Origin of the sequence: Actimicrobium antarcticum (assembly GCF_039536745.1) — a bacterium.
GTDB lineage: Bacteria > Pseudomonadota > Gammaproteobacteria > Burkholderiales > Burkholderiaceae_D > Actimicrobium > Actimicrobium antarcticum.
In genome coordinates this window covers 457,743-512,457 of record NZ_BAAAZE010000008.1, presented here as the reverse complement: position 1 = coordinate 512,457, position 54,715 = coordinate 457,743, and the positions used below count along the sequence as shown (strand labels likewise).

Here is a 54,715-nt window from a genome sequence, read left to right as displayed (position 1 = left end):
GCTCGAACGCCGAGACTTTTTCTTCCAGACTGTCAGTGGCGAGGTGGATGCGCTCGATCGACAGGCGACGGCGTTTCAGTTGCGCCTTGTGCTCTCTGATCTGCCCTTCCAGCGGCGCCATCACCACCTTCAGCCAGGCTTCAACATCCTGGTTGGCCTGTGAAAAACTCTGTTTAACCCGTGAAGCGATCGATTCGAAAAACTTCTGCATCAGCACGCCATTGCGTGTGGTCAGCATCACCGCCGCACCGAACTGGCGCTGGTAAATCCCTTCAATCATGTCGATCTCTTTCATGTATTTGTCGAGGGAAAACTGCATCGGCGTCGACAATGCCAAGCCATGTTCGGTCGAAAATTTGCGGTACATCACGGTCATCATTGCCGTGATTTCGTCCGTCTTGCGCGCGGAGGTTTGCAAATTATTCTGGAGTTGCGCAAAGAAGCGCCGCACTGCATCGCGAAAACCCGATGAAAAGATGCTGCTATCCATCGACTCGCGCGTCAGCTTGATGTCCTGCTTGAGCACTTCCATTCCGAGGCTGGTGAAGACTTCGCTGGACAGTCGCGCAAACACGGCGCGCGTTCCCTGCAACCGGATCAGGCTGCCGTCGAATTCACGTTTTTCGATATCGATCCGTTTCATCATGTGTTCGATGATGTTGCGGTTCTTGCCGCGCAGGCTTTTCAGTTCCAGCAACTGCTCGACGACACTGCGGGTGCGCGCTGACAGCTGGTTTTTTTTGGTTGCGGCCAGCTCGTCGATATCGCCCGAGAGCTGGCTGCGGATGATGTGCTTGCGTGACGGGATCAGCTGGCTGGACAAGGCGTTTTCCAGCAACGGCAGGCGACTGCGTGCAAGCAGTGCGTCATCGCGGTGGATCTTGGCTACCAGTCCTTTTTGTGCCGAGACCGGATAGATCTGGCTCTCGTGCAGGCCCAGCATCTGGGCCGCGCTGGTCACCTGCTGGCGAATCTGCTGCTCGACTTCGGCCGGAGTACGCAATTCATCCCACATGCTATCGATCTTGTTGAGCACCACCATGCGCCCTGCCCCGGTGCCGATGTGGTCGCGCCAGATCGCAATATCGCTTTTTGTCACGCCCGTGTCTGCTGCCAGCACGAACAGCACGGCGTGGGCGTTCGGGATCAGGTTCAGGGTCAGCTCGGGCTCGGTGCCGATCGCATTGAGTCCCGGTGTGTCGATGATGACCAGGCCTTGCTGCAGCAGCGGATGCGGGAAATTGACGATGGCGTGGCGCCAGCGGGAAATTTCCACCATGCCGTCGTCATCGACGGACAGGCCGAGGTCCGGGTCGCGCTCGTCATACAGGCCAAAGCTCTGCGCCTGCGCAATCGATACGCGCTTGGTCAGGCTGACTTGCCGGAATGCTTCGAGCATGCCATCTCCGGAGGACAGGTTCAGCGGCAGCACGGTCCAGGCATGCTCCTGGCCTTTCAGATCGCTGGTCGATTGCGACTCGGCGCGGGTTTCGATGGGCAGCAATCGGATCGACGGCGGGGAGGTCTCGTCATACAACAGCTCGGTGGGGCACATGGTGGTGCGACCGGCCGAGGAAGGCAAAATACGCTGGCCGTATCCGGCAAAAAAAATCGCGTTGATCAGCTCTGATTTGCCGCGCGAGAACTCGGCGACAAAGGCAATGGTCAGTTTGTCTGCTGACAGGCGGGTACCCATCTGTTCAAAGCGCTGTTCGCTGACGGGGTCCATCAGTTGCAGTGTCTCTATGTGGTCGCGGTAGCGTGCCAGCGCCACCAGAACATCATCGCGCCAGCTGCTGTACTCCTCGAATGTCTGAACCAGATTACTCACGATGTGTCCCCCGCTCTTTCTCCGTTCACGGCGATGTTGCATCGTCGTGCTCCTGCAAATTAGGTCAGGTCTGGCAATGAACGCAATAAAACGTCGAGCGTTGCCCCTGCTTGATCTGGCGCACCGCCTGCCCGCAAACGCGACAGGGAAGCCCCGTTCGATCATAGACGAAGTAGCTCTGCTGAAAATACCCCGACTGTCCGTTTGCCCCCACAAAGTCACGCAAAGTGCTGCCACCTTGATCAATTGCCGCCGCCAGCGTGCTCTGGATCTCGGATGCCAACGTTACGTAGCGCGCCAGCGCGATGCGGCCCGCCGGTGTTTTGGGATGGATGCGGGCTCTGAACAGGCTTTCGGAAGCATAAATGTTGCCTACTCCAACCACGATGTCGCCCGCCAGCAGCACCTGCTTGATGGCAGCGCTGCGCCCCCTGGTTTGCGAGAACAGTGTCTGTGCCAGCGACACGGCACCCAGCGGCTCGATGCCCAGTCCACGCAATAGCACGTGTGCATCCGCCGGACCGTCGGCCTGCGGATGCCAGAGCACGGCGCCGAAACGCCGCGGATCAGTCAGGCGCATCACCTGGTCGCCGGTGACCAGGTCAAAATGATCGTGTTTCTCTGCGGGCGTTGCGAGTGGCAGGATGCGCAAATGGCCAGACATACCGAGGTGGATGATCAACGTGCCATGGTCAAATTGAATTAGCAGGTACTTGCCGCGCCGACCGGTCGCGCGCACAGTGCGACCAGTCAATATTTCTGCAAGATCCGGCGGAAACGGCCAGCGCAAACCGCTGCGTCGCATGATGATCGCGCTGACGATGCGGCCATCGATATGCGGCGCGATCCCCATGCGGGTGACTTCGACTTCAGGTAATTCGGGCATGACTGGCGCACACTCCTTGCTGCAGCAAATGAAACAGATTTGAAACCGATTCCGCAGCGCAGGCCGGGGTTACCGGCGCACCGCCACGCGAATCCGGTAGGTTGAGCGTAGAATGAAAAACCGCTTGAACAGCCAGGATCCCCACTTGAAAATCGCACTCGCCATTGTAACGCTGTCGACCATGTTGTCCGCCTGCGCCGGGCTTCCCGGTGTGACGTCGCCGGCCTACGCTGTCACTGCAGAAGCGCCACCTGCCGCATTCATAGCCGCCACACCCGAGGACGATGAAACTGCCGCAGAAAAGCGCGCCAACGAAGGCCTTCCGTCGGTCGAACTGACGGAAGAGTTGATGTTCAAGATACTGACTGCGGAAATCTCCTTCCAGCGCGGCGGATGGCAACCGGCCTACGCCAGCATGCTGGCATCCGCCAAGGAAACCGCGGACCCGCGCCTGGCACGGCGCGCCGCTGAAATGGCGATCGGTGCCAAACAGCCCGACGAAGCGCTGGCCGCAATACGACTCTGGCGCGCACTGGCGCCAACCTCCGAAGAAGCCACCCAGTATTACCTTGGCCTGATCCTGATCGGTGACGACCTGGCAGAAGTACAGGAAGTATTCGAGCAACGCCTGCGTGATGTCCGCCCGCAAAGCCGTGGCATCCTGCTGTTGCAGATTCAGCGTTTGCTATTGCGTGTGAAGGACAAAAAGGCAGCCTTCGTGATCATGGAGAAATTGTCGGCTCCCTACCTTGATCTTCCCGAAGCACACATCGCGCTGGCCCAGGCCGCCTTCGCCAGCAATGACAGCGTTCGTGCACGCGCCGAAGCAGTGACGGCACTCAATGCCAGGCCGAACTCGGACATTGCGGCACTGACGCTGGCGCAGGTAATTACTGACAAGGATGAAGCTCTTCAGTCTCTCAAGGCGTTTCTGAAAGCAAACCCGGCAAGCCGCGAAGTGCGCATTGCCTATGGCCGCATGCTGGTCGAGCAAAACCAGTATGCCAAAGCGCGCGTCGAATTCGAAACCCTGCTCACTGCACAACCGGACGACCTGACCACCCTGTTTGCACTCGGCATCCTGAGCACACAAACCAGTGATTTCAAACAAGCCGAAAAATACCTGACGACGTACCTGAAGCTGCTGGCCGAGCAACCCGATTCAGCGCGCGATCCGGCACAAGCGCTGCTGGTGCTGTCGCAGATCGCCGAAGAGCGCAAGGATATCGACGGCGCGCTTATCTATCTGGCGCAGATCGGACCAGGCGAAGCGTATTTCGGCGCACAGCTCAAACGTGCCCAACTGATGGCGCAAGGTGGGCAACTCGCTTCGGCACGTCAATTACTGGCAACCCTGTCAGGCGACAGTGAACGCGAACAAATCCTGGTGATCCAGACCGATGCGCAAATTCTGCGCGATGCCAACTTGCAGCAGCAGTCGTTTCAGGTCCTCGAAACTGGGACACGCCGTTTCCCGGAAAACATCGACCTGCTCTATGACTTCGCCATGGCCGCTGAAAAATCCAATGTCCTCGACAAGATGGAAACTGCGCTGCGCACCGTCATCAAACTGGCACCGGACAACCAGCACGCGTACAACGCGCTGGGCTACTCGCTGGCCGAGCGCAACCTGCGTTTGCCGGAAGCCGCCAAGCTGGTTGAACAGGCCTTGAAACTGGCACCGAACGACCCGTTCATTCTCGACAGCATGGGCTGGGTCCAGTACCGCCAAGGCAAATTACAGGAAGCGGAAGATCTGTTACGCCGCGCCTACACGCTGCGTCAGGATGCCGAAATTGCGGTCCATCTGGGCGAAGTACTGTGGGTCCGCGGTCAAAAATCCGACGCCCAGAAGTTCTGGCGCGATGCCCGCACCAAGGACCCCAAAAATGATTCCCTGAAGAGTACGCTGGCACGACTTCAGGTACAGCTGTGATGGCTGGTCTGGCGCGGGTTGCCTGTACCGCAATACTGGTCGGCAGTGCGCTGACCAGCTGTGCCAGCCTGGCACCGCCTCCGTCTCTTCCATCGCCGGCCACGACCGTCCGTCCGGTCACGAGCATCGAGCTGGGTGGTCGGCTTTCGGTGCGATATCAGAACAATGGCAAGGAAGAAGCCGTCCACGGCAGCTTCAGCTGGTCGCAACGCGCCGGGAACACGCTCGTCACGCTGCGCTCGCCGTTAGGGCAGACACTGGCCACCATCACCATCGGTCCGGCGGAGTCCACGCTGTCGCAGGCGGGGCAGCCTACGCGTACCGCTGCCGACCCCGATGCACTGGCAACCGAGGCTCTGGGCTGGCCGCTGCCGTTGGCCGGATTGCGTGACTGGCTGCAAGGCCAGGCCACCAATGTCGCCGGTGAACGCGTGACTGCCTCGTCGACCAGCACGACGCCCATCGTGACGAACGACGGCTGGCAGTTGCAATACGTCAGCTGGGAAGCGAGTGACCCTGCGTTGCCAGCACGGCCAAAGCGCATCGACCTGTCACGCACAACGCCACAGGCAGGCGATGTCGGACTGCGGATCGTGATCGACAGCTGGCAACCGGGTTGAGTCCGCCGATGGCGCGCGTCCTGCACAATTGCCCTGCCCCGGCCAAACTGAATCTTTTTTTGCACGTGACCGGCAGACGGGCCGATGGCTATCACTTGCTGCAAACAGCCTTCCAGCTGATCGATCGCAGCGACTCGCTGGATTTTGATACAAGGGACGACGGTGTCATCCTGCGCACTACCGCTGTTGCCGGTGTGGAGCACGACAGCGACCTGATCGTGCGCGCAGCGCGCCTGCTGCAACAGGCCACCGGCAGCAACAACGGCGCCAATATCGCTGTCCGGAAAAACCTGCCGATGGGTGGCGGTCTAGGCGGTGGATCTTCCGACGCGGCCACCACGCTGCTCGCACTGAACTATTTGTGGCAGACCGGACTGAGCCGTTCGCAATTGATGGCGCTTGGCCTGCAGCTCGGTGCCGACGTCCCTTTTTTCCTGTTCGGCCACAATGCTTTTGCGGAGGGCGTCGGCGAACAGTTGATGCGTATCGATACACCGGATCATTGGTTTGTTGTCATCGAGCCCGGCGTGTCTATTCCGACCGCAGCAATATTTGCATCTTCTGAATTGACAAGGAATTCGAAACCCGTCAAAATGCTGGACTTTTCCGGGGCATACATTCGCAACGGGAGGAATGATTTGCAAGCTGTGGCGACAAAGTTGTTTCCGGCAGTTGCCGAGGCCATCGATTGGCTGGGGCAACATGGAACAGCAAGAATGACGGGTTCCGGAGCGTGCGTTTTTTGCGCCTTCGAGACCAGAGATGAAGCCGAAGCAGTGCTTGCATCAGTACCGAAGAAATGGAGAGCATGGATCGCACGGGCTCTCGATGAACACCCGCTGTCGCATTTGCAGTGAAGTAAATGAAATTTTTTTGATGGGTCGTACAACGCGTAGGTCAGCGTCGGCACCACATCAAAAGCAAGGTTGCGTAGGGGAATCGCCAAGCCGGTTAAGGCACTGGATTTTGATTCCAGCATTCGAAGGTTCGAATCCTTCTTCCCCTGCCATTGAACGAAACGAAAAAAATAATAAAATAGATACGCTAGCCGCCAACGCAAGACTGAAACGTCGGGCCTTGGCGGCTTTTTATTTTGCTGTTTAATTTTTTTAACGACTGCTTCCAGGAACCCCACAATGGCGCTCGATAACCTGATGGTTTTTACCGGCAACGCAAATCCGGATCTCGCCATAGGAGTTGCAAAGCAACTTGGCATCGAACTTGGCAAAGCAGTCGTTTCAAAGTTTTCCGATGGCGAAATCGTCGTCGAGATCAACGAGAACGTGCGTGGCAAGGACGTGTTCGTGCTGCAGTCGACCTGCGCTCCTACCAATGACAACCTGATGGAACTGATGCTGATGGTCGACGCGCTCAAACGTGCATCCGCCGGACGCATCACCGCAGCGATCCCGTATTTCGGCTACGCCCGTCAGGACCGTCGTCCACGCTCGGCCCGTGTCGCCATCTCGGCCAAGGTCGTCGCCAACATGTTGCAGCAAGCCGGCGTCGAACGGGTTCTGATCATGGATCTGCATGCAGACCAGATTCAGGGATTCTTTGATATTCCTGTCGACAACATCTATGCATCGCCTATCCTGCTTAGCGACCTGGTTGCCAAGAATTATGATGACCTGCTCGTGGTGTCCCCGGATGTCGGCGGCGTCGTCCGCGCCCGGGCATTGGCAAAGCGCCTCAATTGCGACCTGGCCATCATCGACAAGCGTCGCCCGAAAGCCAATGTCTCCGAAGTCATGAACATCATTGGTGAAGTCGAAGGTCGCAACTGCGTGATCATGGATGACATGGTCGACACCGCAGGTACTCTGGTCAAGGCAGCGGAAGTACTGAAAGACCGTGGCGCCAAAAAAGTGATTGCCTACTGTACGCATCCGGTTCTGTCGGGCCCGGCAATCGAGCGGATCACCTCATCCACGCTGGATGAACTGGTGGTCGTGGACACGATCCCTCTGTCGGAAGCAGCACGTGCCTGCGGAAAGATCCGGCAATTGAGCTGTGCAGAGTTGCTGGCAGAAACATTCAAGCGCATCAGTACCGGCGATTCGGTGATGTCACTGTTTGCCGAATAAGTTGCAAAGAACGTTGACCCCTTTGCAGTAATGCGAAGGCTGGTGGAATACGCAGCAGCGGCCACAAACCGCCCGCTGTAGTCACTACCAAACCCCGGATGCGCTTGACGCATCCGTTTTCAAATCCCCTGGTCGCGGGGGATTTTCATCGCAAGGCCAGTCCTTGCAACCATTGGAGTTTTACATGAAAGTTATCGCATTTGCACGCACAGCACTGGGGACCGGAGCGAGCCGCCGCCAGCGCATTGCAGGCCAGACCCCAGGCATCGTTTACGGTGGTAGTGGCGTTCCGGTCAACATTAGTCTCGACCACAACGCGCTGTATCACGCGCTGAAAAAAGAGACATTCCACTCGTCTATCCTCGACCTCGAAATCGATGGCAAAGTCGAAAAAGTTCTGTTGCGCGACTTCCAGGTCCACGCCTACAAACAACTGGTCCTGCACGCTGACTTCCAGCGCGTTGACGCCAGCCAGAAGATCCACGTCAAGGTGCCACTGCACTTCATCAACGCGGATGTATCGCCAGCCGTCAAGCTGTCGTCCGGTATCATCAGCCACGTCGTGAGCGAGCTGGAAGTCACCTGCCTGCCAGCAGACCTGCCAGAGTTCCTGACAGTTGACCTGGGCGCGCTGGAAATCGGTACGTCGGTTCACCTGGCCGATCTGCAACTGCCAAAGGGCGTGACTGCCGTGATCCATGGTGGCGACGACAATCCGACGATTGCTGCTGCATCGATCCCTGCCGGTAAAGTCGAAGAAGCTGCTGACGCTGCTGCTTCCGCTGCCCAAGCCGCTGCAAACGCACCTGCTGAGAAGAAGTAATTCTCTCTGGTCCGGTATTTTCCCGGCCCACAAAAAACCCGTCCCTTGCGACGGGTTTTTTCATGCAGGATGCATGTCGTTACGCACTGTGCTCGCGCGCTGCCGCTTGCTGTCCCGGCTTACAATCATTGTTTCCATTTCAATACCACTATGGCCATACGCCTGATCGTCGGTCTCGGCAACCCGGGACCCGAGTACGAACAAACCCGTCACAACGCCGGCTTCTGGCTGGTCGACAACCTGGCCAACGGGATTGCTCGCTGCAATCTTGTACGTGAAACGCGATTCAATGCGCTCGCCGCCAGGGCTGCCATCAATGGCCAGGATATCTGGTTGCTGGAACCGCAAACCTTCATGAACCGTTCCGGACTATCGGTCGGCGCACTCGCGCGTTTTTACAAAATTGCCGTCGAGGAAGTGCTGGTCGTGCATGATGAACTCGATCTGTCACCGGGCGCCGCGCGCCTGAAAAAAGGCGGCTCCTCCGGTGGCCATAACGGACTCAAGGACATTACCGCCGCGCTCGGCGCGCAAGATTACTGGCGCTTGCGCATCGGTATCGGCCATCCGCGCACGCTGGGCTCGCAACAGCCGGTGGCCGACTATGTGCTGCACAGGCCGCGCAAGGAAGAACAACCTTTGCTGGACGACGCGATCGCAAAGAGCATCGATATCATCCCGATGCTGTGTGACGGCAAATTCGATGCCGCAACCATGCGACTGCATACTGCCCAATGAGCATGGGCAGCGACGGCGTGCTGACCATACAGGCCGGTCCGGCAGCACTCGACCACCTGCGCCGTCACGGCTTGCGCGCTGGTGACGTGGCCGCCATTGCAGGCGCTGCCGGCGGCCCCAAGGGATTGATCCTGCAAGCGATCGATCAGTTTCTCTTTGGCGAGTGGCTGCCACAAGCACCGCGCCAGCGCACGCTGATCGGTGCATCGATCGGTGCGTGGCGTATGGCTGCTGCGTGCCATGCAGATCCGGCGTCCGCATTCCAGCGGCTCGGCGACTTGTATTGCGAACAGCGCTATCCGCGCAAGCCGTCACCACAACTGGTCAGCGAGGTCTGCATCAGGATTTTGCAGGACTTTGTCGGCGGTCACGAAAACGAGATCGTCGACCATCCGCAGCACAAGCTCAACATTCTGGTCTCGCGCGGTCGCGGGTTGTTGCAGCAGCCCACGCGCAGCGCACAAACAGTGGCCGGATTTGCGACTGCGACACTGGCCAACCTCGCCTCGCGCAAGCTGCTCGCGCGCCATCTTGACCGCGTTATTTTCAGCGCACAACCGACGCCGTGGCTAGCAACACCATTCGATGCCTTCGATACCCGCTTTGCCCCGCTGCAGCAGGACAATCTCGCCACCGCATTACTGGCATCGGGCACGCTGCCCTTCATCATGCCGCCTGTCACGGCGATTCCGCATGCGCCTCCCGGGACCTACTGGGATGGCGGCTTGATCGACTACCACCTGGCGCTGCCGTATGCGCGTCTCGCAGGGCAACCGGAAGGCGGCCTGGTGCTGTACCCGCATTTCACGAACCATCTGGTGCCGGGCTGGCTCGACAAGCCATTGTGCTGGCGCCGGGCCGGTCGTGGCACGCACCGTCACTGGCTCGATAACGTGATCCTGATCAGCCCGTCACAACGCTTCCTGCAGGCACTCCCGCGCCAGAAGCTGCCCGATCGCAGCGACTTCATGCACCACGGGCTGGATCATGCTGCCCGCATCGCAGACTGGCGCACGGCGATCCGCGCGGGTCAGCGACTGCGTGATGCACTCGCGGCGTTTATCGCGCGGCCAGATCCGGCGCTGGTCATGCCGCTGTAATTGCGGCGACACCGCCACGCTACGGTAAAATAGCGCTCTGAATTTTTTCTTTGGCAAAGCACACATCATGAGTCTCAAATGCGGCATCGTCGGTCTCCCGAACGTCGGCAAATCCACCCTCTTCAACGCGCTGACGAAGGCCGGTATCCCGGCCGAAAATTATCCCTTCTGCACCATCGAACCTAACGTCGGCATGGTCGAAGTACCGGACCCGCGCATGGATGCGCTGTCGGAGATCGTCAAGCCGCAACGGATGGTGCCGACCACCGTTGAATTCGTCGACATCGCCGGCCTGGTCGCAGGCGCCTCGAAGGGCGAAGGCTTGGGCAATCAATTCCTCGCGCACATCCGCGAAACCGATGCCATCGTCAATGTGGTGCGCTGCTTTGAAGATGACAACGTGATCCACGTCGCAGGCCGCATCAATCCGCTCGACGATATCGAAGTGATCCAGACCGAGCTGGCGCTGGCGGACATGTCTGCCGTCGAAAAGGCGATCCATCGCGAGAGCAAGAAAGCCCGTTCCGGCGACAAGGATGCCGCCAAGCTGGTGGCAATTCTGGAACGCATCATGCCGCAACTGGACCTGGCGTTGCCGGTGCGTGCGATGGGGCTCGATGCCGAAGAAATGGCGCTGATCAAGCCGCTGTGCCTGATTACGGCGAAGCCTGCCATGTATGTCGGCAATGTCTCGGACAGCGGCTTCACGAACAATCCGTTGCTCGATCAGTTGAATGACTACGCAAAAAAACAGAACGCGCCCGTAGTGGCGATTTGCGCCTCGATCGAATCCGAAATTTCTGACCTGGACGACGCCGACAAGACCGAATTCCTCGCCGACATGGGCATGGCGGAACCCGGCCTGGATCGGCTGATCCGTGCGGCGTACACATTGCTGGGCCTGCAGACGTATTTCACGGCGGGGGTCAAGGAAGTACGGGCATGGACCATCCATGTCGGTGATACCGCGCCGCAGGCAGCCGGCGTGATTCATACCGACTTCGAGCGCGGCTTTATCCGCGCCCAGACGATCGCGTACGACGATTTCATTACTTTCAAGGGTGAAGCGGGCGCGAAGGATGCCGGCAAGATGCGCGCTGAAGGCAAAGAGTACGTGGTCAAGGATGGCGACGTGCTGAACTTCCTGTTCAATGTCTAGATGCGTGCCGTGATCCCTGCCTGGCGAATGTCGGCACGGTCTTGAAAAATCCCGCTTTGTCGCGGGATTTTTTTATGCGCCGGGAGGTACCGCAGCGACCTCCGGCATCAACGCTGCCTGGCCTAGCTGTTGCAAACAGGCCGATGCGAGCGGTGACAGGCTGCTGGTCGCATCCGCGCGTAGCAGTTGATGCGCTTCCAGTAATTGCACCTTGCTCAGAAAATCGCCGCTAGACAGGATGCGCCCCATCGGTGACATGCTGGCCAGGTTGTACTTGCTGCCCTGCTCTTCGATGGCCGTCGTGATCGCCTCTGAAAACTGCCATTCCCTTGCGATACTGCACGAGAAGTTGCGGGCGTGTTCGATCAGCGTGTTGCAAAAGCTGGCGGAACCCAACGTGGTATCGCCTTCCGCAACCTGATCCAGGACCCGCAAGGAAGTGATCAGCCCAACATTCTGGATCAGCCCGGCCAGGAACGCCTCGAACGCATTGACATGCTCATGTTCGGCCAATAGCCGGTTTGCGAGTGCGCATTGCTCTGATTGTTGCCAGAGTCGCGGCGCGATGCTGCGTGTGAAATGGCCGGATTTCAGATCGATGATCGGCTTGAACGCCACACCACTGATCAGTTGTCGCAACCCGCTCTGACCGAGAACCAGCACCGCATGCTCGATGCTGGTCATGGCTTCCTTGACCCCGTGCGATGTATGGTTGGCTAGCCGTAGCACCTCCGCCACCAGGACGACATCATGCGAAATCATGCGCGCCAGCGCCGCACCCGAAAAGGTGTCCGAACGCAGGCTTTGCAGCAATTGCGGAAGAACACCGGGCAGACGACGCACCAAATTGCTACCGGACTGGGGTGATTCAACAATACGACCGAGTTCTTCCAGCACTCTTTTTTCTGCTGGCGTAACGAAAATCCCGGCCTCATCATTGGCATCGAATAGCCAGTGCGTAAAATCAGCAGTGACTTCGTTGCGTTGCATCCAGGAGATACCGTAGGCGTTGACGACACCTGTGTCGGCGTCGGTTTTGTTTTCGACCACGGAAACGGTCACGTCCACAGCAGGAGGAACGACCATATCGCCGCTGCCAGAAATGGCCCTGCCCTGCGAGCTAAAAAAACTGCGCAACCATGTGAGCATAAAGAAACTTTTCGACGAGACCGGATTGAAAGTTTGGATCAAGACAACAGACATGCTGGTCTGATCATACCTTCATGCCCTGCCAGAACAAGCCGAATTTCAGGTCTGTGTTGTTGCCTTGAAAACCGCTGACGCCGAACCAGACAGAGAACGGGCAGGTACGAGGAACACTATCGCTATATGATGACCGCGCTGCGCGCTCGGCAGAACCCGCGTGAGCGTAGATCCCCATCATGTCGCACCCACATTAAATGGCTTCACCATGCAACTCGTCACCTCCCAGGTACGCTATGTCCTTCTTCATCCAGGCCGGTTTGCGCTGCAAAGCCTGCGCGCATTCCGCGCGAATCAAGGATTGTTGCTGGCCGGTGCGGTTGCTTATTACGCCTTATTGTCGATCGTCCCATTGCTGATCCTGACGGTCATTGCACTATCGCATCTGGTAAATCAGGCAGAACTGCTGGCCACGCTGGGCCGCTATCTGGAATGGCTGGTACCGGGGCAATCGGGCGCTATCGTTGGCGAATTGGCGCAGTTTCTGGAACACCGGGATGTCGTTGGCTGGGTCCTGCTGGGGACCATGCTTTTTTTCAGTTCGCTGGCATTCACGGTGCTGGAAAATGCGATGTCGGTGATTTTCGTGCACCGGGTGGCAATCCGGCGTCGTCACTTCCTGGTCTCTGCGATGCTGCCGTATTGCTACATCCTGTTCCTCGGCATCGGATTGTTACTGGTGACGCTGGTGTCGGGCACGTTGCAGGCACTCGGAGAAGAGAGCGTGGAATTTCTCGGCTATCAATGGTCGCTGCACGGCGTGTCGGGATTGCTGCTGTATCTGCTGGGAGTCGCGGGTGAAATCCTGGTGCTGACGTCGATCTATTTCGTCATGCCGGTTGGCCGCCTGTCATGGCGACATGCACTCATAGGCGGTATCACGGCGACGGTGCTGTGGGAACTGACGCGCCATGTCTTGCTCTGGTACTTCTCGACCTTGTCTCAGGTCAGCCTGGTGTATGGCTCGCTGACCACGGCGATCATCGTCTTGCTAAGCCTCGAAATTGCCGCCACCTTCCTGCTGTTTGGCGGCCAGGTAATCTCCGAATTCGAGCGGATTGGTCAGTCAGGGCAACCAACGGATGCGTCAATACACACGATCAAATAGCAACCACTAGTAGATATTCGGCATTACAAAAGATAGTATCCAAGAAGGAAGTATTTGCCTGATAACATCATGCCAATGTTTATTTAACTACTTTTACTGCCTGATCGGAACCGCCAAGAATGCCCAACAAGCTGGTCACTGAAAACATGCAATTGCGTGACCGCCTGGTGCAGCTTCTGGAACAGGCGAAGCGTAACCAGCAGATCATGCGCCGACATCAGGAATTCGATCTGAAATTCATTGCCGCCAATGGATTGCGCGAATTGGTCGACAGCATTTTCGATACCTTGTCCGAATCATCCCAGCTGGATGTGGTCACGCTTTGCCTGAGCGATGCCGACTACGATATTCGTCGCATCATGGCCGATTTGGCGATCGATCAATCCGAATTCCCAAACCTGTTGTTCAGTGATCGCGAGGCCGATCTGGGATTGTCGCTGGTGGCACTGAAAAGTCCCTTTCTGGGCAAGTTCAATTCAGCAAAATACGGGGCGCTCTTTCCGGAACAGGTGCTGACGCCGGTCAGCATGGCGATCGTGCCTCTGATGCGCCAGGGACGCCTGATAGGCTTCCTCAGTCTGGGCAGTCTGCATGACAGCCGGTTTTCGAACGGCATGGCGACCGACTTCATTGAACACCTCGGATCGATCATCGCCATTTGCCTCGAAAACGTGATCAACAATGAACGCCTGAAACGTATCGGCCTGACCGATTCGCTGACCGGCGTGAACAACCGCCGTTATCTGGAACTGCGTTTGCGGGAGGAAATCGGTCGCACCCGGCGGCAGGAATTTTCATTGTCGTGCCTGTATATCGACATCGATCATTTCAAGAAAATCAACGACAGCGTCGGCCATCAGGGCGGCGACGAGGTCCTGCAACAGGTCGCGGCGCGCATCAAGGCCGAATTACGGCTCAGCGATGCGCTCGGACGGTTCGGTGGAGAGGAGTTCGTGGTACTGCTGATCGATGCGCCACTGACCCATGCGCTGGCGGTTGCAGAGCGGATACGCGCCAGTATCGCGGACCAGCCAGTCGTGCTGTCTAACGAGGAAGAGCTGCGTGCGACCGTGTCGATAGGCGCTGCCGAACTGAATGCGACCGAACCCGCCCGTTCGATTGAAAAAATCGCCAGTGAACTGATTGCCCGCGCCGATGCAGCGCTATACCAGGCCAAGGAAGGCGGCCGCAATCAGGTGATCGGCAACGTGGCCGCGAAGGCCGGGTAGCTTACAGAAATCAAGCAGATTTTTTTGCGTGTTGCAGTCGGTCGAATTTCAGCAGGAGCTCGTCCTTGCTTTCTCGCCAGGCAGGGTCAAACGGAATACAACTGACCGGACAAACTTGCTGACATTGCGGTTCATCGTAGTGTCCGACGCATTCGGTGCACTTGGCCGGATTGATCTCGTAGATTTCCGGCCCGAGGAAAATCGCGTCGTTCGGGCATTCCGGCTCGCACACGTCGCAATTGATGCATTCGTCGGTAATCAGCAATGCCATGGTACGGACTCCGTTATTCCTGCCCTGCTGCGATTTTTTCCTTGAGCCATTTTTCAACTGACGGAAAAACAAATTTCGACACGTCACCGCCAAGAATGGCGATCTCGCGCACGATGGTGCCGGAGATGAATTGGTACTGATCGGACGGTGTCAGAAACAGAGTCTCTACTTCCGGCAACAGGTACCGGTTCATGCCCGCCATCTGGAATTCATATTCGAAGTCCGATACTGCCCGCAATCCGCGCACGATGACGCGTGCGTCATGCCGGCGCACGAAATCTTTCAGCAAGCCGGAAAAGCTTTCTACGATCACGTTCGGATAGTGACCCAGTACTTCATTGGCAATCGTCAAACGTTCTTCGAGATCGAAAAACGGTCGTTTGTTCTTGCTGTCTGCGACGCCAACAATCAGCTTCCCGAAGAGTCCGGAAGCACGTCGCACCAGATCTTCATGACCCCGCGTGAGTGGATCAAATGTACCTGGATATATGGCGGTGACCATCGTAGCTCCCTGGAGTGTCACTTATTTTGGAAACCGCATTATGCCTCAATTTCCGGGCGATTCTGGCGCTGCAGCAAATGGAAAAAAACCATGCCGGCGTGATCGGCACGGACCACTTGCCAGCCGTTGAGCCACTCGGGCAAATTCTCGTTGTCGAGTGCCTGACCGGCTTCGAGATAGACCAATCCGCCATCGGCCAGCAAATCCGCGCATAAGGGCAACATCGCCGGCAATAATTCTGCATGGAACGGCGGGTCCAGAAAGATCACCTGGAACAGGTCGGCCGGGCCGGTCAGGCGACGTTGCAAACCCTGCGCCATCGTACGGGCATCGCCGCGCAGGATAGTGATCTGACCCGCGTGTAATTTATCCCGGCTCGCTTCAAGCTGGCGCACCACGGCTTGGTTTTCTTCAACCAGCAGCACCCGTGCGGCACCGCGACTGGCGGCTTCAAAACCGAGTGCGCCGGTACCGGCAAACAGATCAAGGCACGCCACGCCAGTCCATTGACCATCCAGCAAATGCGTCAGCCAGTTAAAGACCGTCTCGCGCACGCGATCCGGGGTCGGGCGCAGACCTGCGGAGTCCAGCACCGGCAGTGGCGTGCGTTTCCAGTCGCCGCCAATGATGCGTACCTGATGGGCCAATACGGGTCGTTGACGCGGCTTGGGAGCGGGTTTTTGGGTCGGCTTTTTTGGCATGGCTATCTTATGGAGAGGTTCGGTACGCCAGTTCATGCCGCGGCGTCATCGGATCGGGAGTATAGCGAGTTTTAACCATCGATCCTGCGCTGCGCAGCAGATTCGGCGGTTACATGCTCTGTTAGAATGGCGCTCGACGTTGTTTTGCGTGCGCAGCCGTTCTGCGAAGCCCCTACACCCAACTTGCGATGTTCAGCTTTTTCAAAAAAAACCCCAAACCAGAACTTGATTCCGTCCCCGAAATCGCCGCGCCAGTCGTCGAAGCGCCGATAGAGGAGGATGCTCCCGTTGCCCTTCCCGCCATTGCGCCGGCAGAAGCAAAACGCTCGTGGCTGGCGCGTCTCAAAAGTGGTCTGTCGAAGACGTCCTCCAACCTGACTACCCTGTTCATTGGTGCACGCATCGATGACGATCTTTACGAGGAACTCGAAGCCGCATTGCTAATGGCCGATACCGGCGTCGACGCCACCCAGTTCCTGCTCACCGAACTAAAACGCTGCGTCAAGGATCAGAAACTGACCGAGGCTGCGCAAGTGAAATCAGCGCTGCGTCAATTGATGATCAAGCTGCTGGAGCCGCTGCAAAAACCGCTTGAACTCGGCCGTCATCAACCGATGGTGATGATGATTACCGGTGTCAACGGTGCCGGCAAAACCACCACGATCGGCAAGCTGGCCAAGCACCTTCAGGCGCATAGACAATCGGTCTTGCTGGCTGCGGGCGATACGTTTCGTGCGGCGGCACGCGAGCAATTGACGATCTGGGGCGAGCGCAACAATGTCTCGGTCATCGCCCAGGAATCGGGAGACCCCGCGGCAGTCGCGTTTGATGCCGTGCATTCCGCCAGCGCCAAGGGAATCAATGTGGTGATGGTGGATACCGCCGGCCGTTTGCCTACGCAATTGCACCTGATGGAAGAGCTGAAGAAGATCAAGCGCGTGACGGCCAAGGCCATGGCCGATGCGCCGCACGAAATCCTGCTGATCATCGATGGCAACACCGGACAGAATGCGTTGATGCAGGTGAAGGCATTTGACGATGCCCTCGGTTTGACCGGCCTGGTCGTGACCAAGCTGGACGGCACCGCCAAGGGAGGCGTTCTTGCCGCGATTGCCAGAACGCGGCCAATACCGGTGTACTTCATCGGCGTTGGTGAACAGATCGAAGACCTGCAACCGTTCAATGCTGAAGAATTTGTCACCGCCCTGCTGGGTGACGCGAGTGACTGATCGATTGGCACATGCATTGCAAACCCAAGCCCACACCGACGCCTACTGACCGATGATCGAATTCCAGCACGTCACGAAACGCTATGCACGCGAAGCCACCGCCCTGGCCGATATCTCACTGGAGATCGCCGATGGGGAAATGGTTTTTCTGGCGGGCCCATCCGGCGCCGGCAAGTCAACGCTGCTGAAGCTGATTGCGGCGATCGAACGTCCGACGGCCGGCGCTGTGCGCGTGAATGGTCAGGATGTCGGCAAGCTCAACCGCTCCGGTTTGCCGTATCTGCGACGCAATCTTGGATTGATCCTGCAGCAACAACGCCTGTTGCAGGACCGCACCGTACTGGCCAACGTGATGCTGCCACTGCTGGTCTGCGGCGCCTCCGGCAGCGATGCGGAGCGACGTGCGCGCGCCGCGCTGGATCGGGTCGGGCTGCTCGACAAAGCACTGGCGGCGCCACTGTCGTTGTCTGGTGGTGAACAACAGCGCGTGGCTATCGCCCGCGCCATCGTGAATCGTCCAAAAATTATCCTGGCGGACGAACCGACTGCGAATCTGGATCGCGAGAGCGCCAATCTGGTTCTTGATGCACTCAGGTCATTCCACGGTGCCGGTGTGACGTGTGTGGTCTCCAGCCATGACGAACAGATTCTTGGTGCGGCCGGTCGGGTGATTTATTTGAAACACGGCCAATTGACCGACCATTGGCCGTCTGGGGCGAGCGCATGAACACCTGGCTGCGTCACCATTTTTTTGCGTTGCACCAGGCCTTCCGGAATGCCATCAGTGCGCCAGTGAGCTTTTTACTCAATGCACTGGTGATTGCCATTGCATTCGCCCTGCCGTTGACCGGACTGACGGTTCTCGAGAACTTGCGACCATTGTCCGCAGAACTGGTCGTCGAGCCTGAAATCAGCGTGTTCCTGGACATGACGTTTTCGCGCAGCGACGCGCTGTCACTCGGACAGGGCATTAAGAAAATCCTGGTGGAGAACAAGCGACCAGGAAAAATCGAATTTCTGCCGCGCGAAAAGGCACTTGACCTTCTCAAGCAAAAGTCAGGGCTATCCGAAGCACTGGCGATACTCGGCGCGAATCCACTCCCGGACGGCTACCTGATCAAACTGCCGCGCTTCGAGAGTGCTGCCGAAGCGACCGCAGTCGATACCATTGCTGCCAGCCTGCAAGCGCTGCCAGGCGTCGAACATGTTCAAGTGGACTCTGCCTGGATCAAACGTTTGTCGGCGCTGGTGCATTTGCTGACTGTGGTGTTGCTGATTCTGGCCACTACGCTGGGAATTGTCGTGGTTACCGTGGTGTTCAATACGATACGCCTGCAGGTCCTGACGCAGCGTGAAGAGATCATGGTGTCGCAACTGGTTGGTGCCACCGACGCCTTCATTTACCGTCCCTTTTACTACACAGGTGCACTGCTGGGCGTGTGCGCTGCCGGACTTGCAACCGTTTTGGTGGCACTGGCTCTGCGTCCGATCAACACAGCTGTCGCTGAATTTGCTCGTCTGTACGCATCGGAATTCCGGCTTGTGCCGCTCGATTCCATGGCCACGGTACTGTTCCTGATACTGGGCGCGTTACTGGGATTCGCCGGCGCAGTGCTCTCCGTCTCTCGCCACCTGGCATCTGCCTCGGATCACTGATCCGTTAGTATCATTAATCATGCAACCTTCCCGGTTGCCCGGACTCCAAGTACTTTCGCGCGAACCTGATCAGCGATCAGTCACTAGCAGTCTCTGCTCATAGTGAATACCTATGTGGAACTTCAACGATGGCCATTAGCACTCATTTAGCGAGAGTGCTAATATGGTTGCCGTCACTGGCCGGATCGTTTTACCCACCGGCCCATTCCTATACGGAAGCAAGGAGAAATAATGGAAGCATCTGCTACAAAAACTGCAATGGTCCCTCCGGGCAACGCCTTGGCGCTTGGTTTCACCGGCACGCTGGGCAACATCGATTCCTATATTTCCGCTGTCAACCGTCTCCCGATGCTGACGCACGAAGAAGAGATGTCACTGGCGCGACGTTTGCGGGATCAGAACGATCTCGGCGCTGCGCAAGGTATGGTGCTATCGCACCTGCGTCTGGTCGTGTCGATTGCCCGTGGTTACCTGGGTTATGGCTTGCCGCACGCCGACTTGATCCAAGAGGGCAACATTGGCCTCATGAAGGCCGTGAAGCGCTTCGATCCGGATCAAGGTGTACGACTGGTGTCGTATGCAATGCACTGGATCAAGGCCGAGATGCATGAATACATCCTGAAGAACTGGCGCCTGGTGAAGGTCGCCACGACCAAGGCGCAGCGCAAATTGTTTTTCAATTTGCGCAGCCACAAAGTCGGTCTCGATTCGATGACGCCAGCACAGGTGGATGCATTGGCACTGGTACTCAACGTCAAACGCGAAGAAGTCGTTGAAATGGAAACGCGGCTGTCAGGCCGTGACATCGCACTGGAAGCGCCAACCGATGACGAAGACGACAAATTTGCACCGATTGCCTATTTGTCCTCCGACCGCAACGAGCCAACCAACGTGCTGGAGGCATTGCAATACGACAGGTTACAGAGCGAAGGCTTGTCACAGGCACTGGGCAAACTGGATGACCGCTCGCGCCGGATCGTTGAATCGCGATGGTTGGCCAATGATGATGGATCAGGTGCGACGCTGCATGAACTGGCAAAAGAGTTTGGCGTCTCTGCCGAACGTATTCGCCAGATCGAGGTGGTTGCGTTGAAAAAAATGAAGGGAACGTTGACGGCGTTCGAATAATGTAGCGGGCTGTTCTCGCAATAAAAAAGGCGCTTTGACGAGCGCCTTTTTTTATTCGCGACCCGCTATTTCAGGGTGCTTCCAGCAGCAGTTTCAGATCATGCGCGATCGGTGCTGCACCCTGACCGTGACGCACGAACAAACGTACACGGCCTTGCGCATCAAATACATAACTGCCGGCGGTATGGTCGATGGTGTAGCTGTCGGCCGATTTGCCAGGCACTTTCTGAAAAAATATCTTGAAGTCCTTCGCGACTTTTTCGGTTGCCGCCTTGTCACCGTACAAGCCCAGAAAACGTGGGTCAAAAGCGGGCACGTATTTGGATAGCAAGGCTTGCGTGTCGCGCTCCGGATCGAGTGTCACGAACAGCACCTGCACCTTGTCCGCCAGCGGCCCCAGCTCTTTCATGACGGCAGCCATTTCAGCCATCGTGGTCGGGCACACGTCAGGACACTGCGTGTAACCGAAAAAAATCAGCACGGCCTTGCCCTTGAAGTCGGCGATCGTGCGCGGCTTGCCGTTGTGGTCCGTCAACGCAAAATCTTTCGCGTACTCGAGACCGGTGACATCGGTGTTCTTGAACTGACTGGTAACCGGCGAAAACTTCATATCGCCGCCGCTGGTGGTCGATGCTGGCTCGCAGCCTGCGACTGTAGCCAGCGCAAGAACTAACAAAAGTGATTGAATGAGGCGCATGGGATTCAGATTTTAAAGTAATGGTCGACCAGCAGCGCAGCAAACAACAGCGCCAGGTACAGGATGGAGTACGCAAACATCTTGCGCGAAATCTGGTCGGTGTAGTGGCGATAGACCTGCCATGCGTACCACATGAAGACGATGTCGAGCAGTATCACGCTGACCAGATAGATCAATCCGCTCATGTTCACCGCATACGGCAGGAAGGTGGTTGCGACCAAGGCAATTGTGTACAACCAGATATGGAATTGGGTAAATACCATGCCGTGCGTGATCGGCAGCATCGGCAAGCCCGACTTCGCATAATCATCACGACGATACAGCGCGAGCGACCAGAAATGCGGCGGCGTCCAGATAAAAATGATCAATACCAGTATCCATGCCTGCATCGGTACATCATTGGCAATCGCAGCCCAGCCTAGCGCTGGTGGCATCGCACCGGCCAGTCCGCCGATGACGATGTTTTGCGGTGTCGCCGGTTTCAGGATGATCGTGTAAATGATGGCGTAACCGACAAAGGTGGCGAACGTCAGCCACATGGTCAGCGGATTGACAAAGTGATACAGCACCCAGGTTCCGATCCCGCCAATGACGCCCGAAAATAGTAAGGTCTGCGGCACCGTGATGTCGCCACGCGCCATCGGTCGACGTGCCGTACGCGCCATGCGCGAATCGATCTCGCGTTCGACCAGGCAATTGACCGCAAATGCGGCGCCGGCCAGCAACCAGATACCGATGGTGGCGGGAACAGCGATGCGCCAGTCTGGCAACTCCGGAGTCGCCAGGAACATGCCGATGACGGCACAGAACACCGCGAGTTGGGTCACACGCGGCTTGGTCAGCGCCCAGTACTGGGCAAAACGGTTCGGCAGGGAAGAGGTCAGCGTGGTCATTCGGTCAGGGTCAGTACGCCGTGGGCGGTCGGGCAATGGAAGCTGGCGCACCGTGGGGTGCGAGACGGGTCTTGTAGTTTAACATGGTGAGTATCAGCACCAGCAGTGCCGCACCCGCGTTATGCAGAACCGCGATCGCCAGCGGCCAGTTAAAGTAGACCGTCGCCAATCCGGTGCAGAGCTGCACGGCCAGAGCGGCAAGCAGGCAGCGACCCACAACCTGCATCCCGCTAATCTTCATGGCGCGAAGTGCCAGCCATCCGAGCACTGCCGCGACCACAAAAGCGAAGCTGCGGTGAACGTAATGAATCGCTGTCAAGGCAGGAAACGGCAGGTACTCGCCGTCGGCTGTCATACCCAGTTTGCGCCATAGCGTGAAGCCATTTTCAAAGTCCATCTGTGGCAGCCAGACGCCATGGCACGTCGGAAAATCAGTGCACGCCAGCGCGGCATAATTGGTACTCACCCAGCCACCCAGCGCAAGCTGAACGAACAGCAACAGCGCCCCCAGTAACGCCGGCCCACGCAGCGAGACTGCCGTCGGCGATAACGCAGGATGTTCGCGCTGACGGACATGTAGCCAGGTCAGCATCGCCAGCAATCCGAGGCCGAGCAACAGGTGGCAAGTCACGATGATCGGCTGCAGTTTCATGGTGACCGTGAATGCGCCGAACGCCCCCTGCAAACAGACGAACAGAAAAAGTAGCGTCGGCATGGCCGGTGCGAAACGCGCATGCCGTCGTGCCGACTTGATCCAGCGCAGCCACGCAATTACCATCAACGAGACGATGAGCACGCCAACACCCATCGCCAGATAACGATGGATCATTTCGATCCACGCCTTGAATACGGTAACGGGCCCGGTGGGCATGGCGCTTTGTGCAGCGCTGATATGTTCGTGTGCCTGAAACGGATTCGCATGGCCGTAGCAGCCGGGCCAGTCAGGGCAACCCAGGCCCGAATCGGTCAGCCGCGTAAAGCCACCAAAGATGATCAGGTCAAACGTCAGAAACAACGTCACTGCGGCCAGCTTGCGATATTTGTTGGCATCGGAGGATACCCACACCATGGTCAGCGGCAGTATCGCGGCCAGTAGGCCCATGATGCCCAGTTGAATCAGCATCGCGGGCTAACCAATACTGGAAGCTTTGAGCAGCTTGCCGAGATCTTTTTTGATCAGGTTCGGATCGCGATCTTTCGGGAAACGCATCATCAGGCGACCAAGCGGATCGATCAGATAAATGTGATCTGCGGCGTTGCCGCCCGCCTCCACTGGCAGCCAGCGGGCCACCGCTGCGGCATCCACCCGCAACAAGCGGGTGCCGTCAAATTCGCGCATCAGCAAGGTGTCCAGGGGAGCTTTGTCCGTAATTAGCCAGACGCGCTCGACACGGTCACGCTCACGTCCCTGAGTCAGGCGCAATTGGCGCATGTCGTACAGCTTCTTGCTGCAAGGTTCTGCGCAGGCGCCGCCATCGACTTGCAACATGATCCATTTGCCTTCGTACTCTTTCAAGGCAACTGGCTTGCCATCGAGCGCCGTCGAATTCAGGTCGGCCGGTATCGGATGCACCATGTAGTCGATAAAGTCACCGTAATTGGTGCGTGCTTGCGGCTTGATCACGTAATACGTGAAGTAGGACGCAATCAGCGGAAACGCGCAGACCGCGAATACGGCAAACAGTTTCCAGCGGCCTGACGATTGCTGCGCCTGTTGCGGGGTGATGGCAGCGGGAGATAATTTATTTTGCTTCACGTCGAAATCCTGTCACTACAAAAAAGATAAATGCCATCAAGGCCAGTGCGTACCATTGAAATGCGTAACCACGATGCATGTCGATGCCACTCGATGGCTTCGGCCAGTCGCGCACCAAACCCTCTTGCTGGTCATTCGGGCTTGCTGCCTGTTCAATCAGGATAGGCTGCAGTGTCATGCCGGATGCCTGCGCGAACTCCGCCAGATCCAGGTTCTGCACCATGGCGCCACGCGTTAGCGGTGCCGGGCTACCCAACTGCATTACATGACCGGATCGACGGCGCGCGATTCCGCTGATGTCGACGTCACCGGCGGGCGTCTGAAACGGATAAATTTTACTGCGATTTGCAATATTCAGCGGAATCCAGCCGCGCTCGATCAGGACATGCAGCGAGCTGCCGTCGATTTTGAAAGGCATCACCACATACGCGCCCGGACGTCCGTTGTACGGTCGATTATCGAGATAGACCGGCCAGTCCGCAACAAAATGACCGCGCACGTTGACGCGGCGATATTCGGCGTCTTCAGGCTTGACGAGGTTCTCTCCAAGCACGAGAGCAGGGGCTGCTGCGCGCGCTGCGAGACTGGTCTCGATCTGCTGCTTTGCGAGTGCCCGTTGCGTCTGCCATTGCCCTAGCACAATGCCTAGCAACACCAGAAGGGAAGCAGCAACGAAGGGAATGAGGCGGAAGTGGAATCGGATTCGCATTACAATCAACTTTTAACACAGGCCACGAATTGCTGCTTCGCATGTACTGCGTCGGGGCGGCACACGGCAAGACAGCACCATGAAAATCCTCATCGCCATCGGTTTCATCCTGATACTTGGCAGCCTCGGCTCGGCATTCGTCTTTCTGATGAGAGACAAGGGCAAGACCAACCGCACCGTATATGCACTCGCCATGCGCGTCGGATTTTCCATCCTGATGTTCGGACTGCTGCTAGTGTCATACCGGATGGGCTGGATACAGCCGACTGGCTTGCACTAGACTGCACACCCAGTAAAAAAGCCGCACCGAGGTGCGGCTTTTTTTGCCAGATCGGCGAGGCGAACGCGTTACAGCCAGTACACCACGACGTACAAGCCCAGCCAGACCACGTCGACAAAGTGCCAATACCAGGCAGCGCCTTCGAAGCCAAAGTGCTGCTCCGCAGTGAAGTGTCCCTTCAGAACACGATACAGGATGACGGACAGCATGATTGCGCCTAGCGTCACATGGAATCCGTGGAATCCGGTCAGCATGAAGAACGTTGAACCGTAAATGCCAGATGTCAGCTTCAGGTTCAGTTCCGAGTAAGCATGCATGTACTCATACACCTGGAAGCCCATGAACGTCGCGCCGAGCATGATGGTAGCGAACAACCAGGCCGCCGTCTGCATGCGATGTCCGGCACGCATGGCGTGGTGGGAGATCGTCAGGGTCACGCCGGATAACAGCAGCAATGCGGTGTTAATGGTCGGGATCGGAAACGGACCCATCGACGTAAATGGCTCGACTGTTCCGGCAGGTCCGATGCTGCCCCACTGACCGGCGAAGTCCGGCCACAGCACCTTGTGGTCCAGGTCCGACAGCCACGGCATCGTGATGCTGCGTGCATAAAACAAGGCGCCAAAGAAACCGGCGAAAAACATCACTTCAGAAAAAATGAACCACGCCATGCTCCAGCGATACGAGACATCGATGCGGGCACTGTATTTGCCGCCTTCGGACTCGGCAATCGAATCACCGAACCAGCGATACAGCACAAAGATCACTGCCAGCAGACCCGCCATGTTCAGCGGCATGCCCCACGAGGTGCCATTGACCCAGCCGGATGCACCGAGCATCGTAACGAGCAATGCTGCTCCTGCCATCACTGGCCACCGGGAAGGGCCCGGTATGAAATAACTTGACGCGCCAGCTTGTTGAGCACTCATTCACATCTCCTGAACCAAATTTAAATAATAACTTTTGACAGTACCAGCTTCACGATGAGGATCAGTATCGTAATCAGGATCAATGCGCCGAGCACGCCGGCAATGACCACATGAATCGGATTCAGGTTTTCCACATCATGGGCAGAGTCCTTGCCTTTCCTGACACCGAAAAAAGACCAGAACACAGCCTTCATCGTGGCAAAAAAAGACATCTTCCGCTTTACTACGTTGTTCGTATCCTGCTTGCTGTGCTGCATTACTGCGACCGCCTTCCTATTGACTTACCGCCTTTGCTGTCGGCAAGCCCACTTCAAAAAACGTATAGGACAACGTGATTGTCGTCACGTTCTTCGGCAGGGCCGGATCAACATAAAACGACACCGGCATTTGCCGCGCTTCGTTCGGCCCCAGCGTTTGTTGCTTGAAACAAAAGCATTCCAGCTTTTTGAAGTAGGACGCCGCTTCCTGCGGCGCATAACTCGGTATCGCTTGCGCATTGATGGCGCGGGACTGCTTGTTCACGACTTCATAAACAACATTGGCCAATTCGCCAGGATGTACACGCAGGCTACTGATGGTTGGACGAAAGCGCCACGGGCCCTGCGCATTTCCGTCAAATTCCACCGTGACGTAGCGCGACGTGTCGATCTGCGTATTACGTACTGCGCTTGCCGCACTTGATTCCTGGGTGCTCAGCACATTCGAGCCTGTCAGTTCACAAATACGCTTGTACAACGGCACCAGCGAATACCCAAACCCGAACATCAGTATCGCGATCAACAGCAACTTGCCGAGCATTTGCCCATTGATTTTTTTCGCGTACCGACGATAGCTCTCGTCGGTTTCATCGGATTCTTGCGTCACTTCAACCGAACCATACGTGCTTGACCACGACACCGATAAAGAACATCACTGCAATCGATGCCAGCACCAGTGCAGTACGCAGGTTGTTTTGTTTTTTTGGATTCGCCATAAACTCAATGAAAGGCGGGACGATGCCCGCCTGTCTTCTTTACTTGAAGATTGGTGCAACTTCAAACGTATGGAAAGGCGCCGGACTTGGCACTGTCCACTCCAGACCTTCTGCACCGTCCCATGGCTTGGCCAGGGCTTTTTCACCGCCGCGGATCGATGGCAACACGACCGCAAACAGGAAGTACAGTTGCGAGGCAGCAAAGCCTGCTGCACCGATCGACGCCAGCATGTTGAAGTCGGTGAACTGCGCAGGATAGTCAGCGATGCGACGCGGCATACCCGCCAATCCCAGGAAGTGCATTGGGAAGAACGTGATGTTGAAGGTGATCAGCGATGCCCAGAAATGAAACTTGCCGCGTGATTCCTTGTACATGTAGCCCGTCCACTTTGGACCCCAGTAATAGAAACCGGCAAAAAGGGCAAACAGTGAACCGGCAACCAGCACGTAGTGGAAGTGGGCAACCACGTAATACGTGTCATGGACCGCGATGTCGATCGGTGTGACGGCCAGAATCAGACCGGTGAAACCACCCAGCGTGAACACGAAGATGAAGCCAATCGCGAACAGCATCGGGGTTTCGAAAGACATCGATCCGCGCCACATCGTGGCGATCCAGTTAAAGATTTTCACGCCGGTTGGAACGGCAATCAGCATCGTTGCGTACATGAAGAACAGCTGACCGGTTACCGGCATGCCGGACGTGAACATGTGGTGCGCCCAGACCATGAAGGACAGGATGGCGATCGATGCCGTTGCATACACCATCGATGCATACCCGAACAACTGCTTGCGGGCGAATGTAGGAATGATCTGCGAGATGATGCCGAACGCCGGCAAAATCATGATGTACACCTCAGGGTGACCAAAGAACCAGAAGATATGCTGGTACATGACCGGGTCACCGCCACCGGCGGCATTAAAGAACGACGTACCGAAGTGACGATCGGTCAGTGTCATCGTGATCGCACCGGCCAGCACTGGCATGACGGCGATCAGCAGGTAAGCCGTAATCAGCCAGGTCCAGCAAAACATTGGCATCTTCATCAATGTCATGCCGGGAGCGCGCATGTTCAAAATCGTGGTGATGATATTGATCGAGCCCATGATCGATGAGGCACCCATGATGTGGATCGCGAAAATCGCCATATCCATGCCAGGTCCCATCTGGGTCGACAGCGGTGCGTATAGCGTCCAGCCTGCAGCGACTGCACCGCCGGGAACCAGGAACGATCCCATCAGCAGCAACGCAGCCACTGGCAGCAGCCAGAAACTGAAGTTGTTCATCCGTGCAAACGCCATGTCGGCGGCACCGATCTGCAATGGAATCATCCAGTTTGCAAAGCCGACGAAGGCCGGCATGATCGCACCGAACACCATCACCAGGCCGTGCATCGTGGTCATCTGGTTAAAGAATTCCGGCTGGACAAATTGCAGGCCAGGCTGGAACAGTTCGGCACGAATGACCAGCGCCATGACGCCGCCGGACAGGAACATGATGAACGAGAACCACAGGTACAGACTGCCGATGTCCTTGTGATTGGTTGCGTATAACCAGCGGCGCCAGCCGTGCGGATGATCGTCGTGGCCGTGCTCGTCGTGAACGTCGCCGTGTGCGTGATCGATTGTGGTAGTGCTCATCTCAATCTCCTGAAGTCAATTACTTGCGTGCAGCCAGAACCTGGGCTGGTTGAACGATATTTTCGGCAGCCTTGTTCGACCAGCTGTTTCGGGTGTAGGTGATTACTGCAGCGATATCAGTGTCGGACAGCACGGCTTTCCAGGCTGGCATCGCATTCTTGCCATTCAACAAAATGTTGACCTGACCTGCCGTTGGACCGTTCACAACCACTGAACCGTCCAGCGCCGGGAACGCACCAGCAACGCCTTTGCCGGTGGCCTGGTGGCAAGCTACACAGTTGGCGCTATAGACTTTTTCGCCGCGCTGCTTGAGCTCGTCAACCGTATAGACTTTGTTTGGATCATCTGCTTTCGATGCCATTTCTTTTTTCTTGCCATCGACCCAGACCTTGTAGTCCGCATCGGAAACAACTTTCACGACGATAGGCATGTAGGCATGCTCTTTGCCGCACAATTTGTCGCACTGACCGCGGTAAGTGCCCAGTTTTTCGGCCCTGAACCAGGCGTCACGCACAAAGCCGGGAATCGCATCCTGTTGTACGCCAAAGATTGGCATGCCCCAGGCATGAATCACGTCATTGGCTGTGGTGATGATGCGGATCTTGCGACCCATCGGTACGACCATTTCATTGTCGACTTCGAGCAAATACGTATTGCTTCGCGCCTCAGTCGGTGCCAGGCCCGGCGCACCGATCTGGCTACGCGGGGTCGACAGGTTCGACAGGAACGCAATGCCCTCGCCTTCGCCCTTGAGGTAGTCGTAACCCCACTTCCACTGCATGCCAGTCGCCTTGATGGTGATATCGGCATTCGAGGTGTCTTTCATCGCGACGACGGTACGGGTTGCCGGCAGCGCCATGGCAATCACGATCACGAACGGAACGATGGTCCATGCGATTTCAACGGCAGTACTTTCGTGGAAGGTTGCTGACTTGTGACCCAGCGACTTGCGGTGCTTGAGGATGGAATAGAACATCACGCCGAAAACGGCCACGAAGATCACCAGACAAATGATCAGCATGAACGTATGGAGAGAGTAGATCTGTTCGGCGATCTTGGTGACCCCTGGATGGAGATTGAGCTGCCGGACTGCAGGACCGCCAGGAATATCCTGGACTTCCGCTGCAGCAGCCAGACCGCTTACCGCCATGGAGGCTGCAAACATCATCGATTGAAGGCGCTTCACTTGTTTCATGTTTTCCTCAACAACCCAATTTAATAATTCTGTAGTACGGGCGTTCACAACCTGGAACGATAATCACTGACTGGACGTGCAACACCTGATGCCAGTGCCTGTCGCAATTCCTGCGCAAAAGCACGGCGCCTGGTATGGGTCAGAAACCGGCCAACTTCGACTTGCTTTCCGCGCCCCTTGAGCCGCACGAGACTATCCGGGCGCGACGGGGCATCGACTTTCAATGCATCGACATCGAAACTGAAATGCCGACTTGTATCTGACTCGATCAGCTCCACATACAAAAAGCCTTCAAGCAATCTGATGCACTCCCTGTCGCAAGCGTGCCGTGCATAGTACAAAAAAGCTGCACCGACCGCAGTAAGCTCGACGAACGAAAAGATCAACACGTACCAGGCACCGTGGAACGTAAAAAAACCGGCGAGAAGCAGCGAGACTACGCACAGGCTGGCGTAAAACTTTGCCAGCTGGCCCGGTGTTATCGAGCAATTGCGCTTCAGCACCCATTCAAGCTTATCCACCATACCCACCGTGCGAGCAACAGTTCGATGATTGCACTAAAAAGCCACAGCGAAAAACCGACGAAGTATATGTCGGAAATCGCCTTCGCATCAAGCGGAATAACCGCTTTCCCAAAGCCGCCAGCCATGCGGCGCCGCGACTCTGCAGGCAACCAGAAAGTGCCGGCTGACGATGCTCATCCACCCGCCGGTATGCATGCGCCATCATTGCCTCTTGGGAAAATCCAGCCGGATGACGGACTCGCCCCGCGCAGTCGTCCGCGGCGCAGGCCGGAACGCATGTCCGTAAATTACCTCGAAGGTCAGCGCGATGGTGCCATCCGGGCGACGCGACTGCTCCAGCCGATCGATCATTTGCTGCCAGCGACGTCGCCCGGTCAGGGTTGGTCGTCGGGTAGCGAGCGGATTCCCTCCGAGCGCCCGCACATCCGCCAGCAATTTGTCGACGGTCTGATACGTCACGGTCAGGGTTTCCATATCCATCACCGGCGTCGAGAAGCCGGCTTCCACCAGCATGTCGCCGAAGTCATGCATATCCACGAAGGGCAACACATGCGGGGAAAGCTCGGTCGACCCGAATGCCTCCCGCAGCTCCTTGAAGGTGTCCGGACCGAAGCACGAAAACATCAGCAAACCATCGACCCGCAGCACACGGCGCCATTCGGCGAACACCTGGTCGGGAGAGGGATGCCAGTGCACCGCCAGATTCGACCAGACAAGATCGACTGCTTGCTTCGCCAAGGGCAATCTGGCGAAGTCGCCGCAGATCAGGGCGGCACCGCTCTGGCGCACTGGCAACCACTGTGCCACCAGTTTATTGAGCGAAGAGCGCGCCGCGGTTTGACTGGTACGCGCCACGTTAACCATGGCGGCAGCCGCGTCAATACCCAGCACCTGTGCCGACGGAAAACGTTTTTGCAGCGGCAGCACATCGGCGCCGGCGCCGCATCCGGCATCAAGAATATGTTGCGGGGTGATTTTAACCAGCGCCAAACGCTCCTGCATTCGCGCGGAAATCTCCCGCCGCAGGAACTCCGACTCGACCAGCTTGTGCGGCCTGGCAAACAATTGCCGCACGCGACCAAGGTCGATGGGCGCACTCAGCTTGCTGTCGATATTGGAGTTCGGTAATGTCACGGGAGTCACGCAGGCCAGGAAAATCGTTCGGGTTAACTCATTTTGATTTGACTGAGTTTACACGCTCAACAGAATTTTTGCTGCCGTGAGGCATCGCACCTGGACATGGGGAAAATTTTCCGGATTAGCACTGCGGTCGATCATCCCATCGTCGTGCGCCTTGTGCGCCGCGCTATGCGAGGAAGCCCTGTGCGCGCCCTGCCGCACCCAATTTTTTCAACACCAGCCGTCACGCTGCCAACGTTGTGCGTTGCCAACCGCCGCGTCGCCAATTTGCGGACATTGTCTCAGTGATCCGCCTGCATTCGACGCCACGATCGTAGCGACAGACTATCTGCCGCCGATAGACCAACTGGTACTCTCCTTGAAGTTTGGCGCAGCGCTGGCACTGGCGCCGCTGTTTGCCTCATTGTTGCAGGATGCGCTGGCTTACAGCGCGCTGCGCCCGACTGATTGGCCGACGCTGTTGGTGCCAGTCCCGCTTGGCAGCCAGCGTCTGGGGGAACGCGGCTTCAACCAGGCGCTTGAAATTGCACGGCCGCTAGCGCGTTCGCTTACACTGCGGCTGGTGCCAAAACTGGTTGCTCGCGTGCGCGAGACACCGGCGCAGGCCGGATTAGCAGCGCGGCAACGCCAGAAGAATCTGCGTGGCGCGTTTATCGTGCCACATCGCGCCATCGGTCTGGTTGCGGGTCAGCATATCGGGATCGTCGACGATGTGATGACTACCGGCGCAACCCTGCACGAGCTGGCCACAACGCTCAAGCGCTTTGGCGCACGTCGTGTCACCAATCTCGTCTTTGCGCGCACGTTGCCAAGATAACCAGATGACCGACGCACCCATAGACACCATCATTTTGAGGACAGCATGTTTCACGTCGTACTGGTTGAACCGGAAATTCCGCCGAACACGGGCAATATCATCAGGCTGTGCGCCAACACCGGCGCGCAGCTGCATCTGATCGAGCCCCTCGGCTTTCCGCTCGACGATGCCAAGATGCGTCGCGCCGGACTCGATTACCATGATTACGCAACGATGCAAGTGCATCCGGACTGGGCCAGCTTCATCGCCACCGTCCAACCGAATCCGGCGCGCATGTTTGCGCTGACCACCCACGGCGCGACACCTTTTGCCGGCATTGCATTTCAAGCCGGCGATATATTCGTGTTTGGCTCCGAAACCAAGGGACTCGATCCGGCACTGCGCGCATCGTTTCCCGCTGGCCAGCGCATTCGCTTGCCGATGCGTCCGGACAACCGCAGCCTGAACCTGTCGAATACGGTGGCGGTGGTGGTCTACGAAGCCTGGCGCCAGAACGGTTTCGCTGGCGGTGCCTGAACCCGGAACTTCTCATTTACTTTTTTAAAAGGAACACATCCAATGCGTCTACGCACCCTGATCTTTATTGCGACTGTCATGATCAGCCATTTCGCGAATGCGGCTGATGTCACCACGGGCGACTTAAAAATCAGCAACGCCCATGCACGCGCCACCGTTCCAGGCCAGTCAAGTGCAGCGGTGTATCTGACCATCGAGAACACCGGCAAAACTGCCGACAAACTGACCGGCGTTGCCACGCCACGGGCAAAGTCTGCCGAGCTGCACACGATGTCGATGGACGGGACCATGATGAAGATGCGCGAAGTAACGGACATCGCGCTACCGCCCGGTGCGAAAGTCGCCATGGCAGCCGGCGGCGGATACCACGTCATGTTGATGGGAGTCGCAACACCACTGGTTGCGGGTCAACAACTACCTGTACGACTGACCTTCGAGAAAGCAGCGCCGCTGGATATCAAAGTGCGTGTTGATGCGCTGAGTACGGTGCACTGACCGCGCTCAGGAAACGTCGTCAGCCTCGGGCGCCTGCCGGACTTTCGACAGCAACTGCGTGGTTGATCGGTCATGCTTGAAATCGATGGCGATGGCACGTCCGCCATAAGCGATCACCGCTCGTCCTTCCGGGATATCGCTCATGTCGTAGTCGCCACCCTTGGCATAAATCGCCGGATGCGCTTCGCCCACCACTTCCACGGCGGTATCTTCGTCAAATGCGACCACCAGACAGACTGACTCCAGTGCGGCAATCACGGCCATCCGGTCGGCGCAATGGTTCAACGGCCGATCGCTGCCCTTGCCCAAGCGTTTCACGGAGGCGTCGGTATTGATCGCCACCACCAGCGACGCACCCAGCGCGCGGGCCTGCGCCAGATACGTCACATGCCCCCGGTGGAGAATGTCGAAAACGCCATTGGTCATCACCACCGGCTGCGCAAGATGGGCGATGCGCGCGGCCAGTTCGGTGCGCCGACATATTTTGTGCTCGAAATCTGCCATGAGAGTACTCCTCGCCTGAAAATGAAAAAAGCCGCAAGACATTACTTGCGGCTTCAAGATTACACCAGCGAAAGATTAATTGGCGGCAACTTGTGGTGCCATCCGATTGACGACTTCTTTGCGGAACCGGTTGAGTTCCTGCACCGTGGCAAAGCTGCGCTCGAACAACAGAGACATATTGTGCAGGATGCGTTCGACGACTTTCTTTTCCCATTCGCCATCGAACTTGATCTGGCCGTCAAGCCAGTGTTCGAGCCAGTCCGGGTCCGGCAAGCGCGACTGCACCGTGTCGTTCGGAAACAGTGACTGGTTGACGTGCAAATTCGTCGGATGCAATGGCTTTTCGGTGCGACGCGCTGATGCCATCAACACACCAATTTTGGCGAAGGCAGCGCGCGCCGTGTCGCCGGATTCGCCCAGTGCTTTCTTCATGTAGCGCAGGTAAGCACCGCCGTGGCGGGCTTCATCCTGGCTGATCATCTTGTAGATTTGCTTGATGACCGGTTCGGTGTGCCAGTCGGAGGCACAGCGATACCAGTGATTCAGGCGGATCTCGCCACAAAAATGCATCATCAGGGTTTCCAGCGCCGGCGCAGGATCGAATTCGAAACGGACGTTGTCCAGTTCGGCTTCGGTCGGCACGAATTCCGGGCGGAAACGACGCAGGTATTCCATCAGTACCAGCGAGTGCTTCTGTTCTTCAAAAAACCAGACCGACATGAAGGCGGAAAAGTCACTGTCACCGCGATTGTCACGCAAAAACATTTCGGTCGCCGGCAATGCCGACCACTCGGTGATCGCGTTCATGCGGATCGTTTGTGCTTGCTCGTCGGTGAGTTTGGCGGCGTCGAACTGGTCCCAGGGAATGTCGGTCTCCATGTTCCAGCGGACTTGTTCAAGCGATTTAAACAATTCTGGGTACAGCATAAGTGCCTTAAGAAAGATGAAGTAACCGGTGGATTTTACCAACAAACCCGCAAAGGGTAAGCGCAGGTGGTCGCTTAGCACGTAGAGGATTGTACGCAGTCGCCGCCGTTGCGGATTCGCGCGGCAGCATCAGCAGTCATAGCGCGTCGGGATACGCCAGCATCTGCGCCGCCAGTGCACGGATGTCGGCGCGCTCGGTGGATGACAATCGCGTGATATTTTTTGCCATCAGTGCGGTGCGCGGGTTGCCGGTCAACGTGGCTTCGTGCTTGTCAATGAAATTCCAGTACAGCGTGGTGAACGGACAGGCCTGGGCGCCTACCCTTTGCGCCGGATCATATTTGCAGCCACTACAATAATTGCTCTGACGCTTGATATACGCGCCGCTCGATATATACGGCTTGCTGGTAAAACGGTTGCCCAGTGCATGTAGCGCCATGCCGGCGGTGTTGGGCAATTCGACCCATTCGATCGCATCCACGTAGACCGCCAGATACCAGTCGCAGACTTGCTGCGGCGTGAGTTCTGCCAGCAAGGCGAAATTACCGGTCACCATCAGTCGTTGAATATGGTGGGCATAGCCGTGCTCCAGCGTCTGGCCGATCGCCGCTTTCATACAGGCCATGCCGGTCTCGCCGGTCCAGTAAAAACGCGGCAACGGCCGCTGGTGGTCGTAGTGATTGGCCTGCTTCATGCCCGGCATATCCAGCCAGTAGACACCACGGATGAATTCGCGCCAGCCCAGGATCTGGCGGATAAACCCCTCGGCGCTGGCCAATGGAATCTGGCCGGCACGGTAGGCCGCCTCGGCGGCAGCGACCACTTCGGCGGGCGACAGCAAGTGCAGGTTCAGGCTGGTCGACAGCAACGCGTGCCAGCCGAACGGAGTGTCGGTCCACATCGCATCCTGAAAGGTGCCGAACTGGATCAAGCGCGTGTCGATGAAGCGCGCCAGCGCCTGCAACGCCTGCGCCCGGTCGACGGGCCAGATGAACTGATCGGTACTACCGGGATGATCGGCGAATTCGCTGTCGACCAGCGCGATGACTTCACGCGTGATCGCATCGGGCGGAAAACTGGCAGGCGCGGGAATAGTGCCGGGGCCGGTACGCTTCGGAAACGCGCTGCGGTTTTCGGCATCGTAATTCCACTCGCCACCCTCGGGCTGGTCACCGTCCAGCAGGACGCGATGCTTCTTGCGCATCACGCGGTAGAAAAACTCCATCCGCAGCTCTTTTTTGCCCTTGGCCCAGGTTGCGAATTCCGTTTTGCTGCACAGGAAATGGGTGTCGTCGATCAGCCGCAAGGTGGTCTGCGCCGTCGTGCAGGTTTCTTCGAGCAATTGCTGCATGCGCCACTCGCCAGGCTCGGCCACGTACACCGCCTGTGGTTGATGGCGGGCCAGTACGGCACCGAGGCGCACCGCGAAATCGCCAGGTAGCGGATCGTCCAGCTTCACATACACGAACGGCCAGCCGCGCTCGCCAAGTGCCAGCGCAAAGTGCCGCATGGCCGACAGGAACAGCACGATGCGCGCCTTGTGCGACCACACCGCCATACCTTCGCTGGCGGCTTCGATCATGACCACGACATCCTGCTGCGGATCGAAATCGGCCAGGGCCGGATTGTCCAGCGTCAATTGATCGCCGAGGATCAGCACCATCCTTCGCATCATGAACACACCCTGCGCATCACGTCTGACTGCATCGAAAATCCCGTCACCAAGGTTGATTTGCACGTTGATCTACAGCGTCACGCAATCCCGACTGACCGTGCCAGAGCGGCATCGAACGACCCATCGGGAGGCGCTCTCTGAAATAAGTTAAACTGGTCAGCCCAGAATAATACCAGTGAGTTCACCATCATGAATCTGACCCAGCGACTCGTTGCGACACTCCTGTTTATTCTAGGTAATGCCGGCTTCCTGCCGGCAGCCTTGGCGCAAACACCCGTACCGGCAGCCTGCCCTGCGCTGCTGCAACAGCAATTCAAACGCCTGCAGGATGAAGCCCCGCAGAACCTGTGCCAATACGCAGGCAAGGTGACGCTGGTGGTCAACACCGCCAGCTACTGCGGCTTCACCAGCCAGTATCAGGGTCTTGAAGCACTGTATGCCAAGTATCAGTCCAGAGGCCTGGTCGTGCTCGGATTTCCATCGAATGATTTTGGCAAGCAGGAACCGGGATCGAGCAAGGAAATAGCCGACTTCTGTTTCAATACCTATGGCGTGAAATTCCCGATGTTTTCAAAGGCCGTCGTCACCGGTGCGAATCCGAACCCGCTGTATGCTGCGCTAGGCAAAGCCACCGGCAAGACCCCGCAATGGAATTTCCATAAATACCTGATTGATCGCAGCGGCAAGGTCGTGACCAGCTTCCCCAGCGAGATCGAACCGACCAATCCTGCATTGGTCGGGGCCATCGAAAAGGCGCTGGGTCAAAAACTCTGAACGATGCTGGCAAGCACCGCAGTGAATCCATAGCCGGTGCCGTTGCGTATGAGGTATCAGCTACTGAAATAGCACGTTTGCAGGCGGATTCCGGCACAGCCGGGCCGCCTTTTTATAGTTGCAGTCCGAGCAGGAGACGCTCGCATGAAAATCGCCGTTGTCGGTGCCGGAATCTCCGGCCTGTCGTGCGCCTACCGCCTGACCCAGAGCGGCCACGACGTCACGCTATTCGAAGCCAATGACTACTTCGGCGGCCATACGCATACGGTCGACGTGACACTCGATGGCCAGACCTATGGTGTCGATACCGGCTTCCTGGTGTTCAATCACAAGACCTATCCGAATCTGGTCAGCCTGTTCCAGGAGCTCGATGTCGAGACCGTCGGTACCGATATGTCATTCTCGGTCAAACTGCCGTTGGCCCGGCGTACCCTCGAATGGGCCGGCGGCAATCTGGATGCGGTATTTGCCCAGCGCCGCAACCTGTTCAACCCGCGCTTCCTGTCGATGCTGCGCGACATCCTGCGCTTCAACAAGCAAACTACCGCGATGGCGCTGGCCGGTGACGATCTGGCGTCCGGGATTTCGCTCGGTGACTTCCTGGACCAGCACCGCTACAGCGAACAGTTCCGCGCCTGGTATTTGCTGCCGATGGCAGGCTGTATCTGGTCCTGTCCTACCGAACAAATGCTGGCGTTCCCCTTGTCGACCTTCGTGCGGTTTTGCCATAACCACGGCCTGCTGCAGGTCAATGGCCGGCCACAATGGCAAACCGTGCGCGGCGGTGCGCGGCAGTATGTCGACAAGCTGCTGGCCGGCATCGGCAAGACCGCGCTGCACACGCCGGTACGTTCCATCACACGTATTCATTCCGACCGCATCGCCGTCGACACTGGCGAGACGGTCCATCTGTTCGATCATGTCGTGCTGGCCAGCCACAGCGACCAGAGCCTGCAGTTGCTCAAGGACGCGACCAGCGCCGAACACGCCGTGTTGTCGGCGGTGCGCTACGAACCGAACCGTGCGGTCCTGCACACCGACGCCAGTTGCCTGCCAAAAAGCCACAAGACCTGGTCGGCCTGGAATTACCAGAGCGAGAACAGCCAGACGCCCAAGGTCTGCGTGCACTATCTGATCAATCAGCTGCAACCGCTGCCGTTCAAGACCCCGGTGATCGTCTCGCTCAACCCGATCGACGAGCCGGACCCGGCCTGCGTGATCGATGAATATGCCTACGCCCATCCGGTGTTCGACGCCACGGCGATCCACGCGCAGTCGCAGTTGCCGACCATTCAGGGCAAGCAGAACACCTGGTTTGCCGGTGCCTGGACCGGCTATGGCTTCCACGAAGACGGTTTGAAATCCGGCCTCGCGGTAGCCCATGCGATTGCCGCGATCACGGCCCGACAAGCCACCGCCGAGCCTGTTGCAGAGGCCGCCTGACATGTCTACGCCCGCCACGCCAGCCACTCCGACCGCTCCCGCCACCCCGCAACTCTGCTTCGGCAAGGTACTGCACAGCCGCCTGCGGCCGGTGGCGAATGACTTCGGTTACGGCGTGTATTACCTGCGCCTGCCGCTGCGCACGCTGGGAGGCGACGACTTCGGCCCGCGCCTGTTTTCACGCAATCGCTTCAACCTGCTCTCGTTTCATGACAGCGACCATGGCGATGGCAAGCAAGCGCTGCTGCCGTGGATCGACCAGCTGCTGCAGGCCGAGGGCATCGATGACGCCACCGGCGAAGTCTGGTTGCAGGCCTTCCCGCGCGTGCTCGGCTATGTCTTCAATCCGGTCTCGTTCTGGTTTTGCCATCGGCCCGATGGCGCGCTGCGGGCGATCCTGTGCGAAGTGCGCAATACCTTCGGCGAAAAGCATTGCTACCTGCTCGATACCGGCGCAGCCATGCCGTACGGGATCGAACTCACTGCGCGCAAGGTATTTCATGTCTCGCCGTTTTGCGCGACCGAGGGGGCGTACCGCTTTCGCTTCATGCGCACCGCACGCAAGACTGAGCACACCGTCGCCCGCATCGACCACGACGATGCCAGCGGTCCCCTGCTGCTGACCAGCATTTCCGGAGTGGCAGCACCACTCACTGACCGCACTGTGCTGCGCGCATTTTCTGGCTATCCCCTGATGACCTTCGGGGTCGTCGCACGCATACACTGGCAAGCGCTGAAACTGTTCATCAAGCGCGTGCCTTTTTTTAGCAAACCTGTACCGCCGTCCCAAGAGCTGACCCGATGACCATCACTTCCGCCGATCTTCCTGTCCGCATCGAGAAACTCTCGACCGATGCCTTTCCCTCCCAGGTGCAGTTCGTCCTGCAGTTGCTGCGCAAGATCGAGCATGGCGCCATCGTGATGGAATTCCCGGACGGACAACGGGCCCGCTTCGGCGACAACTCCGCTGCGGTGACAATGAAGCTCAACAACTGGGAAGTCTGTAGTGCCGCTTTGAAATCCGGTGACATCGGCTTCGCCGAAACCTTCATCGACGGCCACTGGTCCACCGACAACCTGCCGGCGCTAATCGAGCTGTTCACGCGCAATCGCGACGCCGTCGAATCAGTCATCTACGGCACCTGGTGGGGCAGCCTGCTGTACCGCATCAAGCATCTGTTCAATCGCAATTCAAAGTCCGGCAGCCGCAAGAACATCCATGCGCATTACGACATCGGCAATGATTTTTACCAGCTCTGGCTGGACCCGTCGATGACGTATTCCAGTGCGCTGTTTGCCAATGGCCACGTCGATAGCCTGCAGGATGGCCAGAACGCCAAATACCGCCGCATCCTGTCGGAACTGCAGGTCGGCAAGGACGCCCGCATTCTCGAAATCGGTTGCGGCTGGGGCGGCTTCGCCGAGATGGCTGCGCGCGATGCCGATGCCCATGTCACCGGCCTGACACTGTCCACCGAACAGCTCGATTTTGCGCGCCAGCGCCTCACCGATGCCGGCGTGGTCGACCAGGTCGAACTGCTGCTGCAGGATTACCGCGACACCAGTGGCCAGTTCGACGGCATCGCCTCGATCGAGATGTTCGAAGCGGTCGGCGAATCCTACTGGCCCAGCTATTTCGACTGCATCGCCCGCAATCTCAAGAGCGGCGGTCGGGCCTGCGTGCAGACCATCGTGATTGACGATGCGCTGTTCGAGCGCTATCGCAAAGGTACCGATTTCATCCAGCAATACATCTTTCCGGGTGGCATGCTGCCTTCGCCGTCGGTGTTCAAGCGTTACGCTGCGGAGCATGGCTTGCGGGTCGTCAACGAATTCAAGTTCGGCCTCGATTACGCCCGCACGCTCGCCGAATGGCGCAGTGCTTTCAAGGAGCGGCTGCCACGGGTCAAGGCGCAGGGTTTCGATGACGGCTTCTTGCGGACCTGGGAGTTTTACCTCGCGTATTGCGAAGCCGGTTTTCGCGCCGGCAGCATCGACGTCGCCCAGTTCACGCTGGAAAAACCATGATCGCGCGCCGGTTGCTGGCGCTGTTCCTTGGCTTGCTACTCGCACTGCCAGTGTTCGCTGCAACGCCGGCGCATATCCGCAATGACGTACCCGATGCGCGCCTGTCCGGGCAGGGCACGTTCCGCTGGTTCGGGCTGCATATTTACGACGCCGCGTTGTGGGTCGGTGCCAAAGGCTACGACCTGAAAGCGCCACTGGCGCTGGACCTGACCTATGCACGCGCACTGGCCGGAAAAAAAATCGCCGAAGCCAGCGATGATGAAATCAGAAAACTCGGTCTCGGTACGCCAGAACAGCAGGCCACCTGGCTGGCAAAAATGACTGCGCTGTTTCCGGATGTGCAGGACGGCACGCACATTACCGGCGTGTATTTGCCGGCGCTGGGTGCGCGCTTTTATCACGATGGAAAATTGCTCGGCGAGATCGCCGACCCCGCGTTCGCCCGGGCCTTCTTTGCCATCTGGCTCGACCCGAAAACCAGCGCTGGCAAATTACGCGATGCCTTGCTGATGGATGCAGCGCCGCGCTGATGGCACGGCTGTCACGCTCCGATCTGTTTGCCTACGGCCTGTTCGGCATGCCGCTGGCGATGGTGGCGTTGCCGGTGTATGTCTATGTGCCACAGCTGTATGCCGAGCGGTTTGGCCTGTCGCTGACGCTGGTCGGCACCGCGCTCCTGCTGGCGCGACTGTTCGATGCCTTCCTTGATCCGGCGCTTGGATTGTGGATCGATAGCTCGCGCCGGGCCGATGGTTACCGGCGCTTCGTGCTGCTGTCGTTGCCTTTCCTCGCCCTCGGATTCATCGGACTCTTTCATCCGCCGGACGCCGCCAGCGCGCTGCCGATGACCTGGTTTCTGGCCACGCTGCTGGTGGTATACATCGGTTTCAGCATGGCCACAATCAGTCATCAGAGCTGGGGCGCGGCATTGACGCAGGCGCCGTCCGAGCGCGCCCGCCTGACCGCCACTCGCGAAGGCTGCGGACTGGTCGGCGTGATCATTGCCGCGGCGCTACCGGCGCTGGCTGCGCCGTGGTGGCTGACGCTGGCGTTCCTGCTGGTGCTGCTGTTAGCTGCGATGCTGCTGGCACGCCGTGCGCCGTTGCCGGCACGTGTGCTGCGCAGCCATGGCGGCATCGCCGAGTTGCTGATGCCATTTCGCCAGCGACTGTTTCGCTGGCTGTTTGCGGTGTTTCTGGTCAACGGTATTGCCGCCGCGATTCCGGCCACGCTGTTTTTGTTTTTTGCCAAGGACCGGTTGCAGCTGGACCAGTATGCCGGCCTGTTTCTGGTGCTGTACTTTGTCGCCGCCGCAGCCTCGATGCCGCTCTGGGTGGCGCTGGCAAAACGCTTGGGAGAAGCCCGTGCGTGGTTGGGCGCGATGCTGCTGTCGGTGGCTGTCTTCATCTGGACCTATGGGCTGGCCGCCGGCGACGGCACCGCATTCGGCGTGATCTGCGTGCTGTCGGGTGTGACCCTGGGCGCCGATCTGGCGCTACCGCCGGCATTGCTGGCGGCGGTCATCGGCAAGGCCGGCGACAGCGGCCAGCGCGAAGGCGTGTATTTCGGTGCCTGGAGCTGGGCCACAAAAATGAACCTGGCGCTGGCGGCGGGCGTCTCGCTGCCGTTGCTGGAACAACTGGGTTATGTGCCGGGAGTGCAAGGTGCCACCGGGGCACAGGCCTTGAGTGTTGCCTATGCCGTCGTGCCTTGCGGTTTGAAACTGGTCGCGGCGGCACTGTTGTGGCGTGCGCCGCTGCGTGCAATTTGATTGTGCGTGATTCAAATCCTTTCTCTATCTGTCATTCAATTTCTTCGGAGTCCATCATGCGTATTCTCAAATCCCTCCTCGCACTCTGCTGCGCCATCCTGATCGCCGGTTGCGGCACGGTCGAACCGGCCCGCTATGCCGACCAGAAACCGACCCTCGACCTGCAGCAGTATTTCAATGGCACGCTGGATGCGCAGGGCATGTTCCAGGATCGCTCGGGCGAAGTCATCAAGCGCTTCAGCGTCGTGATGGTCGGTAGCTGGAAAGGCGATGTCGGCACCCTCGACGAAGACTTCACTTACTCCGATGGCAAGAAGGAACGACGCATCTGGACCCTGCGCAAGACCGGCGCCGGCACCTATGTCGGCACCGCTGCCGATGTGGTCGGCGAAGCCCAGGGCGTGGTGGCCGGCAATGCCTTGCGCTGGAAATACGTGCTGGCGTTGCCGGTCGATGGCAAGGTCATCAATGTCACGATGGAAGACTGGATGTATCTGATGGACCAGCGCGTGATGCTCAATCGTGCCGCCATGAGCAAGTTCGGCTTTCACATTGGTGACGTGACGCTGTCGTTCACGAAACGGCCATGATGAATCCGGCGATCCGTGACTGGACCGGGCAGCGCGTCTGGGTCATCGGCGCCTCCACCGGCATCGGTGCAGAAACGGCGCGTCAGTTACTGGCCAAGGGTGCCCGCGTGGCACTGTCGGCGCGGCGTGCCGAACCGCTGCAAGAGATCGCCGATGGCAAGCCTACTGCACTGGTTGCAACGCTCGACATCACCGACCATGCGACTGTGCTGGCAGCACGCGACCAGATCCTGCAGGCCTGGCAGGGCATCGACCTGGTGCTGGTCATCGCCGGTGGCTACAACGAAATGCGTGCCGACACGTTCGATCTCGCCAAGGTCAACCAGCTAATCGACCTGAACCTGCGCGGCGTCTTCAATTGCCTCGATGCAGTGCTGCCGGGTTTGCTGGCGCAGGGCAGCGGCGGCATCGGTATCGTCGCCTCGGTAGCCGGGTTCAGCGGCCTGCCGAAAGCGCTGATCTATGGCCCGACCAAGGCCGCGCTGATCAATCTGTCGGAGTCGCTCTACCTCGACGTGCATCCGCGCGGGCTGGCGGTCTACCTGATCAATCCGGGCTTTGTCGAAACCCCGATGACCGCCGTCAACGACTTCAAGATGCCGGCGCTGATCAGTGCCGGCACCGCCGCCGGCAGCCTGATCGAGGGACTGGAAGCGGGCGACTTCCATATCCATTTTCCGAAGCGCTTCACGAACTGGGTACGGCTGGCGCGACTGCTGCCGTACCGCTGGTACTTCCCGCTGGTGCGCAAGGTGACCGGCTTATGACACAAGCACCGGACCGTAGCGACGCGCTTGCCGGCGTGGTCGATTTTTTTGCGACGCTGACGCTGGAGAGCGCGTCACGCATCGCAACGATCTACAGCGCTGACGCCTTCTTCAAAGACCCGTTCAACGAAGTGCGCGGCACCGACGAGATTGCACGGATTTTTCGCCACATGTTCGTGCAGGTCGATGCGCCGCACTTCGTCGTGACCACCCACGTGCTGCAAGGCGATCAGGCGTTCCTGACCTGGGACTTCCTGTTCCGGATGAAACGTTTTTCGCGCGAGGAGCAATGCATACGCGGCGCCACCCATGTGCGCTTCGATGCCGATGGCCGTGTCTGCCTGCACCGGGATTACTGGGATGCTGCCGAAGAACTGTACGAGAAGCTGCCGGTGCTGGGCGGGCTGATGCGCCTACTGAAGCGGGCGGGTCGCAGCTAGGACCGGCAGCGCATTTACCGTGTCGCGCCGCAGGCTTGCCGGCGGCGTCACATCACAGTACTTCGTCAAAGCAGACGCGATTGCGTCCACCGTTTTTTGCCGCATACAAAGCGCGGTCAGCGGCGTCGACGAGACGACTCGCACCACCTTCCGGCTGCTCCGGCAAACACATCGCGACACCGAGACTGACCGTGACGTGGCCCGCAGGATTGCCGGTGTGCGGTATCGACAACGCTTGAATGCTTGACCGGATGCGCTCTGCCACGACCCGTGCACCAGCGGCATCTGTTTCCGACAGCAGTACGGCCAGTTCCTCGCCGCCGTAACGCGCTGCAACGTCATTCGGACGGCACAGCGCCTCGTCCAGTGCGTGCGCAAGCTTGCGCAGACACTCGTCGCCAACGGGATGGCCGTACACATCGTTGTAGCGCTTGAAGTAATCGACATCAATCATGATCAGCGCGAGGCTGGTTTGATTGCGCAATCCGCGTCGATAGGCACGGGCCAGTTCCTGATCGAAATGACGCCGGTTTCCCAAGCCGGTGAGGCTGTCCTGCAGAGACAGAATTTCCAGTGACCGATTGAGGTTTTCCAGCTCAAGCTTGGCCACGCGCAACGCATCCTCGGTGCGCTCGCGCAGACCGATCTGGCTGGTTAGCCGCCAGCCTATCGAGGCCAGGATGACGATCAGAAAGGCGGTTTCCAGTACCGAGCGATAAGCGTCCTGCCGCCAATCCTGAAGTATGTCGATTCTCGACAGGGCGGTGGCGACGACCAGCGGATAGTCGGTAACGCGACGATAGCTGTAGAGCCGTTCGACGCCGTCGACTTTTGATGTCAGCATCGTGGTTCCGGGTCCCTGTGTACGCAGCTGTGTGAAGACAGTCCCTTTAGAAATATCCTGGTTAAGCATCCGACTTTCAAACGGCCGTCGCGCCAGGATTGCACCCTCTTTCGAGGCAAGGAAGATTGCACCCGCCTCACCGATATCGAAGCTGTCATAAAATTTCAGAAAGTAATCCACCTCGATAGTGGTGAGGACAACGCCAGCAAAGCTGCCGTCGTCGTGATTGATGCGACGCGATACCGGAATGATCCATTGCTGGGTGGAGCGGCTTTTGACTGGCGCGCCGATATGCGAGCCGCGATCGGAATGCGTCTTGTGATACTGAAAATATTCGCGGTCCGCATTATTGACGTTGTTCGGAATGGAATCCTGCGAGGTGACGATCCACGTACCGTCCTGGTCGTAGGCAAATATGCCGTTGAGCATTTTTAATTGCGCGACGCTTTGCTGCAGCCAATGATGCAGGCGTGGTAATGCGGCAGGTGCCATACCGTCGCGCTCGACGCGCTCCACTAGTCCCAGCAGCACCGTATCGGCTGCCCTGAACGTATCGTCGGCATGCTGCGCAAGGAAGCCTGTCATGTTACGGGTGACTGTGGTGGCTTCCCGCAACTGGATGTCATGCGCTTTCCAGTTGCTCCAGATCGCCGTGCCAATGAATCCGAGACAGACCAGCACGACGAAGCCCATCGCTCTGGCTTGCGCGGATCGGCTTCTGAAAAACTGCAGGCAACGTGGAAGGCCCATCGAAAGCAGGCTGTAAATACGCATCAGGTATGCCGGTAAGTGCGATAGCGGAGGGCATGCCGTTATCGCGGAACAGTGCACATTGGGCAAAAATGCGGTGCGCTGTGGAATGTCGCCAGGCAGATCATAGACTCCCGACTTTACTTCAGCAAAAGATTTCCTTGCAGTCTTATCTAAAAAAGTCGGGTCGTGCTTCACTCATTTTTAGGAGCGGCTGAAGCTGGCCTCCCCGACCTCTGTATCCATCCTGAAAAAGTTCACGTCGCTGGCCAGACGTCGCGCTTGTTCGGACAACGTGGTGGAGGCGGCCCAAGCCTGTTCCGCCAATGCGGCTTTCGGCGGGCTAGACTGATCCAGCGCATGGATGGCAGTCTCGAGCTGGGCAATATCCCGACTCACTAGTCGTGACGACCACATTGAACTGCATGTCGGTGCCCTTGGCCTTCCCCGATTAAGTTATGGCTGGCGCGCCTGCCCCGCGACAAAGACCGCCTGCGCAGCAGGGATCAGATAGCCCCCTCTGCACCAGATCTTTATGCTCGGACTTGGCATATGTCACCTGCTCATTCATTGCAGACCAAAAATAAAACAGCGTGATCCCGTTTTCGCTTGTTGCGAACGAAGCGTAGCAGCCATCTGTTTTTGCAATAGATGCACTCCGGAGAGTGTTGCGCCGCTGGACTCACACCATTGCGTTGCTCAATTTAATATCCGACTGGCTCATAAATTAAGTTTCTTTAAAGTAATTTATTGGATGCTCAGCGACTTTTGTTGACGCATTTCGGATTTTAATAAATACGTTATCGCAGTAAAAGGCCGATTTTTTTCACAGTCACCATCCCTTTTCAACAGGCTCGTCGACATGCCGCAGGTGCTCATGCATCTCACGATCCAAGTGATGCACAACGCCGTACACGTCGGCGTTGTGCAAAAACGATTTTGGGTATCATATCGGCCAAGAACCTGCTCTCGGTCCCGGAACAGAAACCCAGCCAGTGCAACCCGATTGATCGACACCACATGTTCAGCCCCACTGGCAACGACACTCCGTAATCACCTTCTACTGCGAACCCTTCACCATTGAATACCACTCCACCCCGTCTGCTGCCCCGTACCGAATGGCTGGTCCTGCTGACGCTGGCCGGCATCCAGTTCACCCACATCCTCGACTTCATGATCATGATGCCGCTGGGCCCGCAACTGATCCGCGTGCTGCAGATCGACACTCACCAGTTCGGTCTGCTGTTGTCGTCGTACACCTTCACGGCCGCGATATCAGGCCTGCTGGCAGCGACTTACATCGAACGTTTCGACCGTCGCAAACTGGTGCTGAGCCTGTACGTCCTGTTCATGCTGGCCACGCTCTGCTGCGGCCTGGCGCAGACTTTTTCGCAACTCCTGATTGCGCGTGCGCTGGCCGGTGCGTTCGGCGGCATCCTCGGTGCGATGGTGCAAACCATGGTGGCCGACGTGATCCCGTTCGAGCGGCGCGGCAAGGCAATGGGGACGGTGATGGCAGCGTTTTCGTTATCAACGGTGGCGGGTGTACCGCTCGGCCTGCTGCTGGCAAATCACATTCCGTCACTGGGATGGCGGGCACCGTTTTTCTTTATCGTTGCGCTGTCACTGGTGATTTTCGTGATCGGCTACCGCCTGCTGCCCAGCCTGACCGCGCACATGCACCAGCAACGCGAAGGCACGATTTTTCAGCAAATCTTCCTGGTTGCCAGACATCCGCAGCACCTGAAAGGCTTTGCCTTCATGGCCTTGATGATGCTGGGCGGGTTCACGGTGATTCCGTACATCGCGCTATACATGACCACCAATGTCGGCTTGCCGGAATCGTTCATCACGCTGGTCTACCTGTGCGGCGGTACCGCGACCTTTTTCACATCGCAGGCGATCGGCCGGATGGCGGACAAGAAGGGGAAACTGACCGTGTTCCGCTGGATAGCACTGGCCTCGCTGATACCGATCCTCGTGACCACGCATCTGACGCCGATCGCCTGGTGGCTGGTACTGATCAACTCGACGATTTTCTTTGTACTGGTACCGGGCCGCATGGTGCCGGCCATGGCGATGGTCAGCGGCGTCGCGCCACCGCAGGTGCGGGGCACGTTCATGAGCCTGGTGTCGTCGGTGCAGATGGCGTTTTCGGGGCTGGCGTCGCTGATTGCCGGCCTGATCATCACGCGTTCGCCGACCGGGCAGATCGAGCATTACAACGTGGTCGGTTACCTGGCGGTGGGATGCACGATACTGGCGTTGCTGGTGGCGCCTGCGTTGCGGGTGGCGACGGCGCAGCCTGCGCGGTAGCTTCGGCGGGCCGGCCGGTCCGCGGGTCGGCTGCGAAGCCATGCGTGCATCAAGGTGCTGGGATGCTTGCCAATCCGGCGTGGTCGTTGGGAGCTAAAACGGTTTGCTCTCCGTTGATGCAAGCCGGGGGCAGCCCGGCAGCCGGTCACTTCTTTTTGCTTCGCTGTTTTGTAGGTTGGGCTGCGAAGCCCAACATGCGTCAAGCTGCCTTGTAGGTCGCCACGGCGTGCGGTCGTCGGTAGCTAAAACGGGTTGCTCTCCGTAGATGCAAGCCGGGGGCGGCCCGGCAGCCGGTCACTTCTTTTTGCTTCGCCAAAAAGCAGTAACCAAGAAAAAGGCGACCGCAAGACCGCTGCCCTGCGGGTTCCCAAAAACCGGGTACGGCAAGAGGGAGACTCGCAAACTCGCTGCCCTTGCAGGGCGCAGATCCGCTTGCAAGCGGATCCCGTTCCGCAGGCGGATCGCATGCGATCCGAAACCCCTGCTACACCTCAGACAGTGCGGGTCTCTGATCCTCTTGCCGTACCCGGTTTTTGGCAGCGATCTTTTTATGCGGAATTCAAGACCAAGCCCAGCCTTGGTAATTGAATCAGTGCAGCGCTCGCTTTGCGCGAGAAAACTTCCTCGTCGTGATCGACATCGACTTCCAAACCAACGTCGAAACCAACGTCAAAACCAACGTCAAAACCAACGTCAAAACCAACGTCAAAACCAACGTCAAAACCAACGTCAAAACCAACGTCAAAACCAACGTCAAAACCAACATCAAAACCAAAACCTACAAGGCTTTTACAAGCCATCGTTCTCGCGTAAAGCGAGCCCAACCATGATCGATTCACCAAGGCTGGGCTTGGTCTTGACGTTGAATTCCGCATAAAAGGCCGCTGCCAAATACCGTGTCCGGGCAGGGGATAAGAGGGCCGCACTGTCTGAGCGCAGCGAGTTTGCGGCCCTCCCCCTGACCGGGCGCGGTATTTGGGAACCCGCAGGGCAGCGGTCTAGCGGTCGCCTTTTTCTTGGTTACTGCTTTTTGGCGAAGCAAAAAGAAGTGACCGGCTGCCGGGCCGCCCCCGGCTTGCATCTACGGAGCGCAACCCGTTTTAGCTACCGCAGACCGCAGTCCGCGCGTCGCGGCGACCCGCAAAGCAACCTGACGCATGTTGGGCTTCGCTGCCCAACCTACGACCCAAAGCCGCAACGCCGCCGCGCAAAAAACCGGCGGCCGGGCCGCACCCGGCTTGCATCAACGGAGCGCAAACCGTTTTAGCTACCGCAGGCAGCAGGCAGCGTATCCAACGTCACGCGTCGTACCCCAAGCCCTGGCGCGCCAGCCAGCAAGCCCTCAGGTCTTGCGCACCGTTGCCGGCTTCACAGCCGCCGCAGCCTTCTTCACGGGCTTGGCCGCAGCGGGCGCCTTGGCCGCCTTCGGTTTGTCTGCCGTCCCGGCACCATCCGCCGGAATCGCATTCGCCACCGCTTGCTGGAACTGCTCCTGCAGCATGGTCCACCAGGCGGCAGGATTGGCTATTTGCGGTACTTCCGCAGTGCTCGCGGCGGCGACTGGTTCGGGCGTCGGCGCTGGTGGTGCAGGCGCCGGAGCCGGCTCTGTGGCCTTGAAAAACGATGTCCCGAACGGCGCCGGCTGCGCCGCTGCCGCGGACTCGTGCGGCTTCATCGCTGCCGTGAAGTTGGCACTCATCGATTGCAGCGTGGCGATCGTCGCACTCTGTACCTCAAGTGCCTTGATCGACCCGTGCAGCATGTTCATGTTCAGGGTTAGCCAGCTCTCGACCGCTTTCAGGTCGGCGATCTGCTTGTTGATTTCGTCGACTGACAAGGTCGGCATTACCATCCCCGGCATGCTGGCGCCGGGAAGCGTGATACCGCCCCACATGTTCTTCATGAATTCCAGCGTATCGGTCATTGCACCGGGCATGTTCGGCATCGTTGATTTCATCATCGTCATCTCCCCAAGAGTAAGAATCGAGATTAGCAGAGAAACATGCCGACTCACCCACTATTCATGGCAAATTCGATGCCGGTCAGCGAGGCTTCCAGCGCAGGTCAGTGGCGCGTCATGACGCAACTGGTCGGCAATGCTGTCGCTTGCGCGGGCAAATACCGCTCGGTCTTGAAGCCGTATCCGCTGCCTTCGTTATCGAAGCGCACGCCGCCATCGCCCTGCTTTTGCATTACCGAGACATACAGCGGCTGGATCAGCTGGTGATCGGCGGCGCGCATCGTGGCATCGTGGAAGCCGTTACCGAAGCGCGCACCTTCGAGCGCCCGTGCCACGGCTGCGGCGTCGGTGCTGCCGGCGCGTTCGAGCGCCGTGGCCAGCATCGCGATCATCACGCGCATGCGCAGATGCACGTAGTCATCCTTCGGTTGCGGATAGCGGTCACGGAACGACTGGTAAAACTGGTCGCTGGCGACACCGCCGACATTCGGATGCCACTCGGCCACCGCCCGCACGCGGCCGACGCCGGCGTCGCCGATCGCCGCCGGTGCACCAAGGCCGTTGCCGTAGAACGTGTAGAACTTCAGGTTCATGCCGGATTCTTTGGCAGCTTTTACGAGCAGGGTCAGGTCATTGCCCCAGTTGCCGGTGATGACGGTATCGGCGCCGGCGGCCTTGATCTTTGCCGCATAGGGCGCGAAATCCTTGATCTTACCGATTGGGTGCAGCTCATCGCCGACGATGCTGATATCGGGCCGCTTGTCCGCCAGCTGAGTGCGCGCGGCCTTGGCCACCTGTCGGCCAAAGCTGTAATCCTGGCCGATCAGATAGACCTTGCTGGCCCGGCTGTCGCCGCGAATGACGTCGGTCAGTGCCTGCATCCGCATGTCGGTATTGGCATCGAAACGGAAATGCCAGAAGCTGCATTTTTCATTGGTCAGCACCGGGTCGACCGCCGAATAATTCAGGAACAGCACGCGGTTATCCGGTGCGCGTTCGTTATGGCGGTTGATCGCCTCGATCAGACCGGCGGCGACCGCTGAACTATTGCCCTGCACGACGAAGGGAATGTGCTGGTCCGTCACCTGCCGCAATGCAATGAGCGACTCTTCGATGGCCTGCTTGTTGTCGATGATGCTCAACACTAGCTTGTGGCGACCGTCTTTCAGGCGCACGCCGCCACGGGCATTGACGCCATCGATCGCCAGCAGCAGGTTGCGCTGGACCGCCTCGCCCGCATTGGCGAACGCGCCGGACATGCCTTCGATCATGGCGATCCGGATCGGTGCAGGCTGGGTTGCCGGTTGGGTTGCCAATTCGGCATACGCCGCAGAAAACATGCCGCAGGTGAATGCAGCCAGCAAGAGACGTCGCATGGAGTTTCCCGTTAAAAAAGGCGCCATTCTACCCGTGCGGCCACCGCCGGATGCATCCGGATGTTACGCCGCAAGGTGATCGGCCGTGACTGCGTTTACACTGTGGCGATGATCATTACGGCATCTCCCGAGAACCTGTTCCAGCGCTGGCGCAACGCGCTGGTGATCGTGACCGTCTCGCTGTTACTGCATCTGCTGGCGTTCAACTGGGCCAGCAGTCGGCTGGGCCATCCGGTCGAGCGCGTGCGGCATGAGGAAGTCGTGACGATTCTGCTGTCGCCGATAGCCGAACCGGTTCCGGTTCCGGCACCGCCGCCACCGCCGAAACCGGCACCCGCGAAGCCACGTGTCGTACGCCCGGCCGTCGTATCGCCGGTGGCCAAAGCCGCGGCCGACATCCCCGCCGATCTGCCGGCACCGGTCGCGCAGGAGGCCGCGACCGATGTCGTCGCCACGGCGGCAACCGTGCCGCAAGCACTACCCGATCCGGTCATCGCGCCCGAGCCGGTTGCCGTGGCCGTTGCGACGGTAGTCGAACCGGAGCCGGTACGCATCTTCAAAACCGCACCGCCTCCCTCGGCCGAGGTGAAATACGACGTGCAGGCATTGCGCGACGCCAAGACCGTTTATGGCAGCGGCAAGATCAGCTGGCAAAGTGCCGGTGACACCTATCAGATCAATGGCGAAGCGGGCGTGCTGTTTTTTACGGTGCTGGGATTTCGCAGCGAAGGCAGTCTCGGCGATGACGGCATCACGCCGCTGCGCTACAGCGAAAAGCGCTTCCGCAAAGCCGAAACGAATACCCATTTCCAGCGCGAGAACAAGGTCATCAGCTTTTCCGCGTCGACCGCAACGTATCCGCGCAATGGCGGCGAACAGGATCGCGCCAGCATCGTCTGGCAACTGGCCGCCATCGGCCGCGGTGATGCGGCGCAGTTCGCCGCCGGGACCGAACTGGACTTCTTCGTGGCGGGCGTACGCGATGCCGAAACCTGGCACATCAAGGTCATCGGCGAAGAGCAACTGGCGCTGGGCGGCACGCCAGTCACGGCCTGGCATTTCCTGCGGACGCCGCGTCCGGGCTCGTACGACACCCAGGTCGAATTCTGGCTGGCGCCGTCGCGCGAATGGTATCCGGTGCGATTGCGCCAGACCGAAACCAACGGCGACACGCTCACTATGTCGATGTCATCCATTACGCCGCTGGCATCTCGCTAGCGGCATTTCTGAACGGAGTTTCCATGCTGTCATCCCTAGCATTGCGGCGTCTTGCCGCCACCACCCTGCTGCTGGGCACGATCCTGCCAGCCAGTGCGCAGCACGCTGCGCCAAAACGCCAGTTCTCGTTGCCACCGTCAGCCGATCTGGCGTATTCGATCCGGGCCCGGCAGAGCGGTCTGTCGCTCAATGGCGAAGCAAAACTGACATGGCGCAACAGCGCCGGCAAATTCAGCATTGCCACCGAAACCCGCTCCGCGCTGGTCGGCAAGATCGTCGAAGCCAACAGCGAAGGGTCGGTGGACGCCTTCGGTCTGGCACCAGCGACCTTTATCGAAAAACGCTGGCGCAAGGAAGCCACCACCACCACCTTCGACCGCGCCACAAAGACCATCACGTTTGTACCGGCAGCAACTAGCTATCCGCTGCTCGGTGGCGAACAGGATCGCAACAGCGCAATCTGGCAACTGATCGCGGTGGCACGGGCCAACCCGACGGCCTTCAAGGCCAATTCGGACTGGGATTTTTTTGTGGCCGGTGCACGTGATGCGGAGCCATGGCTGTTCAAGGTCAGCGGCGAAGAAAAAATGGCGACCGCGCTCGGCGAGCAACGCGCAGTGCACATCACCCGTGCGCCGCCACCGGACTCGAAAGGCCAGCAGCTCGACATCTGGCTGGCTCCCGGCCTGGAATGGTATCCGGTGAAGCTGCGTTTTTCGGATGCGGACGGGGATTTCATCGAACAGTCACTGGAAAAAATCGGCAAAGTCGCCGGCTAATGGTCAGGTCAAGATAAAACCATGCACACCATCGACCACCCGGCAGAACCATTTCCGAATTTTTACAACGACCTGAACGCATCACTGCATTACGCATGGCTGATGCTGGGACGCGCCACCAAGGACCGGAAAGCGCCGTTCCGCACCCCGGTAATGGCGACCCAGTCCGACAGTGGCCCGCAAGCGCGGGTACTGGTGCTGCGCGCGGTCGATCCGGAGCTGCGTCAGCTGGTGTTTCACACCGACCTGCGCAGCGGCAAAGTCACCGAACTCGGCCACGATCCGCGCGTGGCGGTGACGTTCTATGATGCACATCGCAAGGTCCAGCTGCGTATCAGTGGCCATGCCAGTCTGCATACCGACGACGCGCTCGCGCAGCAACGCTGGCGCGATGCGTCACCAGCCGGATTGCGCTGCTTTTCCGGTGCCTTGCCAGCAGCCGTTTGCGCCACGCCGACCGACAACGATGCGCAGGCATCAAGCAGCGAGGAGATCGCCGAAGGCCGGTCCAATTTTGTCGTACTGGTAGTGGAGATTGCGCAGATCGAATGGCTGTACCTGCATTCACGCGGTCAGCGCCGGGCGCTGTATCGCTGGGCTGACGCGCAGTGGGGGATGGACTGGATCAATCCGTAGCGAATGCGTGAAACCAGGTGGATCGCGGGATACGATTTTGCCAAATGGTGTTTGCCCATCTCCGTGCCCCCCGCTAGGAGCCGCACTGCAAACGATTTACAGCCGATGACGTGCACGAGGTGGTTTTGCAAACGCTGACTAGGTCAAGGCAGCCTTTTCAAGCTGGGCTTTGGAAGGCAAAAAAACATCGGTAACGTTGCCAAATCTTAGGTTGGGCTGCCAAGCCCAACATGCGTCAAGCTTCTTGTGCAGTTTGCGGTTTGCGGTTTGCGGTTTGCGGTTTGCGGTTTGCGGTTTGCGGTTTGCGGTAGTTTTGTTGGGCTGCGAAGCCCAACATGCGTCAAGCTGCCTTCTAGGTCGCCACGGCGTGCAGTCGTCGGTAGCTAAAACGGGTTGCGCTCCGTGGAGGCAAGCCGGGTGCGGCCCGGCAGCCGGTCACTTCTTTTTGCTTCGCCAAAAAGCAGTAACCAAGAAAAAGGCGACCGCTAGACCGCTGCCCTGCGGGTTCCCAAAAACCGGGTACGGCAAGAGGGAAGCCCGCAAACTCGCTGCCCTTGCAGAGCGCAGATCCGCTTGCAAGCGGATCCCGTTCCGCAGGCGGATCGCATGCGATCCGAAACCCCTGCTACACCTCAGACAGTGTGGGCTTCTGATCCTCTTGCCGTACCCGGTTTTTGGCAGCGATCTTTTTATGCGGAATTCAACGTCAAGACCAAGCCCAGCCTTGGTGATTGATTGATGGCCAGGCTCGCTTTGCGCAAGAAAACTTCCTCGTCGTGATCGACATCGAGTTCAAAACCAACGTCAAAACCAACGTCTAAACCAACGTCAAAACCAACGTCAAAACCAACGTCAAAACCAAAACCTACAAGGCTTTTACAAGCCATCTTTCTCGCGCAAAGCGAGCGTGGTCGTCATTCAAATACCAAGGCTGGGCTTGGTTTTGACCTTGAATTCCGCATAAAAGGCCGCTGCCAAATACCGTGTCCGGGCAGGGGATAAGAGGGCCGCACTGTCTGAGCGTAGCGAGTTTGCGGCCCTCCCACTGACCGGGCACGGTATTTGGGAACCCGCAGGGCAGCGGTCTAGCGGTCGCCTTTTTCTTGGTTACTTCATTTTGGCGAAGCAAAAAGAAGTGACCGGCT

At 58.3% G+C, this 54,715-nt stretch carries 59 protein-coding genes, 1 tRNA gene and 1 pseudogene (1 of these 61 running past the window's edge); 33 read left to right on the top strand and 28 right to left on the bottom strand.

Annotated features, from left to right (window positions below):
- A protein-coding gene (locus ABD720_RS10260) for a dynamin family protein (protein WP_344763185.1) crosses the window boundary here: on the bottom strand, positions 1-1,873 show its 5' portion. Its footprint begins 107 nt before the window's first position; 1,873 of the gene's 1,980 nt are visible here — the first part of the coding sequence; its start codon is at positions 1,871-1,873; its stop codon lies off the left edge, out of view.
- Positions 1,874-1,895: 22 nt separating this feature from the next.
- Complete coding sequence (gene mutM, locus ABD720_RS10255) at positions 1,896-2,717, bottom strand: bifunctional DNA-formamidopyrimidine glycosylase/DNA-(apurinic or apyrimidinic site) lyase (RefSeq protein ID WP_344763184.1); 822 nt, start codon at positions 2,715-2,717, stop codon at positions 1,896-1,898.
- 145 nt (positions 2,718-2,862) lie between these two features.
- Between mutM and ABD720_RS10250 the strand changes: the two genes are divergently transcribed.
- The 9 genes from ABD720_RS10250 (at position 2,863) to ychF (ending at position 11,180) form a co-directional block, all read left to right on the top strand.
- On the top strand, positions 2,863-4,653 hold the full coding sequence (locus ABD720_RS10250) for a tetratricopeptide repeat protein (RefSeq protein ID WP_344763183.1): 1,791 nt from the start codon (positions 2,863-2,865) through the stop codon (positions 4,651-4,653).
- Positions 4,653-5,273: a lipoprotein insertase outer membrane protein LolB gene (lolB, locus tag ABD720_RS10245; protein WP_344763182.1), complete on the top strand. Its 621-nt coding sequence runs from the start codon at positions 4,653-4,655 to the stop codon at positions 5,271-5,273. Before ABD720_RS10250 ends, lolB begins: the two co-directional genes overlap by 1 nt.
- A gap of 8 nt (positions 5,274-5,281) precedes the next feature.
- A complete protein-coding gene (gene ispE, locus ABD720_RS10240) occupies positions 5,282-6,130 on the top strand; it encodes a 4-(cytidine 5'-diphospho)-2-C-methyl-D-erythritol kinase (protein ID WP_344763181.1) in 849 nt (282 codons plus the stop codon).
- Between the two features lie 75 nt (positions 6,131-6,205).
- A tRNA-Gln gene (locus ABD720_RS10235) sits at positions 6,206-6,282 on the top strand.
- A 127-nt stretch (positions 6,283-6,409) separates the two neighbouring features.
- Complete coding sequence (locus ABD720_RS10230; RefSeq protein ID WP_344763180.1) at positions 6,410-7,360, top strand: ribose-phosphate pyrophosphokinase; 951 nt, start codon at positions 6,410-6,412, stop codon at positions 7,358-7,360.
- Positions 7,361-7,544: 184 nt separating this feature from the next.
- Entirely contained in the window at positions 7,545-8,183 is a 639-nt protein-coding gene (locus ABD720_RS10225) for a 50S ribosomal protein L25/general stress protein Ctc (RefSeq protein WP_344763179.1), read from the top strand.
- Positions 8,184-8,333: 150 nt separating this feature from the next.
- On the top strand, positions 8,334-8,921 hold the full coding sequence (gene pth / locus ABD720_RS10220) for an aminoacyl-tRNA hydrolase (RefSeq protein WP_344763178.1): 588 nt from the start codon (positions 8,334-8,336) through the stop codon (positions 8,919-8,921).
- On the top strand, positions 8,918-10,021 hold the full coding sequence (locus ABD720_RS10215; protein ID WP_344763177.1) for a patatin-like phospholipase family protein: 1,104 nt from the start codon (positions 8,918-8,920) through the stop codon (positions 10,019-10,021). The genes pth and ABD720_RS10215 overlap by 4 nt, the downstream gene beginning before the upstream one ends.
- A 67-nt stretch (positions 10,022-10,088) precedes the next feature.
- Positions 10,089-11,180 carry a redox-regulated ATPase YchF gene (ychF, locus tag ABD720_RS10210; protein ID WP_344763176.1) on the top strand — a complete coding sequence of 364 codons (1,092 nt, stop codon included), beginning with the start codon at positions 10,089-10,091 and terminating at the stop codon, positions 11,178-11,180.
- Positions 11,181-11,252: 72 nt separating this feature from the next.
- On the opposite strand, the gene ABD720_RS10205 is transcribed toward ychF, so the two are convergent.
- Entirely contained in the window at positions 11,253-12,266 is a 1,014-nt protein-coding gene (locus ABD720_RS10205; protein WP_344763175.1) for an HDOD domain-containing protein, read from the bottom strand.
- Positions 12,267-12,591: 325 nt separating this feature from the next.
- Between ABD720_RS10205 and ABD720_RS10200 the strand changes: the two genes are divergently transcribed.
- Entirely contained in the window at positions 12,592-13,491 is a 900-nt protein-coding gene (locus tag ABD720_RS10200; RefSeq protein ID WP_344763174.1) for a YihY/virulence factor BrkB family protein, read from the top strand.
- Between the two features lie 119 nt (positions 13,492-13,610).
- Positions 13,611-14,720, top strand: a complete 1,110-nt coding sequence (locus ABD720_RS10195) for a GGDEF domain-containing protein (protein WP_344763173.1) — start codon at positions 13,611-13,613, stop codon at positions 14,718-14,720.
- A gap of 10 nt (positions 14,721-14,730) precedes the next feature.
- Here the strand turns inward: ABD720_RS10195 and ABD720_RS10190 are convergent, their stop codons facing one another.
- The 3 genes from ABD720_RS10190 to rsmD are packed head-to-tail and all read right to left on the bottom strand — an operon-like array spanning position 14,731 to position 16,194.
- A complete protein-coding gene (locus tag ABD720_RS10190) occupies positions 14,731-14,991 on the bottom strand; it encodes a YfhL family 4Fe-4S dicluster ferredoxin (RefSeq protein ID WP_344763172.1) in 261 nt (86 codons plus the stop codon).
- Between the two features lie 13 nt (positions 14,992-15,004).
- A complete protein-coding gene (coaD, locus tag ABD720_RS10185) occupies positions 15,005-15,493 on the bottom strand; it encodes a pantetheine-phosphate adenylyltransferase (protein ID WP_344763171.1) in 489 nt (162 codons plus the stop codon).
- 38 nt (positions 15,494-15,531) lie between these two features.
- Entirely contained in the window at positions 15,532-16,194 is a 663-nt protein-coding gene (rsmD, locus tag ABD720_RS10180) for a 16S rRNA (guanine(966)-N(2))-methyltransferase RsmD (protein ID WP_344763170.1), read from the bottom strand.
- 188 nt (positions 16,195-16,382) lie between these two features.
- Here rsmD and ftsY point away from each other — a divergent pair, with 188 nt between their 5' ends.
- The 4 genes from ftsY to rpoH all read left to right on the top strand — a co-directional run bounded on the left by ftsY (position 16,383) and on the right by rpoH (position 20,207).
- Positions 16,383-17,423, top strand: coding sequence for a signal recognition particle-docking protein FtsY (gene ftsY / locus ABD720_RS10175; protein WP_344763169.1), 1,041 nt, complete (start codon positions 16,383-16,385; stop codon positions 17,421-17,423).
- Positions 17,424-17,475: 52 nt separating this feature from the next.
- The gene (locus ABD720_RS10170) at positions 17,476-18,150 is read left to right on the top strand and encodes a cell division ATP-binding protein FtsE (RefSeq protein WP_344763168.1); all 675 of its coding nucleotides are present in this window, start codon (positions 17,476-17,478) and stop codon (positions 18,148-18,150) included.
- The gene (locus ABD720_RS10165; protein WP_344763167.1) at positions 18,147-19,079 is read left to right on the top strand and encodes a cell division protein FtsX; all 933 of its coding nucleotides are present in this window, start codon (positions 18,147-18,149) and stop codon (positions 19,077-19,079) included. The genes ABD720_RS10170 and ABD720_RS10165 overlap by 4 nt, the downstream gene beginning before the upstream one ends.
- 231 nt (positions 19,080-19,310) lie before the next feature.
- A complete protein-coding gene (rpoH, locus tag ABD720_RS10160) occupies positions 19,311-20,207 on the top strand; it encodes an RNA polymerase sigma factor RpoH (protein WP_344763166.1) in 897 nt (298 codons plus the stop codon).
- 70 nt (positions 20,208-20,277) lie between these two features.
- On the opposite strand, the gene ABD720_RS10155 is transcribed toward rpoH, so the two are convergent.
- Genes ABD720_RS10155 through ABD720_RS10135 form a run of 5 tightly spaced genes read right to left on the bottom strand, consistent with a single transcriptional unit; the run spans position 20,278 to position 24,262 of the window.
- On the bottom strand, positions 20,278-20,904 hold the full coding sequence (locus ABD720_RS10155; RefSeq protein WP_344763165.1) for an SCO family protein: 627 nt from the start codon (positions 20,902-20,904) through the stop codon (positions 20,278-20,280).
- 5 nt (positions 20,905-20,909) lie between these two features.
- Positions 20,910-21,797: a heme o synthase gene (gene cyoE, locus ABD720_RS10150; RefSeq protein WP_344763164.1), complete on the bottom strand. Its 888-nt coding sequence runs from the start codon at positions 21,795-21,797 to the stop codon at positions 20,910-20,912.
- Positions 21,798-21,807: 10 nt separating this feature from the next.
- The gene (locus ABD720_RS10145) at positions 21,808-22,920 is read right to left on the bottom strand and encodes a COX15/CtaA family protein (RefSeq protein ID WP_344763163.1); all 1,113 of its coding nucleotides are present in this window, start codon (positions 22,918-22,920) and stop codon (positions 21,808-21,810) included.
- A gap of 6 nt (positions 22,921-22,926) precedes the next feature.
- Positions 22,927-23,553 (bottom strand): SCO family protein, encoded by a 627-nt coding sequence (locus tag ABD720_RS10140; RefSeq protein WP_344763162.1) that lies wholly within the window; start codon positions 23,551-23,553, stop codon positions 22,927-22,929.
- Positions 23,540-24,262: an SURF1 family protein gene (locus ABD720_RS10135; protein WP_344763161.1), complete on the bottom strand. Its 723-nt coding sequence runs from the start codon at positions 24,260-24,262 to the stop codon at positions 23,540-23,542. The genes ABD720_RS10140 and ABD720_RS10135 overlap by 14 nt, the downstream gene beginning before the upstream one ends.
- 79 nt (positions 24,263-24,341) lie before the next feature.
- Here ABD720_RS10135 and ABD720_RS10130 point away from each other — a divergent pair, with 79 nt between their 5' ends.
- Complete coding sequence (locus ABD720_RS10130) at positions 24,342-24,542, top strand: twin transmembrane helix small protein (protein WP_344763159.1); 201 nt, start codon at positions 24,342-24,344, stop codon at positions 24,540-24,542.
- Positions 24,543-24,610: 68 nt separating this feature from the next.
- On the opposite strand, the gene ABD720_RS10125 is transcribed toward ABD720_RS10130, so the two are convergent.
- The 8 genes from ABD720_RS10125 to ABD720_RS10090 form a co-directional block, all read right to left on the bottom strand.
- The gene (locus ABD720_RS10125; protein ID WP_344763158.1) at positions 24,611-25,471 is read right to left on the bottom strand and encodes a cytochrome c oxidase subunit 3; all 861 of its coding nucleotides are present in this window, start codon (positions 25,469-25,471) and stop codon (positions 24,611-24,613) included.
- Between the two features lie 20 nt (positions 25,472-25,491).
- Complete coding sequence (locus ABD720_RS10120; protein WP_344763157.1) at positions 25,492-25,683, bottom strand: DUF2970 domain-containing protein; 192 nt, start codon at positions 25,681-25,683, stop codon at positions 25,492-25,494.
- Positions 25,684-25,744: 61 nt separating this feature from the next.
- A complete protein-coding gene (locus ABD720_RS10115; RefSeq protein ID WP_344763156.1) occupies positions 25,745-26,335 on the bottom strand; it encodes a cytochrome c oxidase assembly protein in 591 nt (196 codons plus the stop codon).
- Position 26,336: 1 nt separating this feature from the next.
- Positions 26,337-26,444 (bottom strand): cytochrome oxidase small assembly protein, encoded by a 108-nt coding sequence (locus tag ABD720_RS10110; RefSeq protein WP_344763155.1) that lies wholly within the window; start codon positions 26,442-26,444, stop codon positions 26,337-26,339.
- Between the two features lie 39 nt (positions 26,445-26,483).
- Positions 26,484-28,085 carry a cytochrome c oxidase subunit I gene (ctaD, locus tag ABD720_RS10105; protein ID WP_344763154.1) on the bottom strand — a complete coding sequence of 534 codons (1,602 nt, stop codon included), beginning with the start codon at positions 28,083-28,085 and terminating at the stop codon, positions 26,484-26,486.
- 19 nt (positions 28,086-28,104) lie between these two features.
- Positions 28,105-29,280, bottom strand: a complete 1,176-nt coding sequence (gene coxB / locus ABD720_RS10100; RefSeq protein ID WP_344763153.1) for a cytochrome c oxidase subunit II — start codon at positions 29,278-29,280, stop codon at positions 28,105-28,107.
- A 44-nt stretch (positions 29,281-29,324) separates the two neighbouring features.
- Positions 29,325-29,801 (bottom strand): DUF2244 domain-containing protein, encoded by a 477-nt coding sequence (locus ABD720_RS10095; protein ID WP_344763152.1) that lies wholly within the window; start codon positions 29,799-29,801, stop codon positions 29,325-29,327.
- A gap of 204 nt (positions 29,802-30,005) precedes the next feature.
- A complete protein-coding gene (locus ABD720_RS10090; protein ID WP_344763151.1) occupies positions 30,006-30,938 on the bottom strand; it encodes a methyltransferase domain-containing protein in 933 nt (310 codons plus the stop codon).
- A gap of 85 nt (positions 30,939-31,023) precedes the next feature.
- Between ABD720_RS10090 and ABD720_RS10085 the strand changes: the two are divergent.
- The 4 genes and pseudogenes from ABD720_RS10085 to ABD720_RS10070 form a co-directional block, all read left to right on the top strand.
- A pseudogene (locus tag ABD720_RS10085) lies at positions 31,024-31,215 on the top strand (double zinc ribbon domain-containing protein); the annotation flags it as partial.
- Between the two features lie 87 nt (positions 31,216-31,302).
- Positions 31,303-31,761 (top strand): ComF family protein, encoded by a 459-nt coding sequence (locus ABD720_RS10080; protein WP_344763674.1) that lies wholly within the window; start codon positions 31,303-31,305, stop codon positions 31,759-31,761.
- Positions 31,762-31,806: 45 nt separating this feature from the next.
- The gene (trmL, locus tag ABD720_RS10075) at positions 31,807-32,277 is read left to right on the top strand and encodes a tRNA (uridine(34)/cytosine(34)/5-carboxymethylaminomethyluridine(34)-2'-O)-methyltransferase TrmL (protein ID WP_344763150.1); all 471 of its coding nucleotides are present in this window, start codon (positions 31,807-31,809) and stop codon (positions 32,275-32,277) included.
- A 42-nt stretch (positions 32,278-32,319) separates the two neighbouring features.
- A complete protein-coding gene (locus tag ABD720_RS10070; RefSeq protein ID WP_344763149.1) occupies positions 32,320-32,772 on the top strand; it encodes a copper chaperone PCu(A)C in 453 nt (150 codons plus the stop codon).
- A 6-nt stretch (positions 32,773-32,778) separates the two neighbouring features.
- Here the strand turns inward: ABD720_RS10070 and ABD720_RS10065 are convergent, their stop codons facing one another.
- From ABD720_RS10065 to ABD720_RS10055, 3 genes are all read right to left on the bottom strand, one after another.
- On the bottom strand, positions 32,779-33,276 hold the full coding sequence (locus ABD720_RS10065; RefSeq protein ID WP_344763148.1) for an adenylyltransferase/cytidyltransferase family protein: 498 nt from the start codon (positions 33,274-33,276) through the stop codon (positions 32,779-32,781).
- Positions 33,277-33,351: 75 nt separating this feature from the next.
- The gene (locus tag ABD720_RS10060; RefSeq protein WP_344763147.1) at positions 33,352-34,203 is read right to left on the bottom strand and encodes a ferritin family protein; all 852 of its coding nucleotides are present in this window, start codon (positions 34,201-34,203) and stop codon (positions 33,352-33,354) included.
- A 136-nt stretch (positions 34,204-34,339) separates the two neighbouring features.
- Complete coding sequence (locus tag ABD720_RS10055) at positions 34,340-35,878, bottom strand: cryptochrome/photolyase family protein (RefSeq protein WP_344763673.1); 1,539 nt, start codon at positions 35,876-35,878, stop codon at positions 34,340-34,342.
- A 189-nt stretch (positions 35,879-36,067) separates the two neighbouring features.
- Here ABD720_RS10055 and ABD720_RS10050 point away from each other — a divergent pair, with 189 nt between their 5' ends.
- The 9 genes from ABD720_RS10050 (at position 36,068) to ABD720_RS10010 (ending at position 43,691) form a co-directional block, all read left to right on the top strand.
- A complete protein-coding gene (locus tag ABD720_RS10050; RefSeq protein WP_344763146.1) occupies positions 36,068-36,652 on the top strand; it encodes a glutathione peroxidase in 585 nt (194 codons plus the stop codon).
- A 144-nt stretch (positions 36,653-36,796) separates the two neighbouring features.
- The gene (locus tag ABD720_RS10045; protein ID WP_344763145.1) at positions 36,797-38,095 is read left to right on the top strand and encodes an NAD(P)/FAD-dependent oxidoreductase; all 1,299 of its coding nucleotides are present in this window, start codon (positions 36,797-36,799) and stop codon (positions 38,093-38,095) included.
- Between the two features lies 1 nt (position 38,096).
- Positions 38,097-38,900: a DUF1365 domain-containing protein gene (locus tag ABD720_RS10040; protein ID WP_344763144.1), complete on the top strand. Its 804-nt coding sequence runs from the start codon at positions 38,097-38,099 to the stop codon at positions 38,898-38,900.
- On the top strand, positions 38,897-40,123 hold the full coding sequence (locus ABD720_RS10035; protein ID WP_344763143.1) for a class I SAM-dependent methyltransferase: 1,227 nt from the start codon (positions 38,897-38,899) through the stop codon (positions 40,121-40,123). Before ABD720_RS10040 ends, ABD720_RS10035 begins: the two co-directional genes overlap by 4 nt.
- Positions 40,120-40,653 carry a chalcone isomerase family protein gene (locus ABD720_RS10030; protein ID WP_344763142.1) on the top strand — a complete coding sequence of 178 codons (534 nt, stop codon included), beginning with the start codon at positions 40,120-40,122 and terminating at the stop codon, positions 40,651-40,653. The genes ABD720_RS10035 and ABD720_RS10030 overlap by 4 nt, the downstream gene beginning before the upstream one ends.
- Entirely contained in the window at positions 40,653-41,894 is a 1,242-nt protein-coding gene (locus ABD720_RS10025; protein WP_344763141.1) for an MFS transporter, read from the top strand. The genes ABD720_RS10030 and ABD720_RS10025 overlap by 1 nt, the downstream gene beginning before the upstream one ends.
- Before the next feature lie 56 nt (positions 41,895-41,950).
- On the top strand, positions 41,951-42,484 hold the full coding sequence (locus ABD720_RS10020; protein ID WP_344763140.1) for a DUF3833 domain-containing protein: 534 nt from the start codon (positions 41,951-41,953) through the stop codon (positions 42,482-42,484).
- Positions 42,484-43,251: an SDR family NAD(P)-dependent oxidoreductase gene (locus ABD720_RS10015; RefSeq protein WP_344763672.1), complete on the top strand. Its 768-nt coding sequence runs from the start codon at positions 42,484-42,486 to the stop codon at positions 43,249-43,251. The genes ABD720_RS10020 and ABD720_RS10015 overlap by 1 nt, the downstream gene beginning before the upstream one ends.
- Entirely contained in the window at positions 43,248-43,691 is a 444-nt protein-coding gene (locus tag ABD720_RS10010; RefSeq protein WP_344763139.1) for a nuclear transport factor 2 family protein, read from the top strand. Before ABD720_RS10015 ends, ABD720_RS10010 begins: the two co-directional genes overlap by 4 nt.
- A 52-nt stretch (positions 43,692-43,743) precedes the next feature.
- Here ABD720_RS10010 and ABD720_RS10005 read toward each other — a convergent pair whose 3' ends face one another.
- Both ABD720_RS10005 and ABD720_RS10000 read right to left on the bottom strand, forming a co-directional pair.
- A complete protein-coding gene (locus ABD720_RS10005) occupies positions 43,744-45,309 on the bottom strand; it encodes a sensor domain-containing diguanylate cyclase (protein WP_344763138.1) in 1,566 nt (521 codons plus the stop codon).
- 180 nt (positions 45,310-45,489) lie between these two features.
- Entirely contained in the window at positions 45,490-45,702 is a 213-nt protein-coding gene (locus tag ABD720_RS10000) for a hypothetical protein (protein ID WP_344763137.1), read from the bottom strand.
- A 663-nt stretch (positions 45,703-46,365) separates the two neighbouring features.
- Between ABD720_RS10000 and ABD720_RS09995 the strand changes: the two genes are divergently transcribed.
- Positions 46,366-47,601: an MFS transporter gene (locus tag ABD720_RS09995; RefSeq protein ID WP_344763136.1), complete on the top strand. Its 1,236-nt coding sequence runs from the start codon at positions 46,366-46,368 to the stop codon at positions 47,599-47,601.
- Between the two features lie 548 nt (positions 47,602-48,149).
- Here ABD720_RS09995 and ABD720_RS09990 read toward each other — a convergent pair.
- The 3 genes from ABD720_RS09990 to ABD720_RS09980 all read right to left on the bottom strand — a co-directional run bounded on the left by ABD720_RS09990 (position 48,150) and on the right by ABD720_RS09980 (position 50,937).
- Positions 48,150-48,401 carry a hypothetical protein gene (locus tag ABD720_RS09990; RefSeq protein WP_344763135.1) on the bottom strand — a complete coding sequence of 84 codons (252 nt, stop codon included), beginning with the start codon at positions 48,399-48,401 and terminating at the stop codon, positions 48,150-48,152.
- Between the two features lie 542 nt (positions 48,402-48,943).
- On the bottom strand, positions 48,944-49,561 hold the full coding sequence (locus tag ABD720_RS09985; protein WP_344763134.1) for a PhaM family polyhydroxyalkanoate granule multifunctional regulatory protein: 618 nt from the start codon (positions 49,559-49,561) through the stop codon (positions 48,944-48,946).
- A 104-nt stretch (positions 49,562-49,665) separates the two neighbouring features.
- Positions 49,666-50,937, bottom strand: a complete 1,272-nt coding sequence (locus ABD720_RS09980; protein ID WP_344763133.1) for a branched-chain amino acid ABC transporter substrate-binding protein — start codon at positions 50,935-50,937, stop codon at positions 49,666-49,668.
- A 108-nt stretch (positions 50,938-51,045) separates the two neighbouring features.
- Here ABD720_RS09980 and ABD720_RS09975 point away from each other — a divergent pair, with 108 nt between their 5' ends.
- Genes ABD720_RS09975 through ABD720_RS09965 form a run of 3 tightly spaced genes read left to right on the top strand, consistent with a single transcriptional unit; the run spans position 51,046 to position 53,570 of the window.
- Positions 51,046-52,155, top strand: a complete 1,110-nt coding sequence (locus ABD720_RS09975; RefSeq protein WP_344763671.1) for a DUF3108 domain-containing protein — start codon at positions 51,046-51,048, stop codon at positions 52,153-52,155.
- Positions 52,156-52,178: 23 nt separating this feature from the next.
- Positions 52,179-52,934 (top strand): DUF3108 domain-containing protein, encoded by a 756-nt coding sequence (locus tag ABD720_RS09970; RefSeq protein ID WP_344763132.1) that lies wholly within the window; start codon positions 52,179-52,181, stop codon positions 52,932-52,934.
- Positions 52,935-52,955: 21 nt separating this feature from the next.
- The gene (locus ABD720_RS09965) at positions 52,956-53,570 is read left to right on the top strand and encodes a pyridoxamine 5'-phosphate oxidase family protein (protein ID WP_344763131.1); all 615 of its coding nucleotides are present in this window, start codon (positions 52,956-52,958) and stop codon (positions 53,568-53,570) included.
- A gap of 689 nt (positions 53,571-54,259) precedes the next feature.
- Here the strand turns inward: ABD720_RS09965 and ABD720_RS09960 are convergent.
- Positions 54,260-54,457 carry a hypothetical protein gene (locus ABD720_RS09960; RefSeq protein ID WP_344763130.1) on the bottom strand — a complete coding sequence of 66 codons (198 nt, stop codon included), beginning with the start codon at positions 54,455-54,457 and terminating at the stop codon, positions 54,260-54,262.
- Positions 54,458-54,715: the final 258 nt, after the last annotated feature.

What these genes read in the sequence shown, in the direction of transcription:
- coaD (WP_344763171.1), bottom strand. Translation starts at nt 15,493, where the DNA reads ATGGTCACCGCCATATATCCAGGTACATTTGATCCACTCACGCGGGGT.
- ABD720_RS10040 (WP_344763144.1), top strand. Translation starts at nt 38,097, where the DNA reads ATGTCTACGCCCGCCACGCCAGCCACTCCGACCGCTCCCGCCACCCCG.
- ABD720_RS10110 (WP_344763155.1), bottom strand. Translation starts at nt 26,444, where the DNA reads ATGGCGAATCCAAAAAAACAAAACAACCTGCGTACTGCACTGGTGCTG.
- ABD720_RS09980 (WP_344763133.1), bottom strand. Translation starts at nt 50,937, where the DNA reads ATGCGACGTCTCTTGCTGGCTGCATTCACCTGCGGCATGTTTTCTGCG.
- ABD720_RS10065 (WP_344763148.1), bottom strand. Translation starts at nt 33,276, where the DNA reads ATGGCAGATTTCGAGCACAAAATATGTCGGCGCACCGAACTGGCCGCG.
- ABD720_RS10170 (WP_344763168.1), top strand. Translation starts at nt 17,476, where the DNA reads ATGATCGAATTCCAGCACGTCACGAAACGCTATGCACGCGAAGCCACC.
- ABD720_RS10045 (WP_344763145.1), top strand. Translation starts at nt 36,797, where the DNA reads ATGAAAATCGCCGTTGTCGGTGCCGGAATCTCCGGCCTGTCGTGCGCC.
- ABD720_RS09985 (WP_344763134.1), bottom strand. Translation starts at nt 49,561, where the DNA reads ATGATGAAATCAACGATGCCGAACATGCCCGGTGCAATGACCGATACG.
- ABD720_RS10070 (WP_344763149.1), top strand. Translation starts at nt 32,320, where the DNA reads ATGCGTCTACGCACCCTGATCTTTATTGCGACTGTCATGATCAGCCAT.
- ABD720_RS10025 (WP_344763141.1), top strand. Translation starts at nt 40,653, where the DNA reads ATGGCACGGCTGTCACGCTCCGATCTGTTTGCCTACGGCCTGTTCGGC.
- ABD720_RS10225 (WP_344763179.1), top strand. Translation starts at nt 7,545, where the DNA reads ATGAAAGTTATCGCATTTGCACGCACAGCACTGGGGACCGGAGCGAGC.
- ABD720_RS10155 (WP_344763165.1), bottom strand. Translation starts at nt 20,904, where the DNA reads ATGCGCCTCATTCAATCACTTTTGTTAGTTCTTGCGCTGGCTACAGTC.
- ABD720_RS09970 (WP_344763132.1), top strand. Translation starts at nt 52,179, where the DNA reads ATGCTGTCATCCCTAGCATTGCGGCGTCTTGCCGCCACCACCCTGCTG.
- ABD720_RS10145 (WP_344763163.1), bottom strand. Translation starts at nt 22,920, where the DNA reads ATGCTGATTCAACTGGGCATCATGGGCCTACTGGCCGCGATACTGCCG.
- ABD720_RS10200 (WP_344763174.1), top strand. Translation starts at nt 12,592, where the DNA reads ATGCAACTCGTCACCTCCCAGGTACGCTATGTCCTTCTTCATCCAGGC.
- ctaD (WP_344763154.1), bottom strand. Translation starts at nt 28,085, where the DNA reads ATGAGCACTACCACAATCGATCACGCACACGGCGACGTTCACGACGAG.
- ABD720_RS10195 (WP_344763173.1), top strand. Translation starts at nt 13,611, where the DNA reads ATGCCCAACAAGCTGGTCACTGAAAACATGCAATTGCGTGACCGCCTG.
- ABD720_RS10190 (WP_344763172.1), bottom strand. Translation starts at nt 14,991, where the DNA reads ATGGCATTGCTGATTACCGACGAATGCATCAATTGCGACGTGTGCGAG.
- ABD720_RS10130 (WP_344763159.1), top strand. Translation starts at nt 24,342, where the DNA reads ATGAAAATCCTCATCGCCATCGGTTTCATCCTGATACTTGGCAGCCTC.
- ABD720_RS10010 (WP_344763139.1), top strand. Translation starts at nt 43,248, where the DNA reads ATGACACAAGCACCGGACCGTAGCGACGCGCTTGCCGGCGTGGTCGAT.
- ABD720_RS10030 (WP_344763142.1), top strand. Translation starts at nt 40,120, where the DNA reads ATGATCGCGCGCCGGTTGCTGGCGCTGTTCCTTGGCTTGCTACTCGCA.
- ABD720_RS10000 (WP_344763137.1), bottom strand. Translation starts at nt 45,702, where the DNA reads ATGTGGTCGTCACGACTAGTGAGTCGGGATATTGCCCAGCTCGAGACT.
- ABD720_RS10060 (WP_344763147.1), bottom strand. Translation starts at nt 34,203, where the DNA reads ATGCTGTACCCAGAATTGTTTAAATCGCTTGAACAAGTCCGCTGGAAC.
- cyoE (WP_344763164.1), bottom strand. Translation starts at nt 21,797, where the DNA reads ATGACCACGCTGACCTCTTCCCTGCCGAACCGTTTTGCCCAGTACTGG.
- ispE (WP_344763181.1), top strand. Translation starts at nt 5,282, where the DNA reads ATGGCGCGCGTCCTGCACAATTGCCCTGCCCCGGCCAAACTGAATCTT.
- ABD720_RS09960 (WP_344763130.1), bottom strand. Translation starts at nt 54,457, where the DNA reads ATGGCTTGTAAAAGCCTTGTAGGTTTTGGTTTTGACGTTGGTTTTGAC.
- lolB (WP_344763182.1), top strand. Translation starts at nt 4,653, where the DNA reads ATGGCTGGTCTGGCGCGGGTTGCCTGTACCGCAATACTGGTCGGCAGT.
- ftsY (WP_344763169.1), top strand. Translation starts at nt 16,383, where the DNA reads ATGTTCAGCTTTTTCAAAAAAAACCCCAAACCAGAACTTGATTCCGTC.
- ychF (WP_344763176.1), top strand. Translation starts at nt 10,089, where the DNA reads ATGAGTCTCAAATGCGGCATCGTCGGTCTCCCGAACGTCGGCAAATCC.
- ABD720_RS10205 (WP_344763175.1), bottom strand. Translation starts at nt 12,266, where the DNA reads ATGGTCGTTCCTCCTGCTGTGGACGTGACCGTTTCCGTGGTCGAAAAC.
- ABD720_RS09990 (WP_344763135.1), bottom strand. Translation starts at nt 48,401, where the DNA reads ATGGCTTGTAAAAGCCTTGTAGGTTTTGGTTTTGATGTTGGTTTTGAC.
- ABD720_RS10035 (WP_344763143.1), top strand. Translation starts at nt 38,897, where the DNA reads ATGACCATCACTTCCGCCGATCTTCCTGTCCGCATCGAGAAACTCTCG.
- ABD720_RS10165 (WP_344763167.1), top strand. Translation starts at nt 18,147, where the DNA reads ATGAACACCTGGCTGCGTCACCATTTTTTTGCGTTGCACCAGGCCTTC.
- rpoH (WP_344763166.1), top strand. Translation starts at nt 19,311, where the DNA reads ATGGAAGCATCTGCTACAAAAACTGCAATGGTCCCTCCGGGCAACGCC.
- ABD720_RS10120 (WP_344763157.1), bottom strand. Translation starts at nt 25,683, where the DNA reads ATGTCTTTTTTTGCCACGATGAAGGCTGTGTTCTGGTCTTTTTTCGGT.
- ABD720_RS10055 (WP_344763673.1), bottom strand. Translation starts at nt 35,878, where the DNA reads ATGATGCGAAGGATGGTGCTGATCCTCGGCGATCAATTGACGCTGGAC.
- ABD720_RS10005 (WP_344763138.1), bottom strand. Translation starts at nt 45,309, where the DNA reads ATGCGTATTTACAGCCTGCTTTCGATGGGCCTTCCACGTTGCCTGCAG.
- ABD720_RS10135 (WP_344763161.1), bottom strand. Translation starts at nt 24,262, where the DNA reads ATGCGAATCCGATTCCACTTCCGCCTCATTCCCTTCGTTGCTGCTTCC.
- pth (WP_344763178.1), top strand. Translation starts at nt 8,334, where the DNA reads ATGGCCATACGCCTGATCGTCGGTCTCGGCAACCCGGGACCCGAGTAC.
- ABD720_RS09975 (WP_344763671.1), top strand. Translation starts at nt 51,046, where the DNA reads ATGATCATTACGGCATCTCCCGAGAACCTGTTCCAGCGCTGGCGCAAC.
- trmL (WP_344763150.1), top strand. Translation starts at nt 31,807, where the DNA reads ATGTTTCACGTCGTACTGGTTGAACCGGAAATTCCGCCGAACACGGGC.
- ABD720_RS10230 (WP_344763180.1), top strand. Translation starts at nt 6,410, where the DNA reads ATGGCGCTCGATAACCTGATGGTTTTTACCGGCAACGCAAATCCGGAT.
- ABD720_RS10215 (WP_344763177.1), top strand. Translation starts at nt 8,918, where the DNA reads ATGAGCATGGGCAGCGACGGCGTGCTGACCATACAGGCCGGTCCGGCA.
- ABD720_RS10015 (WP_344763672.1), top strand. Translation starts at nt 42,484, where the DNA reads ATGAATCCGGCGATCCGTGACTGGACCGGGCAGCGCGTCTGGGTCATC.
- ABD720_RS10020 (WP_344763140.1), top strand. Translation starts at nt 41,951, where the DNA reads ATGCGTATTCTCAAATCCCTCCTCGCACTCTGCTGCGCCATCCTGATC.
- rsmD (WP_344763170.1), bottom strand. Translation starts at nt 16,194, where the DNA reads ATGCCAAAAAAGCCGACCCAAAAACCCGCTCCCAAGCCGCGTCAACGA.
- ABD720_RS09965 (WP_344763131.1), top strand. Translation starts at nt 52,956, where the DNA reads ATGCACACCATCGACCACCCGGCAGAACCATTTCCGAATTTTTACAAC.
- ABD720_RS10125 (WP_344763158.1), bottom strand. Translation starts at nt 25,471, where the DNA reads ATGAGTGCTCAACAAGCTGGCGCGTCAAGTTATTTCATACCGGGCCCT.
- mutM (WP_344763184.1), bottom strand. Translation starts at nt 2,717, where the DNA reads ATGCCCGAATTACCTGAAGTCGAAGTCACCCGCATGGGGATCGCGCCG.
- ABD720_RS10050 (WP_344763146.1), top strand. Translation starts at nt 36,068, where the DNA reads ATGAATCTGACCCAGCGACTCGTTGCGACACTCCTGTTTATTCTAGGT.
- coxB (WP_344763153.1), bottom strand. Translation starts at nt 29,280, where the DNA reads ATGAAACAAGTGAAGCGCCTTCAATCGATGATGTTTGCAGCCTCCATG.